Raw genomic sequence first — 41,522 nt, 5'->3', positions numbered from 1 at the left:
TCCCCTTTTTATGCCGACGGCACAATGATGTGCCCGGACCACGGTGCTATCGATCATGTCGGCGGCTGTGTCGCGCCCCGCCAGTTCCGCCAGCGTCTCCAGCATGGCANCGAACACGCCGGTCGTAACCCATCGTCGATAGCGCCGGAAAACGCTGTTCCACTTGCCATACTCATCCGGCAGGTGACGCCACTGCGCTCCGGTCCGCGCGATCCACATCATGCCTTCGAAATAGGGGCGGTTGTCCTGCGCCGGACGGCAGCCACGACCCCGCTCAGGTGGCAGCAGCGGCCCGATCACTTCCCACTCTTCGTCCGTAACGCCAATCCGCTCGCCCAAGGCTGCCTCCAAAAGCCAGCCTTGAATCAAGGTCCGAGTCCACAGTCAAGCTTTGTCCACGAAACCTAGCATGGCCATCTCTATCAATCCGATCAACGATTGCCGCGGGGAGGTTCTTAGGCAGAGCCTTTCCTCGGCCAGCGGAGTAACCGGATGAGAACGCATCAAGTGCAAAATTTCGGTCGAAAACGAGTTGGGCTGCTGCGAAGTCTACAGCCTTTTTTCGCATCTCATACGCGTTAGGCCGGTCGGGTGTATTCGTTGGGTCCGTAGGTGCCATCGAATTATCTAGCACCGAATAGCCCCTAGTTTTCTAGATAATTTTTGCTTTCGAGATCTGTTGCCGTTCGAATTATGCGGGTGCCAGCATCCCGTCTGACTTGCTTGCGCGCCGCGGTTTAGAGCATCGCAATGCCATCGAACGCGTCCCGTCAGGCTTCCTCATGGGATTGTTGGGTTCGGCATCGAATGCGCTTTCGCTTAAGCGACGAGAGAAAGGTTTCTCCTATCGCGTTGCCGTGGCAGATGCCGCGCCGGCTCATCGAAGCTCAAGGAGGACCTGTCAGTCAGCCCCCCCTCCAAAGGACCCATCTGGGCCGCTGATGTCATAGAGGCTCGGAAGTTTCGGGATGGACGGACCCCGCGAATAGATTGGCGAGGCATCTACCCCGCGTTGTCAAGTTTTCTGGGCAGCTCGACTAACGCTCTGACCGGAGAACGCGCGTGTCGGCTACGGCGCACCACAGACCGTCTTGAAGTAGGCTGCAAGCGCACTGTCTTCTTTCGGAGCACAGAGGCACGTAGCTGTCGGTCCGCTATGAACGGGGTTCAGCGCGCCGAATTTCGATGCTTGGCGGGCAGGAAGCGACTAATTCATCGTAGTCTGCTGGATGGTTGCCGGGGAAAGACGGCCCGAGTGTCAAAGAGCGAATACCCTTTCGATCGCCTCGCGACAGCGGTAGCGCCACGTAGGGCGTCGGGCCGCGGAGGCCTTCCCTGACGCCCACTGGTAGGGCATCTACGTGCCCTTCAGGACAGTTGCCGCCGTGATCACTAAGTCCGCTCGCCACGCCCGCATTCCGGATAAGGAGCCGGGAGATCCTGACCTCCCGTTCGAACCGATGCTGAGGTCGTTTAAACGCAAAAAGGTCGCTGACGAAGAATTGCGCCAGCTCGAGAAGCGCTTCCCGATCGTCGGGCTCCAGTTCATGCTTCTCTTGAAGCATGAACAGTCCCGCTCCGACGAAGCGGTCCAGTTCGGCACGATCATAGACGACGCGTCGGACGTTCACCCCCGCCCAATCCACGAGGAAGCGGGCGTCGATTCCAATAGCGCAGCCAGTTCCGCCGTCCCCGTAGCGCTCCCATTGGCCGGGGTCGTCATCAGTCGGGGATAGGCAGCCGATAAACATCTTGGTGTTGTTCTCAAGCCCAAGCAGCGCGGACGTGGCCAAAAGTCGTGGCACCATATCGACGAAGACCGGACGGTCCCAGTAGACTTCGAGAAAGCAATCCCGGGCGTAGGTATATTCGTCCGGATCGTTCATGCAGGCAAAGTCCGACAACCAGAGGGCGTTACCAGAGAGGATACCGCGCGCACCCGCAATGTTCGTGTAGTGGTAGAGCAACTCGCCTTCCCGCGGCTCATAGAAGTGGGGGGGGGAGCCCCGCGACCTCCTCCTCCACATAGTCCCCTTCGCTATCAGCCATTCGTCCGGATCCTTCGTCTAAGCCCTCGGTGTAGGACGTCGCGCTGCCTCGCAGTAAGCGGCGCAAATGAGGCAAGTCCAGGTTGTTATCTAATCGGCACCGAGAGAGGTGAAGGAGATCGACGATTACGCCGTTCACGAAGCGGATCAATGCTGAAAATTAGCCGAGGCGGTTGGCGTCGGGGATTACTCGAACTGGGCCGCATGCGGACAGTCCCCATTAGGACGGCGAACTCGGCTGTTCCGCCGCTCATACGGGATGGCGCAGGGAACATCTCGCGCACAGCAGTGCTTCCCCAGAGCCCACCTCTAATGTAAGCAAGCATTTGCGGGACCTAGCATCCTCCCGCTTAGACCCTGCCGGTCCAAGTGTTGCCTCATGGCTCCGCACCTGATGCGGACCAACAGTTGTGAGGTAAGCATGTCTCGACCGTCCGTAGTGCCAACTTTTTCGCAGCTGCTTTCCACCTTCTGGCGTATCGGATTGCTCAGCTTCGGCGGGCCAGCGGGGCAGATCGCTCTGATGCACCGCGAACTCGTTGAAGAACGTGGGTGGGTGAGTGAAGACGATTACCTGCATGCGCTCAATTTCTGCCACCTCCTGCCGGGGCCGGAGGCGCAGCAACTCGCAACCTGGGTCGGCTGGCGCCTACAAGGTTGGCGGGGCGGGCTGGCGGCGGGGCTGCTGTTTGTCATACCCGGTGCCGTCATCATACTTGCCCTCAGCATGCTTTATGCGGTCGCTGCCAACCTCGACTGGTTCGAGGCGCTCTTTCTTGGGGTTAAGGCGGCGGTTCTGGCAATTGTGCTGCAAGCCCTGATCCGGATTGCTGGGCGCGCTCTCAACACACGGTTCAAGCAGTCGCTCGCAATAGCGGCCTTTGCTGCGCTATTCCTGTTCGACCTGCCTTTTCCCTTGGTCATCCTCGGCGCTGGCATCCTCGGCCTGGCAATCGCCCGCATCAGTCCGCAATGGCTAGGCGTTTCGGCCCCACCTTCCACAATCGCTCTGGGACCGCGACCGTGGCGGGCATCGGTGCAATCTATCTCCATCTGGGCGCTTATCTGGGCAGCGCCGATGGTTTTCGTCTTGGCCACGCTGGGGCCGGACCACGTCCTGTGGGACATCGGGACGTTCTTCTCACAGCTGGCCGTAGTCACCTTCGGCGGTGCCTATGCGGTCCTAGCCTATATGGCGCAGGAGGCTGTGCAGGGATTCGGCTGGTTGCAGCCCGGCGAGATGGCAGATGGGCTAGGCCTTGCCGAGACGACGCCGGGGCCGCTGATCATGGTGACGCAGTTCGTTGGGTATCTCGCCGCCTATCGCGCGCCGGAGCCTTTCACGCCGTTTGTCGCAGGACTGTTGGGAGCCGGGCTGACGACCTGGGTGACCTTTGCGCCTTGCTTCTTGTGGATATTCGCCTTCGCCCCGTGGATCGACCGATTGGGCAATGCCGTGCGCATCAAGGGCGGGTTGGCGGCTATAACCGCGGCGGTCGTGGGCGTTATCGCGAACCTTGCCGCATGGTTCGCCTTACACGTGATTTTCTCCGCAGTAGGAGAAGCGCGGCTTGGGCCCGTGCGGCTCTACGTGCCGGATTGGGCAACGCTCGACTGGCGGGCAGCGCTGCTGACAGTGCTTGCCTGCGCTCTGGTCTTTCTCGCAAAGTGGTCGGTCGTGCGGGTGCTGGTCATCAGCGCCGTCGGCGGGCTGATCCTTTCGGCCCTGTGATCGGATATCAGAGTCGCACACCAAATTGCCCCAGCGCCCAGACCATTGCGAGGTAGAGCAGCACCGTCATCGCGCAACCGATCGCGAGTGCTGGCCAGAACGTCACGCCGCGGCCCAGCATCACCGGGATCGCGAGGAACATCGGCAGGCTCGGTAGGACGAACCAGAAGGTAGCGAAGGCGTGCTCGGCCATGCGCGCGGTATCTTCAGTATCGCGCCACAACCAGATCATCCCCAAGACCGAGATGAGCGGCAGCGAAGCGATCAGGGCGCCCAAGCCCGGAGCGCGCCGGGCGACCTCGCTGACGATGGCGATGATGATGCCGGACAATGCCGCCTTGAGCAGGAAATATCCCATCGCGCTTTCTCCTATCACCTTGCCGGTTCTGGCTCGGCAGCCGTGCTGTCATCCATACGCCGCATACGGTCGCGCAATTGGCCAACGCCCCAGCCATCCCGCGTCACCTTGAGGTAGATGGCGGGCAGCACGAGCATGTTGAGCACCGTCGAACTGGTCAGCCCGCACAGGATCACGATAGCCATGGGCGCCTGTATCTCGCTGCCCGGCTCGCCCATCGCGATGGCGAGCGGGACGAGCGCCAGCCCGGCGGAGATGGCGGTCATCAGGATCGGCACGAGCCGTTCCTCCGCCCCGCGCCGCACGGCCTCTGCCAGATCGCTGACCCCCTCGACTGCCTGAAGGTGCTTGATATGCGTCACCATCATCACCCCGTTGCGCGTGGCGATGCCGAACAGCGTGATGAAGCCGACGATCGTCGCCACCGACAGGACGCCGCCGGTCAGCCAGAGGCCAACCACGCCGCCAACCAGCGCGAGGGGCAGGTTGATCATCACCAGCGCCGCATCGTTGGATGAGCGGAACGCCTGGCGCAGCAGCAGGAACATACCCACCAGCACGATCAGGCCCAGCGCCAAGAGGGTGCGCGTTGCGCTGGCCGCGCTTTCGAACTGCCCGCCAAGCTCGATGTGCGATCCTTGCGGAAGGTCGATGCCTTCGAGCGCGGTTTCGACATCGGCGACGACGGCCCCCAGGTCGCGGCCGGAGACGTTCGCCATCACCAGCTGCATTCGCTCGACGCTTTCGCGCGTGATAGCGTTCGGCCCCTGGTCGCGCACCACGTCCGCGACGGCGGCAAGCGGCAGCAATTGGCCGTCGGGAGCGGCAAGGAGCATGTTCTCCATCTGCCCGGCATCGTTGTATTGCGCTGGGTCGTAGCGCACCACGACATCGGTGATGACGGGCCGCTCGACCAGCTGGCCCACTTCGGCCCCGGCGATTGCGGCCTGGATCGCGCCTGTCACATCCTCCACCGCGAGGCCGTAATTGGCGAGATCCGCACGGCGCAGGCGCACGCGGAGGTAGGGCACGCGGCTCTGCGTGTCCTTCTGCACATCGACCGCGCCGGGAATGGTCGAGACGGCGCTTTCTACCTGCGTCGTGATGGTCTGCAACGTGTCGCTATCGGGTGCGAAGACCTTGATCGCGATATTGGCGCGCGCGCCTGACAGGATGTGGTCGATCCGATGTCCGATAGGCTGACCGAAGATCGCTTGAACGCCGGGCACGGCACCTACGGCGCCACGAAGGGCAGAGACAAGCTCTTCCCGGTCTCGACCGTCCTCGGCCAAGGTCGCCTCGATTTCGGAAGCGAAAACTTCCTGCGCGTGCGGATCACCCGGAGCGCGGCCAGTGCGACGCGCTGTGGTCAGCACTTCAGGCTGCGAAAGCAGCGCGGCCTCGACCTCGCTCGCCGCGCGGTCGCTATCCTCCAGGCTGGTGCCGGGAAGCGTGGTCACGTTGACCGTCAGCGAGCCTTCGTTGAATTCGGGCAGGAAGGACCTGCCCGCCAGCGCAATGCCGATGCCGGCCGCAACGACCAACACCAGCGAGGCGAGGGCGAGCACTTTCCAGCGGTCCAGCCAGCGCGACAGGACGCCGTCATACCATGCCTTCATGCGGATGACCCATTTCGGTTCGTTGCCGACGTCCTCGGGCTTCCGGCTGAGCAGATCGTAGCTGAGCGCCGGGGTCAACGTGAGCGCCACGGCGAGGCTGGCCAGCAGCGATACGCCATAGGCCAGCGCGAGCGGCTGCAGCAGGCGCCCCTCAATGCCCGTCAGACCGAAGATCGGCAGGAAGACGAGCAGGATGATCAGCGTCGCAAAGATGATCGCACCCTGCACCTCGCTGGTGGCAGCGGCGACGACCTTGATGTCACTCTCCCGTTCTCCCTCAGGCTTCTCGCGCTCCAGTCGCAATCTCCGGACGACGTTCTCGACCACGATGATCGCATCATCGACCAGCATGCCAAGCGCGATGGCGAGCCCGCCCAGCGTCATCGTGTTGATCGTGCCGCCACCTGAATTGATGACGATAATCGCGCTCACCACCGAAACGGGGATCGCCGCCAGCGCCACGGCAGTTGCGCGCCAACTGACGAGGAAGATGAAGACAATGATCGCGACGAGGACCAGTCCCTCGATCAGCGCGGTGGTGACGTTGTCGACCGAGCGCTGGATGAAATCGGCCTGGCGGAATACCTGCGTCTCCAGCACCATGCCTTCAGGAAGGGTGCGCTGGATCTCGGCGAATACGGTGTCGAGCCGGTCGGTGAGTTCAAGCGTGTTGGCGCCGGGTTGCTTCTGGATCGCGAGGATCACGGCAGGTTCGCCATTAAATGCCCCGGTGCCGCGTTTCAGACCTTCGCCGATGCGGATCTCACCCACTTCGCGTGCGAGCACCGGCAGACCGCCCGCTTCGCCGACCACGACGTTGCCAAACTCTTCCGCACTGGCGGCACGACCCACGCCCTCGATCAGCAGTTCCTGGCCGTTCTCGACGACGACGCCCGCGCTCTGGTTGGCGCTGGCGCTGCTCATCGCCTCGACCACCTGATTGAGGCCAATGCCGCGCGCCGACAGCCGTGCCGGATCGACCAGCAGCTGCACCTGCCGCTCGTCCCCGCCGATAGTCATCACCTCGGCAATGCCGGGCACCGACATCACGCGCCGTCGCACGATCCAGTCGGCGGTGGATTTCAGCTCCATCGGGCTCGCCGTGTCGGACCGCATGGCGACGAACATGATCTCGCCCATTACCGAGCTGGCGGGCGTCATGTGCGGCGGCGGCACATCATCGGGGAGTTCGTCGGTGGCGGTCTGGAGCCGTTCTGCCGTCACGCGGCGCGCCTGCTCGGGCTCGGTCGACCAGTCGTATTCCATCGTCACGACCGCAAGACCGGTCGCGCTGTTCGAGCGGATACGTCGCAAGCCCGGCGCGCCGTTCAAGGCGGTTTCCAGCGGGATGGTGATGCGCTGCTCGACCTCGGTCGGCGTATATCCGCCAGCATCGACCACTACGGTGACAGTCGGCGCGGTAAGGTCGGGCAGCACGTCTACCGGCGTGCGCATGGCGGTCCATCCCCCGAACGCCGTCAATAGCAGCGCGATGGCATAGACCGCGATGCGGTTTTCGAGGCTCCAGCGGACCAGAGTTTCAAGCATTCCGGGGCGTTCAAGCATTGTCCGGCCCCTCAGTGCGCATGGCCGTGGCCGAACGCGCCGGGCGTTGCCGCCGCTGCACGCACAGCCGAGGCACCCTGCGATACCACGCGTTCGCCGGCCTCGATCTGGCCCTCCACCGCCACGCGATCACCGCTGCGGGACAGCACTGTCACCGCGCGGCGCTGGAATGTCTCACCGCCCAGCATCACGTAGACGACGTCCTGCCCGCCTTCGTTCAGGATTGCGCCTGCCGGAATTGTCAGCCGCTCGGTCGCGGTTCCGGTGCGCAAGCTACCCTGCAACCGCTGGCCGGGGCGAACCGCGCGGCTGTTCCAGGCGAAGATGACTGGCAGGGTGCGGGTGGCGGGATCGATAGCCGCACCACGTTGCACCAGCGAGACGTCGCCGCGGCCTAGGGAAATGGTTTCGCCCGCCAGGTTCAGGTCGATGCCCTGCGGACTGCCAACCTGCGCGGCGAGGCTCTCGGGAACGCGAGCGACCAGCCACAGCGCAGCGGGATTGCCGATACGCATGAGCTGTTCGCCGCCTTGCACACCCTTGCCCTGCACCAGCGAGCTTTCGAGGATCTCGCCGGAAATCGGCGCGACGACGGGCACACCGGCTCCGCCACCGGCCACGGCATTGCGCCGTTGCCGCGCCGAACGCAGCTGCGCTTCGGCAAGCCGCAGGTCGGTCCGTGCCTCGTCCAGACGCCGTGCCGGAACCGCTTCGGCTTCGACCAGGCTGTTCATCCGTTCAACTTCGCGTGCCGCTGCGTCGCGGGCGATGGACGCCTCGTTGATTGCCAGCTCGAGCGTGGCGACATCCTCGCCGCCGCCGAGCGTCGAGGAAATGCTCGCCAGCGTCTGCCCTCGGCGAACATTGCTGCCCGAGGAATAGACCCGCGGCGCGCGCACGATGCCGTCGACCGGCGCCGAAACGATGGCCTCGGCCTGCGGCTGCATCTGAACGTCGACCGTTACCGGCACGGTTTCGGCAAGCTCTTCCATCGTGGCGGGCGCGGTCATGAAGGGAATGCGCCACTGCACTTCCTTGGTGAAGGCGATCGCACCTTCGATCTCGGTTTCGGGTGGGGCCGCTTCTGCCCCTTCTTCGCTGATGGCGTAGATAGTCACTTCGCCAAGATCGTGCGAGGACACACCGCGCGGGTTGTCGAGCACAAGTCGCAGCCGTGCCGTGCCGCTCTTGGAAGCGGTCAGCAGCGGGCGGAATATCCCTTCGACATCGCTCGGCCCGGCTTCCGCCGTGTCGGTCGAACCATCGGGCCAGGTCAGTTCGGCGGTCAGGGTGCCGTCTGTGACCGGGTCATAGCTGTCGAGCCAGGTCAGGTGCGCGTCGAACCGGCGGTTCTTGCCCATGACCAGCGGCCTGTATTCGACGAACAGCTCGGTCGTCTCTGTGAAATCGGTGACCACGATCCCGCCGCCTCCGTGCCCATGCGCCTCTTCGGCGGGCGCGTCGGCACCGCTGCCGCAAGCGGCCAGCGACAGGGGCAGGAGGGCAGCAAGGCAAGCTGCGAGCAGGCGGGATCGGGTCATTGTCAGGATACTCGAAAGGTCAGATTATCAATGGTCGTGCGGCACGGATTCGTCGTGCGGCTCTTCCTCGGCGACGGGTTCGGCCACCGGTTCCGGCGCATCGTTGTCGTCATCGATCACCGCCGTTTCGGTTTCGGCGGTGTCCTCGTTCGCTGTCTCGCCGCACGCGGCCAGGGCAAACATCGCCGGAATGGCGGCAAGCATCATCGTTTTCTTCATCAGTAAGTCCTTCCAATGGCTAGGTCGTATTCGACGGCCGCGAGGGCCGCATCGGTTGCGAGCGCGATTACCGAGAGGTCGGCCTCGCGCGCGGCTTCATAGGCGTCGAGGAGTTCCACGACGCCGATCTCTCCCGCCTGGTAGGCGGTTTCGGCAATGGTTCCGAGGCGTCCGGCATCCTCGCGCGCGCCAGCGGCGGTGACGGCTGCTTCGCGGGCGGCAGAGAGCCGTGCGGCAGCGGCATTCTGCTCTGCCTCGACCCGGCGGCGGGCGATGAGAAGCTCGGATTCCAGCGCGGCGGCACGGGCCTCTTCACGCCGCACGGCAGCGGAGCCCGAGTTCCACAAGGGGACGGTGACACCGGCCGAAACGACGGGGCCGTAGGCGGTGTCGATCCCATCGTCCCGGCGCAGCACGCCAACGCCGACGGCAAGCTGTGGCAGTCGTGCCTGGTTGGCAGCGCGAACACGGTATTGCGCCGCCTCGATCCGGCGCTCGTCAGCAAGAAGGTCGGCGCGCTCACCCGGCTGCGCAGCGCTTGTAAGGCGCGTTATGGCCTCGAGTTCGACCTGTGGATCGGCAATTCCAGTGAGCGATGCCAGCGCAGCGCAATCGGCGGCAATATCGCCCCGTGCCCGCGCAAGCTGCGCCTCGGCAGCCCGCCGTTCGACCCGCACCCGGCGCACATCGTAGACGGCGGTATCGCCTGCCTCGGCGCGCGCGGTCGAGACCCGTTCTGCCTCGGCCAGTTCATCGCTGTAGCGCTGCCAGACGTCGAACTGCGCGCTCGCGGCGGCGCATTGCACATAGGCTTGGCGCACTTCGGCCACGAGCACCTGACGACGTCGTGCAATCTCGGCTTCCGTCGCGAGACCATCAGCGCGTGCAGCGTCCCGGAGCGATCCGCGGCGCCCGTTCAGATCGATGGGCTGGACGATCCCGAGCTGGTATTCGCTCTCGCCGCCAGCGCCCTCGCGCGACAGCTCGACACTCGGATTGTCGCGCGGGCCGATAACGTCAATCTCAGCCGCAGAAGCCGCCCGCGCCGCATCATCGCGAGCGGAAATTCCTTCGCGAGCGAGCGCACGCTTGATCGCCGCATCTTCGTCGACAACGTCCTGCGCACGCGCCGCAACGGGCATGGCGCACAACGCGATTGCAATGGAAATGGATGCATCGCGCATCCGCATTTTGGGCATGGATTCCTCCGCGTGAACTGACAGCCGGGCAGCCGCCCGGCAGGAACGTCAGATCGCGCGGGGTGGTCGCAATAGGGAATCCGGGCGTGAAAGCACCCTGAGATGAAGTTGCGTCAGGCCTTTTGCGGAAGCTGCACCAATCACGGCGTCGACCGCAGACATCTCCGGCAGCGGTATGTCTCCGCCGACGGCAAAAGCTGGCTTGTGATCGTGCGTCAGATCACCCGGCGCATCATCCTGCTCCACCGCACCTTCGCCGCTCGCCGATTGTTCGTGAGCGTGATCGTGGTGGTGTGAATGCACTGCGCCGATCGAACTAAGATCCTCATGCCCGCTCAAATGGGCACCCCACGCAGCACGCGGCACGATAAGCGCGCTTACGAGTAGGACGAGGGTGAGAATCCGAAACACGATGCCGCGATAACCGGCAGGAGCGCGTAACGCAATGTCGATGATTTCCCTCGGTGCGCGGGTCGTCCGCTTTTGACGTCTCAACTGCAATCCGGGATTGACCGCAATGGGGCGCAAAGCGGACACATGAAGCACAGCCGAGAACGCTTGCATCGAGGGGATGCTCAATGAATTCTCCTCGGCGCCGAATGTCTGAACAAGCCGAGAAGACCGGCAAGATGGAAGGCATGACGCGGCCTCCATTGTGGTCAGCTCCATTGAATTATACATCGGGAGGAAGCATCGCGACGCAGCGCGAAAATGGCGAATAGGCACGCGAGCGAAAGCCAAGTATCCGGTCCGCTTATCTGCGCGTTGAGGACCTTCAAAGGCTTGCACTTTAAATGCCTTCGACCATCGCAAACACGTATGGTTCGATAGTCCAAATCGCCCCGAAACGGTGTGGACGAAGCCCAGACAGACGGGGCTTTGCTCAAAGCCCCCTTCGAACATTCTGGCCCTGTCTTCGCCAGACAAGTTGTTCGACAAATGTCCACATGATCATGTCGCGTGGCGTGACCGCGACCTTGTGGACAAAATTCTTGCACCTTCCCATTCGGTCAGGACAAACAACCGGCAAAACGGGCGTTTTGTCCATGTAATTTTAGTAGGCGCAATACCGTAAAAATGGGGAACCCCATTTTTACATGCTGTGGACGTGGCCTCTGGCTTCAGTTCGAACTAGTTTTGTCGATCGGCCGGAACCCACCCTGATTGCAAACCTTTCGAGCAGACCGTTTGTCCACTGGTTCGGCTACTTCGCGCCTCAGGTCCTTTGTGTGGACAAGGCCCACACGCCGGAAGGTCAGCTCTACGAGCGCGACGAGAAGAACTTCGTAGAGTGGGGAGAGGCAAATCGCCCTCCCTTCGCCTGAAATTTTGCGGGGCTTGCAGGGTCCTTCCACGCAGGTCGAGGCGACCATTCATGAGGTTCAAGAACTGAAGGAGAGACGAAGCAAATCGGTAGGATGAAAATCAAGATCGATGCTTCCGCTGGATCGGCCGATCCAGCGTCTGCAAAAGGAAGTCTCGATGAAATACAACGAAAATAAGGAATACAACCCGGCCCTGCGTCTGCTGGCTCTGCCCCTCGTAGCCATGGCTTGGGCAGGACCGATACGAACTGTCCGATCGCCTCATCTGCCACCAAGTTCGATCGCATTCGGCGATTGCAAGCTGGTGATCGGTGTGACACCGGCAGACAATCCCGTCTTCAAGGATTTTTCCAAAGCGGCGATCGATCTTGCCAGCGATACGATCCTTATTCGGGCAGGATTGTCTCCAGAAATGGACAATCCTGTCACAGTCGATGTTGCGGTGCGGACTCCTGCTGAACTGCTGACTTTTCGCGCGCTGCATTTCATGGAGCGCGAAAATGGCGACCTGTGGCTTTGCGCTGAAAAGTCCCGGGGGCCTGCCATGAAGCTCGGAAGCAGCGGCCTGGAATTGCGTATGCGCCAGCCCTTTTGCGATGATGAACGCGCCGACGGCGCTTGCCGGGCCGCAGCGAGGATCATTCGCCTGTCGCGGGGGCAGATCTGATGGCCAAACCGTCCAAACCAAAGTCAAAAGCGAAATCTAAGACGCGTGCCGCCACTGATCCGAACCATCCTGAAAGCTGGCTCTATCTGCTCAGTGAGAACACTCTTACGTTCGGAGTGCTACGTTCGACATTCAAAGATCGAACCAATTCCGCTGTCGAATTTGGAAGGCGAAAATTGCAACCCATCCAACCACCGCCAACTGAACCCGATGCCATCACGGCGGAGAGGGTGGACGTGATTTTGCCGGAAGGTGCAGAAGATCAGTTCGCTACGTCCCTTCCGTTTCTCGAAGGGTGCGACGAAATGCAGGTCAATCCCGCAATCCTTGTCTATTTGACGATCCCGACCCCAGACGTGGACCGTATGCATCATGCTTGGGAAGAAGGACGCGCATTCGCGAGGATCCTTGCCGATGAGAGGGGGCTCGCCACACTGCTGATACAGCATGCGCCTGGACGGATATCATCACCGAACCAACCGCATCTTCATCTGCTGATCTGTCCTCGCAGGACTGCGAAGGCGGGTCTTCGTTATGGAGGTTTGGACAATGAGCTACTTTATAACGACGGCGCTCGTGTTCTCGTTGAGCGATGGGCCGAATTCACCGAAACTGGGAGTTGATCGACGTTTAAAGAGGGCGCTCATGACATGGGCGCCCCCTTGCTTACTTTCGAGCCATCCAGATCCCGGCAACCGCTTCGGCGTATGCTACATTTTGTTCCGCCGCAGCGCCGAAAACGACTAGCATCAACGAAAAAGGGGTAACTTGAGACCCTCCACGCAGGTCGATAAACCGGACCCGCCCTTGCAGGAAATAAACATCGGCATCGGCACGAAAAGTCTCGTGGAACCAGACCGAATCCGTTCTAGCGGGCACTAGACACGCTATGGTGCAAGCGTTTCCCATACACCATTGCTCATGCGCTAGACGTAACCAGCGTAGCTGCGCGAAGAAGGGCGGGTTGACGTAAACGAACCCGCCGAACCAAGCGTCTCGAAGCCAGTCGTCACCGTTGCCGAGGATGAACCTGCGAGTTGCGACTACCGGACTGGATGGGTGTCCGCACGGATCCAAGTCGACGCCGCCGAAGGCTGCATAAACCGGCTCCGTGAACTCTTCTGGCGTGAAGCGGCGATCGCAGTCATCTTTGTCGCCCTGGCCCCAATATGCTCTTTCAGGAGCACGTCGTTTTGCGTTCGGCGCCAAAACTTCCAGAATGCGGACGACACTCGCGATGGAGCCCCTTCCGTTCTCCACTGCCGAGATGGTTTTGGGTGAAAGCCCGGTGTGTTTTGCCAATCACGATATAGTGACAGTCTGCTTCACCCGCCGATTGCGCAATTGCTCGGTAAGCGTTCGGCCCGGCGCAACTCCTTTCAGCCTGTAATTGAGGGCTTTAACTGCGGCCTCCAGGGTCTTAGCGGATCCAATGCCGCGCTCGAGACGATAGATCGCTTGGGAACTGACCCCAGCGCGCGACACAAGGGATCTCTGCAGCCAGCCTTTTGGATAGCGGCAAGCGCGTATGTCCTCGATCAGAATATGATGCCTCCGACGTCCACATTCTAGGGATTTAGACATGCGGATTTCTGACGCAATGAAGGCGTTTAAGGTCGGCTTCGCGCCCTCATGTTGGCCGTTGCGGGGACGCTCAGATTGGTCTGAAAGGAGACATCCTCCTCAACGGATGTAGTCCACGGCGCGCGGAGGGTATGGCTCACCGTCTCCGCCCGGTTCTCGGTCGCGAGGTCCCGCTCTTCCTAGGGGGAATCGCGCAGGATGGAACTGCGATCATGCGTCGGGAACAGGCGCCCAAAGTTGGCCGATGCCCCCGGCGATACCTGAAAGGGCATTGCGGTGACTCCATGGTCGCGGAGCCAGGAATAGCGATGCCGGCCATTGGTGAAGATCGGGATGTCATCGTCGAGGCTGACGAAGGCCATGTCGCAATGGTCATAGGCCGCGAACCACTTGCCGATCCGCGGGTAGCGCTCGTCCTGTCCGTTGGCGCCACCCGGGACGATATATTGGTCGCTGCGCTGCCAAGCACGATCGAACGCCGCGACGTCGAGCCAAATGATTTCGTCATCCTCAACATCCCAGCCTTTGCCATTCGGGATGAATCGCCAGTCGATGATGCGGCTTGCCATGTAGCCCCATCTGTCAGCGCGACGCAGGAACTTCAACGTCTGTGTGATCCGATCAGGGCGCGCGCCTCAATACCCCAGGAAGGCTTCGAGCGCCGCGAGCGCGCGGCCCATCGTGCTGCGCAACGACGGCTCGTAGGCGCATAGATAGGTCATATCGCTATGGAGGAATCTAGCCTCATCGGGATCGTCGACAGCGAACGCGAGTTCGACCGCGCAATCGCCGGTGAAGCGCGCCCACTCGTCCAGTTCGGCATGCGCGGCCGCTGCGATCAGGCAGGTCATGAACTCCTTCGACGCCGGGAGCGCGGCATCGCCGTCGAGACGCAGCCGCCGCATCATTGTCCGGATATCTTTCGCGAGGTCGGGCCGCCGCGAGTTGGCGGCGACCTTCGCGAGCCCGTCGAGCAGGATGTTGCGCTGCTCGACCGCCATCTCGCCCGAGAAGTGGAAGCTTGCGGCCCTGATCAGCTCGATCGCGCGGTCGATACGCTCATTCTCGACGCGAAACAGCGAGCTCACATTGATCAGCGCGATCACGCTGTGCGCGGTCAGATCTTCGCCGCCGAGCGTGCGGTCGAGGATGTCGACGAACTCCTGTGGCGGGTCGGCAGCGGGGTCGGTGGCGCCTTCGATCGGACCTGGCAGGAAGCTGGTGGGAAAATGGAGGCGTCCCGAAATGCTGCCGGGTCCGGTTCCGAGTAGCAGCTCATGAAGGGCGGGGTCCCCGATATTCGCGGCGTGGGTTGAGGCGGCATTGCGGATACGGCCCATGAAGTCTGCATCGAGGCGGTCGGGTGAAGCGCCATCGGGGGCCCAGCGCGGCTCACGCCTGAGGTCGATCAGTGACTGCAACAGGAAGTTGCGGCCCCGGACATCGAGTGCCCAGTGCCCAAAATGATCGGCATCGACCTGTCCAAACGCAATGCGCTCGAACAACGACGCCTGCGCAAGCGCGGCAATCCGGCGCTGGAATGGCGGGAGGTCGGCAAGGATCTTCGTCCGAGCGAGTTCGCCCTCTACGATCACATAGGCCGCCATCAACAGCTGGGCGCGGGCGCCTGCGGTGTCGGGATCTAGGTCGCGCAGCTCTTCGACAATCTTGGTGAGTGGCGCGACGAGACCTGACGCGCTCGGTAGCGCCGCGAGGCCGAGCTCGACCATGCCGATCTTTGATATCAAATCGGCGCTCTCGCAGGCCCATTCGGCCAACGCGACCAGGCGATCAGGGGGCAGGTCCACAAGAGGGCTCGCTGCAGTGAAGCTGCCGTGGCTGGCGGTGAGCAAGGCCATCTTCGCGCCCTCGGCTTCGTCCCAGCGCAGCCAGTCGCCGACGATCCCGGGCAGGAGTTTTTCGCGATATGCGACGACATCGGCCACGGGTCTGGCACCCGCAAAAGCTTCATAATGAGAGCGAAAAGGTGGGGCGATCGTGGCGATATGCCCTTTGGCACCCGCCACTTCCGTCCGAATGCGCCGGGCCGCCGCGACCGGGGACTTGTCGAGCTGGGTTTCCAGCTCCTCGATCTCGTAAGACGTGAGTATCCGTTCGCCGATGAGGCCCCGCCACGCGACGAGTTGGTCGGGCGGTAAGCCCGCTTCGTTCAACATCCGCGTGAAAGCGGCGTTGCGGTCGGCGGCGCCGGGCATGAGCATCGGAGCGCCCTTGAGGCGATATTCGGTTTTTCCGTGGGTGAGGTGGATGGCCGTTCCGTCTTCCACCGTCTCGAGTGAAAGCCGCCATTTCCTGTGCCTCGTGTCGGAGATGTTCGTCGCTTGTCCGCCAGAGGCATAGAGCGCAGCGGTCGCGGCGTCGAACTTCTCGCGATCGAAGTCCACCGCCCCATGATCGATCCCGATTGTCTGATTGACGTCGAGCGCAAGCGATTCGCGAAAGGCCCTGTCGTCGATGAGTTTCTGCTGAAAAAACGGCGCATAGAGCAGGAGCATCGCAATACCGGTCGTGCGCTCGTCGGTCTCAATCGTCATCAACCGCCCCCTTCGCATGGGCAGCGATCGCGAGGCGGACATGCTCGACGAGCCAGTCATGGATGTCAGGCTGCTCGACGTGAAGATCGGTCATCAGCTCCTCGAGCCAGGCATCCATCCGCGCCAGCGCCGCGTCGGTCCGAGGTTCGACCCGGTTCATCAGCAGCCGAGCATAGGTGATCGCTGCGCCGTAACGCGCGATATTGCTCTGGTCACCTTCGAGACATCCGGCCCAATTGCGCATATCGGCGCAGGCAAGCAGCCAGTGCGATCGCGCCCGCGCTACCTCGTCAACGATCTCGTCGGTCCACTGCGCCTGGATCGATCGGGCGAGGTCGCCGAGCAGCCTGGCGAACCACGGATTCTCCTTCGACAAAACGAGCAATCCGCGCTGCTGGGCAAGACGCAAATTCTCGCGAAAGGCCTTCAGTGCGGCATTCTCTACTAGCTTTCCTTCAATAACGGGGCTCTTCGACAGATAATGAGCGATCTCAGCTTCGTCGCTCGGCATCAGTGCATAGCCATATTGCCGCAGCGCAGTCAGGTCGGCCCATAGCTCCTCGCGCGCTAGCCTACCCTCTTCCTCGAGCGCGGCGAGCAGATCGAGGCTCGTCCAGATCGGCGTCTCGCCGCCGCCATGCTCGATATGCGGATATTGGTTCATATGGCGGTCGTCGCTCACGACCACGGCGGCCTTCGGCGCAAGCTGGAGAATGGCGAGATTAGGGTGGGCCTTCGCGCCATCCTCCGAGAGCCAGCGGTCGAGACTTGCCGTTCCGGCAGCGATCGCCTCCGCTAGAAGCTGGCGAAGATTTTCGACAATCGCTTCCATTTCGCCGCCGCGACGTTCGGCCTCGAGCAGGGCCTTGGCGGTTGCCAGTTCCTGCTCCGAAACGAAGGGCCGAAAGCCGGCCGCGGCAATCTTGCCGAGCATTCCCGTCGCGCGGAGATACGCGACCGACAGGTCGTCGAGATAGAGATCGGCGCCTTGGGCGATCGGCTGCTCGCCCGGCCAGCGCTCCTCAGCGCGTTCGAGATAGCGGCGGGCCGCCTCCTCTTCGCCCTCGGTGACCACCCCGCGCAGGACGAGCGCGTCGACGAGCGCCTGGCAACTGCGCAGCGCGGGGGCGTGTGCCGAGAGATCAACAGTCTCGTCGAGGAAGGAGCCGGCGCGGGTTACCTTCGCCGAGCGGATCACATAGCGGGGCCGGTCGACCTCGCCGGTCGCCGCCGCGTCGACCAGCATCGCGGCGAGCGAGCGGCCGACGAGGTCGCCCAGCCCGGCGTCCACGGCGCCTTGCGGTGAAAACAGGTGGAGCTTGTCGTTCGCCATCAACCGCGTCAGCTCATGCGCCGCTGCAATGCGGCTCGGCTGGTGAAAGGGCAGTTCCTGACGCTCGAGAAGCAGCCAGCTCAGCGTCGCGTGCGGAAGGACGACTCCACGGGGATGCGTGAGAATGGCTTCCAGCCGTCCGAGCTTCGCGAGCGTGACAAGCGCGCTGCCGTCAAGGCCGATCGCGCCGTCGCCGATCGCTGGCCGGTCCTCGCGAACCCCGCTGAAGGCCGATACGATGACACGCTGCCGCGGATCGCTACACTCGGGATTGGCGATGATCGGAGTGAGCAGTAGTTCGAGGCTAGTCTGCCGCAGTGCGTCGGCTACAACCGGCAGCGGAGCGTCGCCGCGGCGCCATATGTCGGACACCCGGTCGACCTGCTCGTTCCACGCCGGCGCCCGTTCGACGAGCTCGGCAAGCGATATACGCTGGACGGGACCGTCGTTGTTGGACAGGGCCGCCGCCTGTTCGAACCACGCAAAGGCGTGCGTTTCATCCTCGCGACCCATCTGTGTCGCGAGCGTATAGGCGGTGAGCAGGATGCGCGGGTCCGCCGCGCCCTTCGTCGCCGCGAACTGCATCAGATCGGCCGTGCGCGGCGATCCGATCTGGTGCGCCAGCTGGGCCGCCTGAATGAGTTCGTCGGCTTCGCGCTTCTCACGTGCTGCCCATTGCGCCTCGACGAAGTGTGCAAGTTCGACCCATCGCCCCGAAAGGATCAGAATGTTGGATTGAAGGCTGCGGTCGTCACGTTCGTCTCGCTCGGCCAACAGCGCATCGACGAGCGTTTCAGCGCCCTTGAGATCGCCTTCGCGCATGCAGTTCCACGCGAGCGCGCTGCGAAGCACCGGCGAGCCGTCGATGAGGTCGGGGATGTCGGCGAGCAACCCCGCCACAACGTCGTGGCACTCATTGCTGATGAGCAGCCCTGCCATCATCTCGGCTTCGCGGAGGTTGTGTGTCCGCCGGACGAGCTCGCGTCCGAGCTCGGCGAGCCTGTCCGAAAAATCCTGCTCGGCGAGGTGCGCAACGAGGCGTTTCAAGTGGGCGGTGTCGGGCGAACGTGCATAGGCCTCCTCGAAATCGCGAGTCTCGAGACCGCCTGCCCCCCGGTCGAGCATGCGTTCGAGGCCCTCTCGCTCCGTTGAATTTAGCAGGCCGCCATCGGCGGCCAGTCGTTCGCGCGCCCGTGCGAATCGATCGGCATTGACCAGTAGGCGGATTTCGATGTCGAGCAGTCCGGGACGTGCGAGATGCTCGCCCATCATTGCGGCGTGCGCCTCGAAATAGGCGATCGCGGCCTTTGCGTCGGGGATCGAAGTCGCCATTGCTAGCCGCGCGATGGCAATATCGCTGTTGCCATCGGGCTCAAACGCCATGCGACGCGCAAGGTCGCGATCAACGGCGTCGCGATCGATTGGGACGCCCCAGGCGAGCGCGAGGGGAATATAGGCGATGATGTCGTCGCCCGACGCGAAGATCGCGGCCAACCTGGCTCGGGCGGCCTCGCTGTCCGCCGGATCGCGCAGCTCGAGCCAGAGGGCATGGGTGGCATTGAAGCGAGCTGCCCTCTGGCCAGCGAAGTGCCGCGCGGTCGCCACGCCGGCGCGAAACAGGCGCGCCGCCTCGCGCCGGTCCTCGAGCGCCGCAGGTGTATCGATGAGCGGGAAATGACGTGCGTCGAGCGGAACGCCGTTCACCGCGAACCGGCGCATGTCGGCGACGACGCTGTGTGTCATCCGCGCGAGCGCGGCGACATGGTAGAGCATCGGCGTGCGATCGAAATTGTCCGCGGTCAGGACGCACGCGTCGGCATAAGCCGCGTCCCAATCCTGTTTTTCGAGACGGCACGAGAGGAGAAGGAAGGCGCCGTCGCTGTCGAGATCGGCGATGCCAAGCCCCGCCTGTTCGATCCAGTCGAGCGCGGCGTCGAGGCCGTTCGCATTGTAGACGATCTGGAGCGCGGCCGAGCGAGCCAGCGCCGTATCGACGGACGCCAGTCTCAGCAGGCCGGCCTTCCAGTCCGCATTGGCGGCGAGGAAGGCACTCGCGATCGTCGCTTCTTCGGTGGGTGCGAGCGCGCGGCTGGCTGCGATCAGCCGATCGACCTCGGCAGCGTCGCCTTTGAGCACGAGCGCGCGCGCGCAGCGCGCGAGAAGACGCGCCCTGACCTGCGAAGGGCAGACGGAATAGGCCCCCTCGGAAAGTTGCCCCGCGAGTCGCCGCGCCGCTTCGATGCTGTCGAATCCGACAAAGAAGCGGCCTTTGCGGATATGCTCGGCCTCGGCTTCCGCCGCCTCGCCGAGCAAGCTCCTCGCGAGGTCGGAGAGATCTCCGGCGGGGGCGGGAGCGGGCGGCACGTGACCTGCGAGGAGATCGGCGAGCGGATCGACGTCTCCCGCGCGCGGGTCGGGAGCCGGCGCCAGCTCACCGATCAGCGCGATCGGAACCGCCTTCAGGACTGCGGCCGCGCTCTCCCGGTTGTGCCGCCCGCGGCGCTCGATGAGCAGTCCTGCCTCGCCGTAGAGCGTCTTCCACGCTGCATCGACGCACTCTTTCGCGCAGATGAAATTCAGTTCGGCGCGGGCCGCCTGCACGTCGCCGCGGTCCGTTTGCAACGCTGAAAGCGTCCGTATGCGAAGGCGCGCGCAGATTGCGGGGGGGTCGAGGTTCGCATCAGCCAGGCGCTGCAACCACTGATTACCCAATGGCGACAGCCCGTCTGTGCGCCTCTCACCGATCGCAACTAGGTCTTGCTGGAGGCCACTCCGGATCGTTCGACTGCTGTCGGGACAGACGGCGAGGAGGCCAAATACCCCGGAGCCCTTATCGATCGCTTCGGCCATCGCAATCAGGGCCGTCCAGAGCTCGTCAGTGGCGCGCAGTCCCTTCTTGACCTGGACTTCGATCGTCTCGCCTCCGGCCACCACCAGCCGGATGTCGTCTCCGCCGGTTCCCGTCTCGGCCTCGACGCCGACGAGGAGATCGTGCGCGAGATTTTCGAGCCAGCGGATCGGCTGCGCGCGCAGCATGTATATGAGAGCTATTGCGGTGACCGCGGCTTGGAAATTGAGGCCGCCCCCGGCCGCCGCGCCTCCGGCCTGCCGCCGCGATTTCTTTGCCGCTGCTCCCGCCCGGCTCATGCGCGTTCGCCGTTTTGGACCGTCGCGCCGCCGGCGAGTGCCGCTGCATTCTCTACCATCTTCATATGCTGAGGCTAGCGCGGCTCGCTGGTGCTTGAAATAGGGTTGATGGCTGACTGGGTTGGTGATGACAGCGTGCGCGGATTAGCTTTGCAATGTTGAAAAATGGGTGCGGCGTCGTTTGACGCAAATGTGAATTCATTTCCGGATACCTGACATTTAGTCACGAGTAGCGGGGAATGTCTGCTTTTCAAAGCTTGGCCCCCAATAGCGGTCCGACCGCAAGCGGCCCAGTTGCCGCTCTCGAAGGCTGTCGATCTATCAGATCCGACGCCACCATTCTTTTCGACGCACTTTGGCACAAACCTAATGTGCGGCCTATATCTGGGTGGCATCAGCCCGCTTCGCGTTCGAAGCCAAGGTGGCCTAATAAAATAGGTGACCGGCAAAAAACCGTTATGAGCCCAAAACCGATTGGGGGTATCATAGGGGGTAATACCCGCTTAGTTATCCAGAATAATGCTATAATTCCAGCATATTATAGTTTGAAAGTGCCTCCCACCCTCTCCGCCATCAATCTTCCGATCGGTCCAGGTAGGTCGGATCGTAAAGCAGGCTGAGATCTTCGGGTTCGCCCAGGATCGAGACGAGATCGTCTGCCTTCAGCTCAAGGCGCGGCTTGGCGATCATCAGCTGTCCGGCGCGCTCGATCATCATGACGAGGCAGGAGCCGGGCAGATCGACCTCGCGTAGCGGGACTTCGAGTTGCGAAGCCAGGGCCGGGATCTTTTCCGCACGCTCGCGCACGAAATGATCGTCGCGAACGAGCACTTCGGCCAGTTCGTTCTCGTCCTTCGCCGCCAGCCAGCGTTCCTCGAACCGGTCGCTTTGCGCCACTTCGGCGAGGTGGCCGACGATCCTGAGATCGAGCCCGGCGGGCTCTTCGGGCAGGATCAGATACATCAGCGTGTGGACGTTGCGCGCGCCCAGGATGTCGACGCTGGCGCGGCTGCCGAAGCGGAAGATGAAGAGCTGCGATTCCTCGATATCGGGGACGGTCTTGTAGGCGAGATACATGTTGGGCCGGATGGCGTGCACGTCCATCCGTTCGCCTTCGAAGACGTTGCGGATCGCCTCCTCGCTCATGCCGAAACGGTCCTGACCGACGCTGACCATCTCCTCGATCAGTGCCTTGCGATCGTAAGTGCCGCGCGTGCGGTCCATCAGCGCGCTGCGCGCCACCACGCTTTCGTAGCTCAGGTTCTGGGGCTGGGTGCGCTCGTGAACGATCGCGGTCAGCTCGTGCTCGATGCCTTCGAACGTATTGTGGCCGAGATGGCGATGCATGTGGAAGATCGCACCGCGCCGCTTCACGCGCTTGGAGGCGTAGAACTGGTAATACAGCCCGCACACCACGGACAGGGCGATCGTGAACAGGATCGCCACCGCGCCCATTTCGAGGATCAGCCAGAAGGCGAGCAGCACACCCGCGATCGGAACCCAGGGATAGAGTGGGGTGCGAAAACCCGGCCTGTAGCTGTCGATCCGGCTTTCGCGCATGACGATCACGGCCAGGCAGACGAGGCCGAACAGCAGGAGCTGGAAGGCGCTGGCGAGCTTGGCGACCGATTCGACGTCGAAGACGATCAGGACCGCGATCATGACGAGGACGGTGATGGCGATCGCCAGGATCGGCGTGCCGCTCTTGCCCAGACGCGCGAGGCGGGCGGGCAGAAGTTTGTCCTTCGCCATCGCATAGGGGTAGCGCGAGGCGGACATGATGCCCGCATTTCCGGTCGAGGCGAAGGCGGCGACGGCGGACACCACGATCAGCGTGACGCCCAGATCGTAGGGCAGCCAGCCGAGAAACCGCGAGCCGGCATCGGCCACCGGGGTCAGGCTTCCGAACAATTCTTCCGGGGGCATGACCGTGACGATGACGAGCGTCCCAAAGGTGTAGATCGCCGTCGCCGTGGCGAGCGACAGCGTCATGCCGAGCGGGATGTTGCGATCGGGGTTCTCGATCTCTTCGGCCACGCTGGCGACTTTCGTCAGGCCCGCATACGATACGAATACCAGCCCGATTGTGGCGAAAAATCCGCCGAACCCGTCGCGGAAGAAGCTGCCATAGCCGGGCTCGGGCGCGAAGGCGTCGGCAATGCCCGTCCGCGCGAGGCCGAAGATGCAGAAGGCGGTGAGGATTACGACCAGCGTGCCTACCAGGATGCGCTGCAACAGCGTGGTCTCCTTCGCGCCGAACATGTTCAACAGTCCGAAGGCGATGGTCAGCGCGATGGCGGTAACGGTGATCGGAAGATCGATATAGAGCGCGAGATACGCGCCCATGCCGACGAGGGCGAAGGCGCTCTTGAACACCACTGCAACCCACGATCCCAGGCCCCCGACCGTGCCCATCAGGGGCCCCATGCTGCGGTCGAGGAAGAAATAGGTGCCGCCCGAACGCGGCATGGCGGTAGATAGTTCGGCCATGCAATACATGGCGGGCAGGATCATCAGGCCCGCGACGAGATAGGCCAGCCAGACCGAATTGCCGGTTTGCGCCGCGGCGATGCCGGGCAGGAGGAAGAGGCCGGACGAGAACATCGCGCCGGTGGCCACCGCATAGACGTCAAAAAGCTTTAGGCTTTTGGCGAGTTTCGGTTTGCTGCCCGCTGGCGCGGATGCTTCCGCCATGATGTTCCCCCCGAAGATGTGCGTGACCCGTTGCTGTGAATAAAGGCCGGGAGCGCGAAGCGTTCCTCCTCTGCGCTGCTCGCTGATGATCGAACCGCTCTCCGGCGCAACGGATATTGCGCGCAACGCGATGGCCGCGAGGGGGCCGCTGGTCTATCGGAGGCGATACGATGTTTGATGGTCTCGACGCCCTGCTGCTCGCCCGCATACAGTTCGCCTTCACGGTGAGCTTCCATTTCATCTTCCCGGCCTTTTCGATCGGGCTGGCGAGCTACCTCGCGGTTCTCGAAGGATTATGGCTGAAGACGGGCAAGCCGCTCTATCTCGACCTGTTCAAATACTGGCTGAAGATCTTCGCAATCGCCTTCGCCATGGGCGTCGTGAGCGGCATCGTGATGAGTTACCAGTTCGGCACCAACTGGTCGGTGTTTTCGGACGTGGCCGGGCCGGTGATCGGGCCGTTGATGGCCTATGAAGTGCTGACCGCCTTCTTCCTCGAAGCGGGCTTCCTGGGCGTGATGCTGTTCGGGATGGAGCGGGTCGGCAAGAAGCTTCATTTCGCCGCCACGCTGATGGTGGCGGTCGGCACCACGATTTCCGCCTTCTGGATTCTCAGCGTCAATAGCTGGATGCACACGCCCGTCGGTTACGAGATGGGCGCCAACGGCCAGTTCCTGCCGGGGCCGAGCTGGTGGACGATCGTGTTCAATCCCAGCTTCCCCTATCGTCTCGTTCACACCGTCTTGGCCGCCTTCATCACCACGGCGTTCGTGGTCGGTGGGGTGGGGGCCTTCCATCTCATCAAGGACCGCACGAACGCGCATGCGAGAAAGATGTTCTCCATGGCGATGTGGATGGCCGCGCTCGTCGTGCCCGTGCAGATCGTGGCGGGCGACATGCACGGCCTCAACACGCTGGAGCATCAGCCGCAAAAGGTCATGGCGATGGAGGGGCATTACGAAAGCCACCCCGATGGCGCGCCGCTCTATCTGTTCGGAATTCCAAACGACGAGGAACAGCGGCTCGATTACGCGGTCGGCATTCCGAAGCTTTCCAGCCTGATCCTGAAGCACGATCTCGACGCGCCGCTGGCCGGGCTCGACACCATTCCCGACGACGAGCAGCCGCCGGTCGCCATCGTGTTCTGGAGTTTCCGCATCATGATCGGCATGGGGTTCGCCATGCTGGGGGTGGGGCTGTGGAGCCTGCTCGCGCGGTGGCGGGGGAAGCTCTACGATTGGAGCTGGCTGCACCGCGCCGCGCTGGTCATGGCGCCCAGCGGTTTCGTCGCGGTCCTTGCCGGCTGGATAACCACCGAGGTGGGCCGCCAGCCTTACGTGATCTACAATCTGCTGCGCACGGAAGATGCCGCCAGCCCGCTCGCTGCACCGGCGGTCGGCGCTTCGCTGGTCGCTTTCGTCGTGGTCTATTTCTTCGTCTTCGGCGCGGGCGTCTGGTACATCCTCCATCTGATGCGCAAAGCTCCCCATGCGGGCGAATACGGGGTCAAGCGCGGTGACAAGGGGCCGATCCGTACTGCCGGTATCACGCCCGGTCTCACGCAGGACCCGTCCGACGGGACCACCAAGGACCTGTCCGGCAGCAAGCAGGAACCGGAGGAGCGGCCATGACCATGGACCTCACCACCATCTGGGCGTTCATCATCGCCTTCGCCGTCTTCGCCTATGTCGTGATGGACGGCTTCGATCTCGGCATCGGCATTCTGTTCCCGACATTCGAGGTCGGGCCGGAGCGGGACCGGGCGATGAACTCGATCGCGCCTGTCTGGGACGGGAACGAAACCTGGCTGGTGCTGGGCGGGGGCGGGCTGTTTGCGGCCTTTCCGCTGGCCTATGCCGTGATCCTGCCCGCAACCTATCCGCTGATCATTGCCATGCTGCTGGGCCTCGTCTTTCGCGGTGTCGCCTTCGAATATCGCTGGCGCGATCCGTCGCATCGCAAATTGTGGGACGTGGCCTTTACCGGCGGCAGCCTTGTCGCGGCGATGGCGCAGGGGATGACTTTGGGCGCGCTGTTGCAGGGGATCGAAGTGGTCGATCGCGCCTATGCGGGCAGTTGGTGGGACTGGCTGACGCCGTACACGCTGCTGACCGGGCTCGGCACGGTGGCGGGCTATGCGCTTTTGGGCGCGACCTGGTTGGTCTGGAAGCTCGACGGCGAGAGCCAGCATCACGCCCGCAAACTCGGCAAGCGCGCGGCCTGGGCGACTTTCGTGCTGATGGGGGCGGTGAGCCTCTACAACGTGTTTCTCAATGCTGACTATGCAGAACGCTGGTTGAGCGCGCCGGAAATCTATTACGCCGCGCCGGTCCCGATCCTGACCGGATTGATCGCTCTGGCGCTGCTTCGCGCGCTGTCGGTGGAACGGCATTCGAAGCCGTTCTGGCTCAGCCTGGCGCTGTTCTTTTTCGGCATGGCCGGGCTGGGCGTCACCATCTGGCCGTATGTCATTCCGCCGGACGTCACGATCTGGGACGCCGCCGCGCCCGAACGCAGCCAGATTTTCATGCTGATCGGCGTCGCCATCACCATGCCGCTGATTATCGCCTACACCGCCTGGGCCTATTACGTGTTCCGCGGCAAGGTCGGGCATGAGGGGTATCACTAATGCGCTCAAGCAGCGAAGCGGAACCGAGCGAGGAAAAACCTCTCTGGCAACGCCTCGCCTGGATGGTTGCCATTTGGGCGGGCAGCGTCGCCGTGCTGGGCGCGGTCGCGATGGTGATCCGCTGGTGGCTGGGGGTCTGATTCCGTCCCTTATTGTATGTAATAGGTCGGCGATCCCGGCCCCACCGGCAGGCCGAGGATGAAGGTCCAAAGATAGAAGAACGCGCTCCAGGCTACGATGAAGAACATCGAGTAGGGCAACATCATCGCGATCAGCGTGCCGACGCCCAAATCCTTCTGATAGCGCGTCGCCCAGGCCAGAATCAGGCCGAAATAGCTCATCATCGGGGTGATGATGTTGGTGGTCGAATCGCCGATGCGATAGGCAGCCTGAATCGCTTCGGGGGAATAGCCGATCAGCATCAGCATCGGCACGAAGATTGGCGCGGTGACCGCCCATTGCGCGCTTGCGGAGCCGAGCGAGAGATTGATCAGCGCGCAGAGCAGGATGAAGAGGAAGAACACCGTCGGCCCCGTCATCCCGGTATCGACCAGGAATTGCGCCCCGGTCACCGCCGTGATCCCGCCCAGATTGGTCCAGCCGAAGAACGCGACGAATTGCGCGGCGAAGAACACCAGCACGATATAAAGGCCGAGCGAGGACAGCGCGCCCGCCATCGCGTCGATCACATCGCGATCGCTCTTCATCGTCTTGGCGGCGCGGCCATAGGCGTATCCCAGCACCACGAAAAAGATCAGGATCCAGACCACGAAACCGTCGAAGAAGGGCGAGTCCATCCGGTCGCCCGTCTCCGGATTGCGGAACACGCCCCATTCGGGCCACAGCGTCAGCGCCATCAGCGCGAAGACGCCGAGCATGGCGATCCCGGCCCAGCGCAGGCCCTTGCGCTCCGATGCGTCGAGCGGTTTCATCATCTCGTCGTCGAGAATGTCGGGATCGGCTTTCGATGCGTCGTATTTCCCCAGCTGGGGCTCCACGATGTAGATCGAGACGAAGCTGCCGATCGCCGTGATGAGGAAAGTGCTCGCGACCATGAAATACCAGTTCGCGGTCGCAAGAACGCGATAATCGGCATCGATCAATTGCGCGGCTTCCTGCGTGATCCCGGCGAGCAGCGGGTCGATCGTCCCGATTAGCAGATTGGCGCTGTAACCGCCCGAAACCCCTGCGAAGGCCGCCGCCATTCCGGCCAGGGGATGGCGGCCGAGCGCGTAATAGATCGCGCCGCCCAGCGGAATCAGAACGACATAGCCGACTTCGCTGGCCGTGTTCGAGATGATACCGGCAAACACGATCGCCACCGTGACAAGCTTGGGCGGAGCGCCCAGCACCATCGATCGCACCGCCGCGCTCAGCAGTCCGGATTTCTCCGCGACGCCCACGCCCAGCATCGCGACCAGCACCACGCCCAGGGGCGCGAAGCTGGTGAAATTATCGACGAGCCCTGTAAAGATGCGGCGAAGCCCGTCGCCATTCATCAGGCTGACTGCGCGGATCATCCCGTCCTCGGCCACGCCCGGCGCGCCCTGCGGCCGCGGATCGACCACCGCCACGCCCAGCACGCCGAAGATGCCGGACAGCAGGACGATGCCCAGCGCCAGCAGCGCGAACAGAGTGACCGGATGCGGCAGCAGATTGCCCAGCCATTCCACTCCGTCGAGGAAGCGGGTGAACGCGCCTCGCTTGGCGGGGGCTGCGGGATCGGGCTGATCGGCGGGAGGCGGAAATTCGGTCATGGTCACTCCGGTCGATGCCCGATCGCGTCAGGGCAGGGGCGGGAGGCGCAGAAGCGCACAGTATCGAAGCGCAGCCGGTAGCGGCCACTCGTGCAAGGGAGCAAGCCGCAAGTGAACCTGCGGTGGACGATCGGGCGAAACCTCTCGCGCCAAGGAACCGGCAGCCGTGCCGCCCATTCCCCTTCCATGATAAAACTCGCGATCCTCTGCCTCGTCATCGCCGCCGTTGCGGCCATCCTCGGTTTCGGGGGCCTTGCCGGGACGATGGTGGACGTCGCCATCGTTCTTGCCGTCATCGCGGCCGTGCTCTTCGTCGTCTTCCTGGTGCTCGGGATCATTGCGGGCAAGAAGGTGAAGAACACCTTCAAATAGAAGCCGGCCCCGCGATCACCGTCCGCGCAGAAACATGTTGATCGTCAGGCGCGCATCGGCCGGATCGTCGGTTAGCGCGGCGGGATCTGGTATGACGCCCGAATGCAGCAGCTTGCCGCGATAGAGGATCAGTCGGTCGGGCTGCGCCTCGACCTCTCCGATCAGTTCGTAGCGATCGCTGTCCCCGTACTGATAGCGCGGCTGGGGCATCCCGTATTCGCGCTCGTCCTCGGCCAAGGCGGCATTGTAGGCGGCTTCGCGTGCGGGCGTGATCGTTTCGAACCCGGTCCGGCGATGGCGATAGAAAGCGGTCCCGCCGCTCTCCGGCCCCAGCAGATAATGCATGATCGCCACGATTTCGCCGCTGGCATGATCGTAATGCGGGATGCGCTGGAGCGGGCTTAGTTTTTCCTCGGGCAGAGTGACGATCGAGAAGGTCGACACGTCGAGGCTGATCCCCTGCCGAAATCCGAACACCTGCTGGAGGGCGGAGAACATGAGATCGCGGTTGCGGTCGAGATAATCGGGCTCGCACCAGGCCCTAATGCCCGGATAGCTGGCACCTCCGTCCTGATACTCCGCCGCGCGTCCGCGAGCGAGCAACTCGTCCGCTCTGCCGCTGAAGCCGTCGATTTGCACCACCGGCTGCTTCTCCTGCCCGAAGCGGTGGACGGTGACGTGCGGTGTTTCTGGCATGGCTGGACTATGCCCTTCGGCGCGCCTAGTGTCGAGCCATCCCCGGGGAGCGTGCTGACGCTGAGAGGGGCGCGTAGCACCGCCCGACCCGTCGAACCTGAACCGATTAAGATCGGCGGAGGGAGTGGGCGGGCCTCGATCCGGACATCCGCTCTCTCTCCGTCGCGATGGAGAGAGACGCATGGCAGACATCAATTCCAAATTCGAGATCGGTGTCACCACCGGCCCGATCCGCGGCAGCCGCAAAGTGCATGTCGGCGCGAAAAGCGGCAGCGGCGTGCGTGTCGCCATGCGAGAAATCCAGCTGGAAGGCGACGAGGAGCCGGTCCGCGTCTACGACACCAGTGGGCCCTACACCGATGCCGACGCGCAGATCGACATTCAGGCTGGCCTGCCCAAGCTGCGCCGCGACTGGATCATGGCGCGCGGCGATGTCGAGGAATACGATGCGCGCGAAGTGAAGCCGGAGGATAACGGCCAGCTCGGCCCCGACCGTTCGGGCGGCGTGCCGCAATTCCCGAACGTCAACCACCGGCCCCTGCGCGCCAAATCCGGGGCGAACGTCAGCCAGATGCATTACGCGCGGCAGGGCATCATCACACCCGAGATGGAATATGTGGCGGAACGCGAGAATATCGGGCGCGACTATGTCCGCCGCGAGCTCGACGGGAATAGCTGGGGCGCCGCGATCCCGGAATATGTGACCCCCGAATTCGTCCGCGACGAGATCGCGCGGGGGCGGGCGATCATTCCCAACAACATCAACCACCCGGAAAGCGAACCGATGGCGATCGGGCGCAATTTCCTGGTCAAGATCAATGCCAATATCGGCAACTCCGCGGTTGCCAGTGACGTTGCGAGCGAAGTCGACAAGATGGTCTGGGCGACGCGCTGGGGCGCGGACACGATCATGGACTTGAGCACGGGCCGCAACATCCACGACACGCGCGAATGGATCATCCGCAATTCCGCCGTGCCCGTGGGCACCGTGCCGATCTACCAGGCGCTCGAAAAGGTCGGCGGCATTGCGGAAGACCTGACTTGGGAAATCTTCCGCGACACGCTGATCGAACAGGCCGAACAGGGCGTCGACTATTTCACCATCCACGCCGGCGTGCGCCTGCCTTACGTGCCGATGACCGCCAAGCGCGTCACCGGCATCGTCAGCCGCGGCGGATCGATCATGGCGAAATGGTGCCTAGCGCATCACAAGGAGAGCTTCCTCTACGAGCGCTTCGACGAGATCACCGAGATCATGAAGGCCTACGACATCGCCTATTCGCTGGGCGACGGCCTGCGCCCCGGCAGCATCGCCGACGCCAATGACGAGGCGCAATTCGCCGAGCTCTACACGCTGGGCGAACTCACCAAGCGCGCCTGGGAGCAGGACGTGCAGGTGATGATCGAAGGGCCGGGCCACGTGCCCATGCACAAGATCAAGGAGAACATGGACAAGCAGCTGGAGGCCTGCGGCGAAGCCCCCTTCTACACGCTCGGCCCGCTCGTCACCGATATCGCGCCGGGTTACGACCACATCACCAGCGGCATCGGCGCAGCGCAGATCGGCTGGTACGGCACCGCGATGCTCTGCTACGTCACGCCAAAGGAGCATCTCGGCCTGCCCGACCGCGACGATGTGAAGGTGGGCGTGGTGACCTACAAGCTGGCGGCTCATGCGGCGGATCTGGCGAAGGGCCACCCGGCGGCCAAGGTCCGCGACGACGCGCTGTCGAAAGCCCGCTTCGAATTCCGCTGGCGCGACCAGTTCAACCTCAGCCTCGACCCCGAAACCGCCGAGCAATATCACGACCAGACCCTCCCCGCGGAAGGCGCCAAGACGGCCCATTTCTGCTCGATGTGCGGCCCGAAATTCTGCTCGATGAAGATCACGCAGGAAGTGCGCGACTTCGCGGCGAAGCAGAACTCGGACAGCTATCTCGCGAGCGAGAACATCAAGCGCGAGACTTCGGCAGAAGAGGCCGAAGAAGCGCGCGAGGGCATGGAGGAGATGAGCAAGGTGTACCGGGAGAAGGGCGAGAAGCTGTACCTGCCCGAAGGCGAGACCGAATAGGAGTATCCGACCCTATGACGGAGACCGACGCTGAGGCCATTCTCGACGATCCGTTCGAACAGGACCGGCGCGAACGGCGCCGCCTGCCGATCATCGGCCTGTGGCTGTCTGCGATCTATGTCGTCGGTCTCGTCATATATCTGGCGGTGCAGGGCCAGAACCCGGCGGATTTGCGCCTGAACGAACTGGGGGACTTCCTCGGCGGGGTCTCCAGCCCGCTCGCCTTTCTGTGGCTGGTTCTGGGCTTCTTCCAGCAGAGCCGCGAGATCAGGCTGAGCAACAAGGCACTGCATCTCCAGGCCAGGGAAATGCGCCGCAGCGTCGATGAACATCGGCGGATTGCGGGTGGCCACGAGACGGGCAAGGTATGAACCCGCGCGACTGGCGGCAGAGCAGAACTCGGATTACTACCTCGCGAGCGAAAACGTCAAGCGCGAGACCTCTCCGCAAGAGGCCGAGGGCGCGCGAGGGTATTAGGAGGTGAGCGAGGTGTGTCGGGAGAAGGGGGAAAACTTGTATTTGCCTGAGGATTGATAGGGCAGATCGCTAGACAATCTATTGCGCCCACCATCATAACCGCTTCGGAGCGGAGGAGAGTAAAGTGGCGCGCGGACAAGAAAGCCTGAAGTTTAAATTTTCGAGACCGTGGACTGCGGAATCAAGAGCTGAACTACTGCATCTACTACGCGAAGAATCGAGGATTTGGAGAAGCTTCGACGGATCGGATGCGAGCATCCCATTAGGCTACGCTAGAGTGAACGTAGATTTAGAGCAATTTGATCGGATTGAACCGGAAAGCTTCGATCCGTCCAATGTTCGAGATTTTCTACCGCCAGCTTCAAGTAGCGCAGGCAAGTTATTTCTCGATGCTCTGAAAGAGCGTGACACGGAAAAATACTGTGACCTTGTATTTGCGTTCTTTGTTTCGAATGGATGGATTCCGAGCCCATTCACCACATCAAACTCAATCCAAGGCTCCAATTTCCGTCATCGCGAAGTGTTTGACCAGTACCTCCGGGGACTGGCTCTTTTAGGTGGTGCCGCTACGGCTGGAAGTGATGCTGAAACAGATGCGGTGGCTTTGTCAAATGACCGGGTGAAGAGTCAGCTTAGTACCCTAAAGGCCGACATGACGCGTAAATCAAAACTGCTGCAAGGAGCGCTAGGCAAAGCTCGCGCGGAGGTTTCCAAGCTTCGGGCGGACCGAAGCCAAATAAGGGCGATGGCAACAAGTGGCGCTCGCGTAGCCACTGACAGATTCGAAAGGGATCGAGAACGATGGAATCGGCAATTTTCGGATACCTATGATCGGTATACTAAGCAGCTTGAGTATAAGTCCGCGGTGGAGCTTTGGGACACCCGCGCAGAAAACCATCGAGTCGCCGCCAAGAAAACCCAACGATGGCTAATAGGATCTGGAATAGCTTTTGTAATTGGAATTGCACTTCTTGTGGTATTTCTCGGCGATCAAGTAGCTAGCTCATTCGTGACGGAGCGTTGCGATGCGCAGGGTTCTTGTGTCAATGGCTGGTCAGCGAAGGGCCCCCTGACAATAGGCTCGATCTTACTAGTGGCATCCCTAATTCTTTGGCTTCTACGCACCCTCAACAAGTTCTACCTTAGTTCGCGGCATTTGGCTTCGGACGCGGAAGAGCGAAAAGCCTTCGCTCAAACGTTTCTCGCTTTTCGGGAGGACGAATTGGTCGATGAGAAGCATGAGGCGATTGTTCTCGCAGCCTTGTTTCGGCCTACACAGGACGGAGTGGTTAGTGATGACACCAGCCCGCTAGACCCGTCGCTCGTATCAGTCCTATCTCGTAAGATCGGAGGTTGACCCGAATAGCGATGCTAAAAAGCGCCGGAACCAACTTCTCCACCAGCGCCCTCAGTTCGCTTGGCGTGGTGTGGTCGGCGACGATCTCGTGATAGCCGATGCCCGCCATGCGCAGCCCTTCTTTCTTCACCGCATCGCGCGCGGCGGCGCCGCATCTTATACCTTCAGCAGAAGAACTTTTCGCGATAACTGTCGTAAGCCAATAAACGCGGAAATTTCGGCAAAACATCGATCGGGGTTTCGTAGTCCTTCTTGCTGAAGAAGCGGGAGAATACGACACAACAATCATCGAGGTCGCGTCTGACTAGACGGTCGTTCAATGTAGGTTGAAGGTAAGCAATAAGTGCGTGTTCCGCTGCGGCGTGGTCGGTCCGATGCTTTTTTGTCCTTCGCCCGCTAGCACCACGGGTTGTTATTTCACCCAGAAAGAAACGAACGTTCTCTTGATTCCATAACTTATGGTGGTTGTAGAAGCGCGTGCGAGGGGTCTCTGTCAGTCCAATGTAGTTGATACGATTGTGCGACCCTACGCCGATGTATAGGGCGCAAGTGCCCCAGCCCCATCCTCGAGCCTCCGCAATAAATTCCTCCTTTGTCAGGTATGGCCCGTACCAATCTACAATAATCGCTTCGGGCATCTCATCTCCAAGAGTAATCTTTCTACAATTGATTGATCGCCAGAAACATCAGCAATTTGCAAGCGCAATCGCAAAGAATTGAGCGTGACATAGGCCGTCTTAAGTCAGTCTCTCCCCCCAATCGCCACTATCGCCCGATCCAGCGCCTGCAAAAACCGCGAGCGGTCAGCCTTGCTGAACGGCGGCGGACCGCCGCCAACACCGTCCATCCCGGCGCGCAGGTCTTCCATGATCGCGCGGGTGGCGAGGGCGCTGCCGATGTTGGCGGCGTCGAAGGGTTTGCCGTCGTGTCGCAGCACCGTTGCACCCGCGTTGCAGCAGCGTTCCGCCAGCAGGATGTCGGCGGTGATCACCACGCTGCGCGGGCCGGCGTGTTCCGCGATCCAGTCGTCCGCTGCGTCGAAACCGTCTCTCACCACCACGCGCTTGACCCGCTCGCTTACCGGCACGCGGAAGGGGCTGTTGCTGACCACGCGGACATGCGCGCCGTACCGTTCGGCCACGCGGTAGATTTCCTCCTTCACGGGGCAGGCATCGGCATCCACCAATATCGTCACAGGGTTCATGCGCGCGGACCTAGCAAATACGCACCCCGCGAAACAGCGGAACGAGCGGCTTCCCTGCGCGGGGCGAACCGTTCGGGGCGAGGCGCATCCCCACTGGCCTTCGCGGCGCAACCCGCCCATAGCGGCGCATGGCCGATCTCTATCGCAAGAACCTCGAATCCGAACGCCGCCAATTGTGGGCGACCTGCCGCCTCAAGGGATTGAAGCGCGACACGCCCGAGCGGCTTCGGATCGCCGAGATCGACCGGCTGCTGGCAGAGCACAAGGCGAAGGCCTCCAGCCCGAACGCGCAGCCGCCGGTCCATCGCGAAGAGGGCTAGGCCCTCACGAGTTTTTCATATTCTCCAGGCCCTTGACCGATCCGGGCTTCACGCTCGGATTGGAAGCGTTGGTCTTGACCTTTTCCTTCTTGGGTTTGCGGTTTTCGCGGCTCTTCTTTTGCTGGCCCTTGGCCATGGTCTCTTCCAATCGGGGCGGAAGGCCCCGCAGCGACCCTACGCGGCTTTCGCAAAAACCCTTGCATCAATTCGGTTGTCTGCAGGTGCTCGTCCACCGGCTGGCAGGTGCGGTGCGAGCGACGGTGCGGGGGAACGCGCCACCGGGCCATCCGTTTTCAAAGGAGTAGTCAACAACGGCCAGGAGGACCTTCATCATGCAAGTTCAATTCAATTCCGACAGCTCGGTCATGGGCACGGAAAACGTCGCCGAGCGGATCGAGGCGGCGGTGCGCGAGAAGCTGGCGCGGTTCGAAAGCAAGCTGACCCGGATCGAAATCCATGTGCGCGACGAAAACGGCGCCAAGCACGGGGCGGACGACAAGGCCTGCACCATCGAAGCGCGCATCAGCGGCGGCAAGCCCATCGGCGTCACCGGCAAGTCAGACACGGTCGACGGCGCGGCGCGCAAGGCGGCGAACACGCTGGCCCAACGGCTGGAGCGTCATCTTGGCAAGGCGGACAAGCATAAGCACGACCCAAAGCCCGAAAAGGTTATGTGACGATCGCTGGACCGTAAGAGGCCATCTTTCGGCCTCTATTGGAACCAGGCGCCGAGGCGTTCGTAGCTAGGGATGAAGGCGCGGGGATCGGAAGACCTGAACAGGTCCGAGCCCCGCGCCAATGCCTATCCTGGCTTACCACTCTCAAGGAGCAATTCATGAAGAAGCTCACTATCGCTCTCGCCTCGGCCGCCACTCTCGCGCTGGCCGCCTGCGGCTCGCCCGCCGAAGAAGACACGACCATGACCGAAGATACGGCGATGGCCGATCAGATGGCGAATGACGACATGGCTGCCGGCACGGTGGTCGAAGTCGCGCAGGGCAATCCCGATTTCTCGACGCTGGTTTCGGCCGTGACATCCGCCGATCTGGCGACCACGCTGTCGGGCACCGGCCCGTATACGGTGTTCGCGCCGACGAATGCGGCCTTCGAAAAGGTCCCGCAGGAAACGCGTGACGAGCTGATGAGCCCGGCCGGTCAGCAGGATCTGGCGAACATCCTCACCTATCATGTCGTTGAAGGCAATGTCGACGCTGCAACGCTGACGCAGGCTATTCAGGATGCAGGCGCCGATGGTTACACGATCAACACCGTCAATGGCGCCACGCTGACTGCGATGATGGACGGCGACAATGTCGTCCTTCGTGATGCGGCTGGCAACACGGCGATCGTGACCCAGACCGATGTGGAAGCGTCGAACGGCGTCATCCACGCGATCGATACGGTGCTGATGCCCGAATAATTCGGTCGGCACAGTAAGATAAAAGAGAGGCGGCTCCGGTTCGGGGCCGCCTTTTTTGTGCCTGGTTGCGCTCGAGTTTCGAAGGGCCTTTTCGCCCTTTCGCGGAAAGGAATTCAATCTATCGAGGGGGAAGGTGGCGGAAGCGTTACCGGAGCCGGCACATCGAGCGGCTGGACCTGATCGGGTCCGATGGCGGGCGGTGCCATGTCGGAACGGACGGTTTGAGCCTGAGGTTCGGGCGCCATCGCGACCCTCGTCCGGCTAGGCACGTTTCGAGTGACCGTCACACCGTATGCCTGGCTCTGATGGGCATTCCCACCCGCGCGGCTCCATTCGCTGTCGGCGAAGCCGGGATCGGGCTGCCAATCGCCACGTTCCAGCGCGGCCATTTCCGCATCCCATGCGCGGTCTTCCGCCGCGAGAGCGGCGTCGTAATGCGAATAGCGGCGATTGCGGTACAGTCCGCGGTTCCGCAATTCGCCGACTTCGAACCGGCCTTCGGGCGTTTCTATGGCGTATTGGTCGGCGGGGCGTTCCGCGGTCCGGGCGAGGCTCGGTGCGTCGGAATCGGCCTGGAAATCGTATCCCGGCCGCTCGCCGCCCACGCTGGCGCGCTGGAGAATTTCCGCATCGCCGATCTGCGCACCGATAACCGCGCCCCCGGTCGCACCGCCGATGGCGATGACTGCTGCGGCGAAAGCGATTTTCGGAGCGAGCCTCATGGTGGGAATAACGCTGCAATGCGCCTTCGCGTTCCGATCCCGAGGCGATATCGGATTACAGGCGCCAGACCATTGAAGCGCCGTCCGCCATGTTTCATAGGACGGGCGATGATTATCTTCTCTCTCCGCACGATCCTTTCGGCTTTCGGCGCGCTGACACTCGCGGGGTGCGGCGCGAGCGGCGGCGGTCCCGATGCGCGCGAGACGACTGCGTATGACGGGATTGCGAGCGGCGAGGCGATCCTGCTGTCGGGCACCGAACCGTTCTGGAACGCGCGGATCGAAGAGGGCACGATGCGGTATACGACCATGGAAGATCAGGAAGGGCGCGAATTTCCGGTCGAACGCTTTGCAGGGAATAACGGCCTCTCGTTCAGCGGCACGATCCCGGGCGAAGGCGGGAAATCGATCGACGTCGCCGTCACGCCGGGCGAATGCTCGGACCGGATGAGCGACCGTACCTATCCCTTCGTCGCGACCGTGGTGATCGGCAGCGAGACGCGCAGTGGCTGCGCCTATACCGACCGGCAGCCGTTCAGTGGGCCGGATCGGCCATGAGGCGCGGGTGACCGGTCAAGTCCCGCTTCTGCCCCGCCTGCTTGGCCTCGGGGGCCTGCTGCCGCAGATCGCCTGCGTCGCCGTGCTGTATCTCGGGCCGTCCGATTGGCGCGAACCGGCGGTGCTCATCGCATTCGCCTATGCGGCGCTGATCTTCACCTTTCTGGGCGGGACATGGTGGGGGATCGCTGCCTCGGCACCCGCAGCCGAACGGCGGCGGACGCTCGGCTGGGTCTGGATCGCGGCGGTGCTGCCCAGCCTGATCGCGCTGGCGGCGTTCCTGCCCTTCGTGTTCGACTTGATATGGCCGGAACCTTCGCTGGTTGCGCTTGGCGGGGCGATCCTGTTCAGCCCGCTGGTCGATCGCGCTCTCGGGCCGCTCGCGCCGCGCTGGTGGCTGGCCTTGCGCATTCCGCTCTCGCTCGGCCTCGGCGCGCTGACGATCGCCGCCGCGCTCTCCTAAATCCGTCCGACGCCTGCCCGTTCGAGCTCGGGGCCGAGCCGTCCGGTCAGCCACAGCCACCACATCTTGAAATCCGCTTTCAAGCTCCAGGCGGGGTACGTGAACGTGGCCGGGCGGTTCTTCTCGACGCCGAAATGCGCGATCCAGGCGAAGAAATAGCCCGCGATCGGCAGCGCGACGAGCAGCCACCAGTTGGCGGTGACGAGCGCGACCACCGCAAGCGCGACGACCAGGCTGGTGCCGATATAGTGGAGCGCGCGAGTGCGCGGCTTGGAATGCTCACGCAGATAGAACGGCCAGAATTCGGCGAAGGTGGTGTAGATGCGGGCCATGGCAACCAGCTTGCGTTCCTGTTGCAAGTGGGTCAAGTCGAGCGCGCAAAGTGCACAGAGCGGAACGATTTCGGGCGACGAGCGTGGTCAGGTGACGTGGGACAGGCTCGAACCGACAGCAAGGATCCGAAGTGAAGGATGACAGCGAACACCGGTCGGAGGATCGGCCCTCCAGCGATGCGCCGGACGGGACGCAAGATCGCGACGGTAGCGAGCGGTCCAGCAACCAATCGCAAATGCTGTTCGACGAAAGCCCCGGACGCTTTCTGGCCTCGCGCGGAGAAGGCAAGTTCGAAGGCGCATCGGGCATGCTGTTCGAACAGGCCATGGCGCAGACCCGCATGGCGATCTGCCTCACCGATCCCAACCAGCACGACAATCCGATCGTCTTCGCCAACCGCGCCTTTCGCGAGCTGACCGGCTATGACGAAGACGAAATCCTCGGTCGCAATTGCCGCTTCCTCCAGGGGCGCCGCACCGATCGCGAACAGGTTCAGGCCATGCGCCGCGCGATCGAGAGCGAAGAGGTCACGATCGTCGAATTGCTGAACTACCGCAAGGACGGCAGCGCTTTCTGGAACGCCCTGCATCTCGGGCCGATCTACAACGATGCGGGCGATCTAATCTATTTCTTCGGCAGCCAATGGGACGTCACCGACGTCAAGAGCGCGCGCGCCGGAGAACAGCATGCCCGCGTGCTGGCCCGCGAGTTGTCGCACCGCATGAAGAACATGTTCGCCGTCATTTCGGGAATCGTCACGGTCAGCGGGCGGATGCACAAGATCGAGGGCGAGGCAGCCGAAATCAATTCGCGGATTCAGGCGCTGGGCCGCGCGTACGAAACCACGCTGGACGACGCGGCCAGCGGCTCGATCGAACTGGGCCCGGCGATCCGCGCGATTCTGGAACCCTATCGAATGGCGGGCATGGCGATCTCGATCGACGGGAACGGCGCTCGCGTTCCTTTCGGCAGCGTGTCGGTGATCGGGCTCGTGCTGCACGAATTCGCCGCCAACGCGGAACAGCATGGCGCCTGGTCGACCGAGGGCGGCACCGTCACGGTCGATTGGGGCATCATCGAAGACGGCCAGAAGGCGCGGCTGGAATGGCGCGAAAGCGGCGGTCCCAAGATCGACGAAGCGACGATCGAGCCGGGAGTAGGTACGGCGATCATGGACCGCATCGTGCGTTCGGCAGCCGGGAAAATCGATCGGGTGTGGAACCCGGACGGTCTCGAGGCGGTTGTAGAGGTAACGATATAGGATGCCTGTCTTGTCTGACCCAATCTCGATATTGCTGGTGGATGATGAGCCTCTGATCCTGATGGATTTGGAATTCGCTGCCGAAGATCGGGGCTTCACGCCATGCTGTGCGTCCTGCGTCGGGGAAGCGATGAATCATATCGACGAAGGCGTCGATGTCGCTGTGCTGGATTTCAATCTTGTGGGCGGCGAAAATTGTCTTCCGATCGCGCGCGAACTGACCAAACGCTCCATTCCCTACATCATCCATTCGGGCGATGCGGACCGGCAGGAAGACGTATTCGACATGCTCGACGCGGTTTACGTTCCCAAGCCCGCATCCTCGGACAAGGTCATCGCGACTGCTCTGGTCGAGCTGCGCAACGCACAGAACGACGATGCGCCGAGTGCGGCCGCTGCCCAATAGCGAGCGTCCAGACGCGCACTCCAAATGAAACGGGGCGACGGATCGCTCCGCCGCCCCGAAAATTTCTGAGCCAGACCTCGCCTAGAACAGGCCCGGCACTTCGCGTTGCGCAGGGGTGGGGATCCTGGGCTGTAGCAATTGCTGCCGGTTGCCTGCCGATTGCACCGTCTGGTCCTGTCCGCCGCTGATCGGCGTGCAGGTGCGCCCGCCCAGAAAGTCCAGCGCTGCGCTGATGGACGTTTCGTTGGGATCGCCAAGAGCTTCGAAAATTTCGTCGTTCGCTGCGCAGGTCCGCTGCACCACGCTGGCAAGACCGGTGAAATATTCGCCCTGATCGTTGGCATTGGTCGTCTTGAACGCCACCGCGCGGAAGCGATCGTCGCAGGCCGAGCGATCGAAAGCGAATTGGCCGACGGGCTTTCCGAATGTATTGGTGCCGACCAGCGCGAGATTATTGCCGAGATAGGGAATGAAGGAATTGGTCACCAGCTCGCTCGCCGAAGCCGTGCCGCCGCGTCCGATCACAGCGATCTTGGTCGCAGAGATCGCTTCCGACTGGGCCGTGAAGCGATCGACCTCGTTCTCGGACGATTTCGACGGACGCAGCACGGTCTTGCTGAAGACCTGCCCGCTCTTGTCCGCTGCCATCAGATCGCCGAGCAGTTCCGCAACCGAAACCAGCCCGCCGCCATTATAGCGCAGATCGAGGATGACCTTGGTAATCCCCTGATTCTTGAACTGCTGGAACGCGGTGCGCAATTGCGGCCCCGCATCCTGTACGATGAAGGTGCGCAGATTGATGTAGCCGACCGGCCCGGTCCCGTCGTTCAGGATCTTGACGCCGTAGCGATCCGAGATCGGGTCGAGCGAGAATTCGGTCTTGCTGATATTGGCATTGCGTTCGGTGCCTTCGCGCGTGCGGAAGGTGAACGAACGCGAAAGGCCGGGGTCCGACGGGCCAAGCGCATTGATCACCGCTTGCGGGCCGCCGCTCGACATCAGGGACGCGACCGACTGGCCGCCGATGGTCAGCAATTCGGTGCCGCGATCCATGCCCGCCTGGAAGCCCGTTCCTGCCTCGAACGCTTCGAGCACGAAGACGCGATTGGCGCTGGTATCGTAGCCGAGGCGAATGCCGAAGCCGGCGCTCGACCCGTTCTGGATCAGCGCGTTTTCTTCCTTGATCGAGGTGATGTAGGTGAAGAAGCGATCCTTCGACTGCGCGCGTGCCGGGGCCACCAGCGCATCGATATAATCCTGAATATCCGTGTAGTTCGCCGCATTGACATTCGTCGCAAGCAGATCGGGGAACAGATACCATTCATTCAGCACGTCGCGCACGAATTGCTGGCGATTGGCCAGAGAGCAGCTGTCTCCGCCGGTAGCGGGCGGCGGCGTCGGCGTGGGCGAGACGTTGACCGGCGGCGCGGAAGAGCTCGACCCGCCGCCTCCGCAAGCGACCAGCGAAAAAGCGAGCGTAGCGGACAGGACCGTACGGGCAAAAGCCATAGATGCGACTCCGAATAGATGATTGCGATATCGGGAGAAGCTTCTCCCCCCGGACCAAGCATCTGTCAGTGTGCCTTAATCGTGGCTGAGTGCCAAGCACAGACGGTCGATCGACGCAGCGCTGCTTAAAAAAGGGGTGTTTTCGGATAAAAACGGTGCATAGTCCGCGCTTTCCCATGGCATCGCGATACGGCGCAGCCCACAGGAAGCGATCGAGAAAAGGCAATCGAAGGATTAAATAGCGTGAGCGATAGTCAGACCTGGGTGACCCGCGCGGTCGGTGGTGGAGCCTTCGCCAACGATCTGGCGATCGCGCGCTTCGGTTCGGAGAAGCTGCTCGGTCGTTCGGGCTTTGCGCTGACCAGCCCGGCCTTCCAGCA

The 41,522-nt window shown here is 62.6% G+C and carries 39 protein-coding genes and 1 riboswitch (1 of these 40 only partly in view); of the genes, 18 read left to right on the top strand and 21 right to left on the bottom strand.

Features of this window, described 5'->3' with window-relative positions; all coding sequences use genetic code 11:
- The coding region (locus tag A3736_RS00615; protein ID WP_369815398.1) for a transposase at nucleotides 1-300 on the bottom strand (300 nt) is incomplete at its 3' end.
- An 854-nt stretch (nucleotides 301-1,154) separates the two neighbouring features.
- Nucleotides 1,155-1,967, bottom strand: coding sequence for a DUF2971 domain-containing protein (locus tag A3736_RS00610; protein WP_197465420.1), 813 nt, complete (start codon nucleotides 1,965-1,967; stop codon nucleotides 1,155-1,157).
- A 502-nt stretch (nucleotides 1,968-2,469) separates the two neighbouring features.
- Here A3736_RS00610 and chrA point away from each other — a divergent pair.
- Nucleotides 2,470-3,780, top strand: coding sequence for a chromate efflux transporter (gene chrA / locus A3736_RS00605; RefSeq protein WP_067677902.1), 1,311 nt, complete (start codon nucleotides 2,470-2,472; stop codon nucleotides 3,778-3,780).
- 7 nt (nucleotides 3,781-3,787) lie between these two features.
- Here the strand turns inward: chrA and A3736_RS00600 are convergent, their stop codons facing one another.
- From A3736_RS00600 to A3736_RS16855, 6 genes are read right to left on the bottom strand one after another with little or no spacing between them, the layout of a single operon-like run.
- On the bottom strand, nucleotides 3,788-4,138 hold the full coding sequence (locus tag A3736_RS00600; RefSeq protein ID WP_067677867.1) for a DUF3147 family protein: 351 nt from the start codon (nucleotides 4,136-4,138) through the stop codon (nucleotides 3,788-3,790).
- Between the two features lie 14 nt (nucleotides 4,139-4,152).
- Nucleotides 4,153-7,323 carry an efflux RND transporter permease subunit gene (locus A3736_RS00595; protein WP_233999128.1) on the bottom strand — a complete coding sequence of 1,057 codons (3,171 nt, stop codon included), beginning with the start codon at nucleotides 7,321-7,323 and terminating at the stop codon, nucleotides 4,153-4,155.
- 11 nt (nucleotides 7,324-7,334) lie between these two features.
- Nucleotides 7,335-8,864 (bottom strand): efflux RND transporter periplasmic adaptor subunit, encoded by a 1,530-nt coding sequence (locus tag A3736_RS00590; protein WP_067677861.1) that lies wholly within the window; start codon nucleotides 8,862-8,864, stop codon nucleotides 7,335-7,337.
- Nucleotides 8,865-8,891: 27 nt separating this feature from the next.
- Nucleotides 8,892-9,083: a hypothetical protein gene (locus A3736_RS00585; protein ID WP_067677858.1), complete on the bottom strand. Its 192-nt coding sequence runs from the start codon at nucleotides 9,081-9,083 to the stop codon at nucleotides 8,892-8,894.
- Nucleotides 9,083-10,282: a TolC family protein gene (locus A3736_RS00580; RefSeq protein WP_067677855.1), complete on the bottom strand. Its 1,200-nt coding sequence runs from the start codon at nucleotides 10,280-10,282 to the stop codon at nucleotides 9,083-9,085. The genes A3736_RS00585 and A3736_RS00580 overlap by 1 nt, the downstream gene beginning before the upstream one ends.
- 48 nt (nucleotides 10,283-10,330) lie before the next feature.
- Nucleotides 10,331-10,861 (bottom strand): hypothetical protein, encoded by a 531-nt coding sequence (locus A3736_RS16855; RefSeq protein ID WP_156501890.1) that lies wholly within the window; start codon nucleotides 10,859-10,861, stop codon nucleotides 10,331-10,333.
- 903 nt (nucleotides 10,862-11,764) lie between these two features.
- Here A3736_RS16855 and A3736_RS00565 point away from each other — a divergent pair.
- Together A3736_RS00565 and A3736_RS16850 are read left to right on the top strand one after the other, a co-directional pair.
- Nucleotides 11,765-12,274 (top strand): hypothetical protein, encoded by a 510-nt coding sequence (locus tag A3736_RS00565; protein ID WP_156501889.1) that lies wholly within the window; start codon nucleotides 11,765-11,767, stop codon nucleotides 12,272-12,274.
- Nucleotides 12,274-12,897, top strand: a complete 624-nt coding sequence (locus tag A3736_RS16850; protein WP_156501888.1) for a hypothetical protein — start codon at nucleotides 12,274-12,276, stop codon at nucleotides 12,895-12,897. The genes A3736_RS00565 and A3736_RS16850 overlap by 1 nt, the downstream gene beginning before the upstream one ends.
- A 43-nt stretch (nucleotides 12,898-12,940) precedes the next feature.
- On the opposite strand, the gene A3736_RS00555 is transcribed toward A3736_RS16850, so the two are convergent.
- The 5 genes from A3736_RS00555 to A3736_RS00535 form a co-directional block, all read right to left on the bottom strand.
- Nucleotides 12,941-13,576, bottom strand: coding sequence for a DNA N-6-adenine-methyltransferase (locus tag A3736_RS00555; RefSeq protein ID WP_082851221.1), 636 nt, complete (start codon nucleotides 13,574-13,576; stop codon nucleotides 12,941-12,943).
- Nucleotides 13,577-14,037: 461 nt separating this feature from the next.
- Nucleotides 14,038-14,427: a hypothetical protein gene (locus A3736_RS00550; RefSeq protein ID WP_067677838.1), complete on the bottom strand. Its 390-nt coding sequence runs from the start codon at nucleotides 14,425-14,427 to the stop codon at nucleotides 14,038-14,040.
- Nucleotides 14,428-14,493: 66 nt separating this feature from the next.
- The gene (locus tag A3736_RS00545) at nucleotides 14,494-16,413 is read right to left on the bottom strand and encodes a hypothetical protein (protein WP_067677835.1); all 1,920 of its coding nucleotides are present in this window, start codon (nucleotides 16,411-16,413) and stop codon (nucleotides 14,494-14,496) included.
- The gene (locus A3736_RS00540; RefSeq protein ID WP_067677832.1) at nucleotides 16,403-20,893 is read right to left on the bottom strand and encodes a hypothetical protein; all 4,491 of its coding nucleotides are present in this window, start codon (nucleotides 20,891-20,893) and stop codon (nucleotides 16,403-16,405) included. Before A3736_RS00540 ends, A3736_RS00545 begins: the two co-directional genes overlap by 11 nt.
- Before the next feature lie 573 nt (nucleotides 20,894-21,466).
- On the bottom strand, nucleotides 21,467-23,587 hold the full coding sequence (locus A3736_RS00535; RefSeq protein WP_067677829.1) for an amino acid permease: 2,121 nt from the start codon (nucleotides 23,585-23,587) through the stop codon (nucleotides 21,467-21,469).
- A gap of 170 nt (nucleotides 23,588-23,757) precedes the next feature.
- Between A3736_RS00535 and A3736_RS00530 the strand changes: the two genes are divergently transcribed.
- Genes A3736_RS00530 through A3736_RS16495 form a run of 3 tightly spaced genes read left to right on the top strand, consistent with a single transcriptional unit; the run spans nucleotide 23,758 to nucleotide 26,356 of the window.
- Nucleotides 23,758-25,218: a cytochrome ubiquinol oxidase subunit I gene (locus A3736_RS00530; RefSeq protein WP_067677826.1), complete on the top strand. Its 1,461-nt coding sequence runs from the start codon at nucleotides 23,758-23,760 to the stop codon at nucleotides 25,216-25,218.
- A gap of 2 nt (nucleotides 25,219-25,220) precedes the next feature.
- Nucleotides 25,221-26,216 (top strand): cytochrome d ubiquinol oxidase subunit II, encoded by a 996-nt coding sequence (gene cydB / locus A3736_RS00525; protein ID WP_067677823.1) that lies wholly within the window; start codon nucleotides 25,221-25,223, stop codon nucleotides 26,214-26,216.
- Entirely contained in the window at nucleotides 26,216-26,356 is a 141-nt protein-coding gene (locus A3736_RS16495; protein ID WP_082851220.1) for a DUF2474 domain-containing protein, read from the top strand. The genes cydB and A3736_RS16495 overlap by 1 nt, the downstream gene beginning before the upstream one ends.
- Nucleotides 26,357-26,365: 9 nt before the next feature.
- Here the strand turns inward: A3736_RS16495 and A3736_RS00520 are convergent, their stop codons facing one another.
- Nucleotides 26,366-27,973, bottom strand: a complete 1,608-nt coding sequence (locus A3736_RS00520) for an AbgT family transporter (RefSeq protein WP_067677820.1) — start codon at nucleotides 27,971-27,973, stop codon at nucleotides 26,366-26,368.
- 186 nt (nucleotides 27,974-28,159) lie between these two features.
- Between A3736_RS00520 and A3736_RS00515 the strand changes: the two genes are divergently transcribed.
- Nucleotides 28,160-28,345: a DUF1328 domain-containing protein gene (locus A3736_RS00515; protein ID WP_067677817.1), complete on the top strand. Its 186-nt coding sequence runs from the start codon at nucleotides 28,160-28,162 to the stop codon at nucleotides 28,343-28,345.
- 15 nt (nucleotides 28,346-28,360) lie between these two features.
- On the opposite strand, the gene A3736_RS00510 is transcribed toward A3736_RS00515, so the two are convergent.
- The gene (locus A3736_RS00510; protein ID WP_067677814.1) at nucleotides 28,361-29,041 is read right to left on the bottom strand and encodes a DUF6445 family protein; all 681 of its coding nucleotides are present in this window, start codon (nucleotides 29,039-29,041) and stop codon (nucleotides 28,361-28,363) included.
- Between the two features lie 33 nt (nucleotides 29,042-29,074).
- Nucleotides 29,075-29,183, top strand: a riboswitch (TPP riboswitch).
- Nucleotides 29,184-29,222: 39 nt separating this feature from the next.
- Between A3736_RS00510 and thiC the strand changes: the two genes are divergently transcribed.
- From thiC to A3736_RS16845, 3 genes are all read left to right on the top strand, one after another.
- Entirely contained in the window at nucleotides 29,223-31,112 is a 1,890-nt protein-coding gene (thiC, locus tag A3736_RS00505) for a phosphomethylpyrimidine synthase ThiC (protein WP_067677811.1), read from the top strand.
- A 14-nt stretch (nucleotides 31,113-31,126) separates the two neighbouring features.
- Nucleotides 31,127-31,483: a hypothetical protein gene (locus tag A3736_RS00500; RefSeq protein WP_082851219.1), complete on the top strand. Its 357-nt coding sequence runs from the start codon at nucleotides 31,127-31,129 to the stop codon at nucleotides 31,481-31,483.
- Nucleotides 31,484-31,713: 230 nt separating this feature from the next.
- On the top strand, nucleotides 31,714-32,946 hold the full coding sequence (locus tag A3736_RS16845) for a DUF6161 domain-containing protein (RefSeq protein ID WP_156501886.1): 1,233 nt from the start codon (nucleotides 31,714-31,716) through the stop codon (nucleotides 32,944-32,946).
- Nucleotides 32,947-33,110: 164 nt separating this feature from the next.
- On the opposite strand, the gene A3736_RS17260 is transcribed toward A3736_RS16845, so the two are convergent.
- Together A3736_RS17260 and A3736_RS00485 are read right to left on the bottom strand one after the other, a co-directional pair.
- The gene (locus tag A3736_RS17260; RefSeq protein ID WP_067677806.1) at nucleotides 33,111-33,584 is read right to left on the bottom strand and encodes a hypothetical protein; all 474 of its coding nucleotides are present in this window, start codon (nucleotides 33,582-33,584) and stop codon (nucleotides 33,111-33,113) included.
- A gap of 104 nt (nucleotides 33,585-33,688) precedes the next feature.
- Nucleotides 33,689-34,150, bottom strand: a complete 462-nt coding sequence (locus tag A3736_RS00485; protein ID WP_197465417.1) for a YaiI/YqxD family protein — start codon at nucleotides 34,148-34,150, stop codon at nucleotides 33,689-33,691.
- Between the two features lie 128 nt (nucleotides 34,151-34,278).
- Between A3736_RS00485 and A3736_RS00480 the strand changes: the two genes are divergently transcribed.
- Nucleotides 34,279-34,470 carry a hypothetical protein gene (locus tag A3736_RS00480; protein ID WP_067677800.1) on the top strand — a complete coding sequence of 64 codons (192 nt, stop codon included), beginning with the start codon at nucleotides 34,279-34,281 and terminating at the stop codon, nucleotides 34,468-34,470.
- 4 nt (nucleotides 34,471-34,474) lie between these two features.
- On the opposite strand, the gene A3736_RS18130 is transcribed toward A3736_RS00480, so the two are convergent.
- Nucleotides 34,475-34,606 (bottom strand): hypothetical protein, encoded by a 132-nt coding sequence (locus A3736_RS18130; RefSeq protein WP_255362940.1) that lies wholly within the window; start codon nucleotides 34,604-34,606, stop codon nucleotides 34,475-34,477.
- A 196-nt stretch (nucleotides 34,607-34,802) separates the two neighbouring features.
- Here A3736_RS18130 and A3736_RS00475 point away from each other — a divergent pair, with 196 nt between their 5' ends.
- Both A3736_RS00475 and A3736_RS00470 read left to right on the top strand, forming a co-directional pair.
- Nucleotides 34,803-35,147 (top strand): HPF/RaiA family ribosome-associated protein, encoded by a 345-nt coding sequence (locus tag A3736_RS00475; RefSeq protein WP_067677797.1) that lies wholly within the window; start codon nucleotides 34,803-34,805, stop codon nucleotides 35,145-35,147.
- 158 nt (nucleotides 35,148-35,305) lie between these two features.
- A complete protein-coding gene (locus A3736_RS00470) occupies nucleotides 35,306-35,890 on the top strand; it encodes a fasciclin domain-containing protein (RefSeq protein WP_067677795.1) in 585 nt (194 codons plus the stop codon).
- Nucleotides 35,891-36,003: 113 nt separating this feature from the next.
- Here A3736_RS00470 and A3736_RS00465 read toward each other — a convergent pair whose 3' ends face one another.
- Complete coding sequence (locus tag A3736_RS00465; RefSeq protein ID WP_067677792.1) at nucleotides 36,004-36,612, bottom strand: hypothetical protein; 609 nt, start codon at nucleotides 36,610-36,612, stop codon at nucleotides 36,004-36,006.
- Between the two features lie 108 nt (nucleotides 36,613-36,720).
- On the opposite strand from A3736_RS00465, the gene A3736_RS00460 reads away from it, so the two are divergent.
- Both A3736_RS00460 and A3736_RS00455 read left to right on the top strand, forming a co-directional pair.
- The gene (locus A3736_RS00460; protein WP_067677789.1) at nucleotides 36,721-37,170 is read left to right on the top strand and encodes a COG3650 family protein; all 450 of its coding nucleotides are present in this window, start codon (nucleotides 36,721-36,723) and stop codon (nucleotides 37,168-37,170) included.
- A gap of 7 nt (nucleotides 37,171-37,177) precedes the next feature.
- Nucleotides 37,178-37,633, top strand: coding sequence for a DUF3429 domain-containing protein (locus A3736_RS00455; protein WP_067677896.1), 456 nt, complete (start codon nucleotides 37,178-37,180; stop codon nucleotides 37,631-37,633).
- On the opposite strand, the gene A3736_RS00450 is transcribed toward A3736_RS00455, so the two are convergent.
- Nucleotides 37,630-37,965 (bottom strand): DUF962 domain-containing protein, encoded by a 336-nt coding sequence (locus tag A3736_RS00450; RefSeq protein WP_067677893.1) that lies wholly within the window; start codon nucleotides 37,963-37,965, stop codon nucleotides 37,630-37,632. The two genes, A3736_RS00455 and A3736_RS00450, sit on opposite strands and share 4 nt — an antisense overlap.
- A gap of 131 nt (nucleotides 37,966-38,096) precedes the next feature.
- Between A3736_RS00450 and A3736_RS00445 the strand changes: the two genes are divergently transcribed.
- Nucleotides 38,097-39,227: a PAS domain-containing protein gene (locus A3736_RS00445; protein WP_255362939.1), complete on the top strand. Its 1,131-nt coding sequence runs from the start codon at nucleotides 38,097-38,099 to the stop codon at nucleotides 39,225-39,227.
- Between the two features lie 10 nt (nucleotides 39,228-39,237).
- The gene (locus A3736_RS00440; RefSeq protein ID WP_067677887.1) at nucleotides 39,238-39,633 is read left to right on the top strand and encodes a response regulator; all 396 of its coding nucleotides are present in this window, start codon (nucleotides 39,238-39,240) and stop codon (nucleotides 39,631-39,633) included.
- 81 nt (nucleotides 39,634-39,714) lie between these two features.
- Here the strand turns inward: A3736_RS00440 and A3736_RS00435 are convergent, their stop codons facing one another.
- A complete protein-coding gene (locus A3736_RS00435) occupies nucleotides 39,715-41,142 on the bottom strand; it encodes a S41 family peptidase (protein ID WP_067677785.1) in 1,428 nt (475 codons plus the stop codon).
- Between the two features lie 243 nt (nucleotides 41,143-41,385).
- On the opposite strand from A3736_RS00435, the gene A3736_RS00430 reads away from it, so the two are divergent.
- Nucleotides 41,386-41,522: the 5' portion of a YbhB/YbcL family Raf kinase inhibitor-like protein gene (locus A3736_RS00430; protein ID WP_067677782.1), read on the top strand. The gene runs 478 nt beyond the window's last position; the window shows 137 of its 615 coding nt (coding positions 1-137); the start codon lies at nucleotides 41,386-41,388; its stop codon lies off the right edge, out of view.

Source organism: Erythrobacter sp. HI0063 (assembly GCF_001635685.1).
Lineage (GTDB): Bacteria > Pseudomonadota > Alphaproteobacteria > Sphingomonadales > Sphingomonadaceae > Qipengyuania.
Note: the sequence above shows the minus strand (reverse complement) of the source record. Positions and strands in the feature narration are given on the sequence as shown.

Bases quoted from the DNA above. Each gene is read 5' to 3' on its own strand.
- A3736_RS16495 (WP_082851220.1), top strand. From the start codon at position 26,216: ATGCGCTCAAGCAGCGAAGCGGAACCGAGCGAGGAAAAACCTCTCTGG.
- A3736_RS00515 (WP_067677817.1), top strand. From the start codon at position 28,160: ATGATAAAACTCGCGATCCTCTGCCTCGTCATCGCCGCCGTTGCGGCC.
- A3736_RS00580 (WP_067677855.1), bottom strand. From the start codon at position 10,282: ATGCCCAAAATGCGGATGCGCGATGCATCCATTTCCATTGCAATCGCG.
- A3736_RS00435 (WP_067677785.1), bottom strand. From the start codon at position 41,142: ATGGCTTTTGCCCGTACGGTCCTGTCCGCTACGCTCGCTTTTTCGCTG.
- A3736_RS00470 (WP_067677795.1), top strand. From the start codon at position 35,306: ATGAAGAAGCTCACTATCGCTCTCGCCTCGGCCGCCACTCTCGCGCTG.
- A3736_RS18130 (WP_255362940.1), bottom strand. From the start codon at position 34,606: ATGGCCAAGGGCCAGCAAAAGAAGAGCCGCGAAAACCGCAAACCCAAG.
- A3736_RS00460 (WP_067677789.1), top strand. From the start codon at position 36,721: ATGATTATCTTCTCTCTCCGCACGATCCTTTCGGCTTTCGGCGCGCTG.
- A3736_RS00545 (WP_067677835.1), bottom strand. From the start codon at position 16,413: ATGACGATTGAGACCGACGAGCGCACGACCGGTATTGCGATGCTCCTG.
- chrA (WP_067677902.1), top strand. From the start codon at position 2,470: ATGTCTCGACCGTCCGTAGTGCCAACTTTTTCGCAGCTGCTTTCCACC.
- A3736_RS00600 (WP_067677867.1), bottom strand. From the start codon at position 4,138: ATGGGATATTTCCTGCTCAAGGCGGCATTGTCCGGCATCATCATCGCC.
- A3736_RS00585 (WP_067677858.1), bottom strand. From the start codon at position 9,083: ATGAAGAAAACGATGATGCTTGCCGCCATTCCGGCGATGTTTGCCCTG.
- A3736_RS00540 (WP_067677832.1), bottom strand. From the start codon at position 20,893: ATGAGCCGGGCGGGAGCAGCGGCAAAGAAATCGCGGCGGCAGGCCGGA.
- A3736_RS00450 (WP_067677893.1), bottom strand. From the start codon at position 37,965: ATGGCCCGCATCTACACCACCTTCGCCGAATTCTGGCCGTTCTATCTG.
- A3736_RS00510 (WP_067677814.1), bottom strand. From the start codon at position 29,041: ATGCCAGAAACACCGCACGTCACCGTCCACCGCTTCGGGCAGGAGAAG.
- A3736_RS00530 (WP_067677826.1), top strand. From the start codon at position 23,758: ATGTTTGATGGTCTCGACGCCCTGCTGCTCGCCCGCATACAGTTCGCC.
- A3736_RS00475 (WP_067677797.1), top strand. From the start codon at position 34,803: ATGCAAGTTCAATTCAATTCCGACAGCTCGGTCATGGGCACGGAAAAC.
- A3736_RS00590 (WP_067677861.1), bottom strand. From the start codon at position 8,864: ATGACCCGATCCCGCCTGCTCGCAGCTTGCCTTGCTGCCCTCCTGCCC.
- A3736_RS00465 (WP_067677792.1), bottom strand. From the start codon at position 36,612: ATGAGGCTCGCTCCGAAAATCGCTTTCGCCGCAGCAGTCATCGCCATC.
- A3736_RS00535 (WP_067677829.1), bottom strand. From the start codon at position 23,587: ATGGCGGAAGCATCCGCGCCAGCGGGCAGCAAACCGAAACTCGCCAAA.
- thiC (WP_067677811.1), top strand. From the start codon at position 29,223: ATGGCAGACATCAATTCCAAATTCGAGATCGGTGTCACCACCGGCCCG.
- A3736_RS16850 (WP_156501888.1), top strand. From the start codon at position 12,274: ATGGCCAAACCGTCCAAACCAAAGTCAAAAGCGAAATCTAAGACGCGT.
- A3736_RS00565 (WP_156501889.1), top strand. From the start codon at position 11,765: ATGAAATACAACGAAAATAAGGAATACAACCCGGCCCTGCGTCTGCTG.
- cydB (WP_067677823.1), top strand. From the start codon at position 25,221: ATGGACCTCACCACCATCTGGGCGTTCATCATCGCCTTCGCCGTCTTC.
- A3736_RS00595 (WP_233999128.1), bottom strand. From the start codon at position 7,323: ATGCTTGAACGCCCCGGAATGCTTGAAACTCTGGTCCGCTGGAGCCTC.
- A3736_RS00500 (WP_082851219.1), top strand. From the start codon at position 31,127: ATGACGGAGACCGACGCTGAGGCCATTCTCGACGATCCGTTCGAACAG.
- A3736_RS00520 (WP_067677820.1), bottom strand. From the start codon at position 27,973: ATGACCGAATTTCCGCCTCCCGCCGATCAGCCCGATCCCGCAGCCCCC.
- A3736_RS00480 (WP_067677800.1), top strand. From the start codon at position 34,279: ATGGCCGATCTCTATCGCAAGAACCTCGAATCCGAACGCCGCCAATTG.
- A3736_RS00550 (WP_067677838.1), bottom strand. From the start codon at position 14,427: ATGGCAAGCCGCATCATCGACTGGCGATTCATCCCGAATGGCAAAGGC.
- A3736_RS17260 (WP_067677806.1), bottom strand. From the start codon at position 33,584: ATGCCCGAAGCGATTATTGTAGATTGGTACGGGCCATACCTGACAAAG.
- A3736_RS00485 (WP_197465417.1), bottom strand. From the start codon at position 34,150: ATGAACCCTGTGACGATATTGGTGGATGCCGATGCCTGCCCCGTGAAG.